This is a genomic window from Colwellia sp. KS18-150, assembly GCF_057551365.1.
The window spans coordinates 230,686-284,114 of sequence record NZ_BAAJMC010000004.1 but is presented as its reverse complement, the minus strand read 5'-3'; the positions used below and the strand labels follow the sequence as shown (position 1 = coordinate 284,114).

Below are 53,429 nucleotides of genomic sequence, written 5' to 3'. Positions count from 1 at the left end.
GCCATGTCTTTTTAGGTTGTGTATATCTAGGCATTTTAGCCTCCTCGATGTTATGAGGAGGTGTCCACTAAAACGGGGAACTTCACAGTCCTTTTGAATGCCTTGTTAGGTGACGTTTATTTTCTACTTTTTATTAAGTTTATCAAGTAGATATGGTATAATAAACGTAGAAATAACGCCATTAAATAATGTATCGGAGATCTGGAACATGAAGAAAACAATTAATGTAAACATCAAGAGCTTTTCTATTAAAGTAAAACTAAAAACATCCACTAAGCGACTGAAAAATAAGGATAAAACGAAAGGAAAGGTGATTGGGTGTGATATCGTTAGAGCCGCTTTCAAACAAGTTTTACAAGCGACAAAAAACGCTCTAACGATATCACACCCTTCAACAAAAGTCAATTATCCCGTTTAAATACAACAGTTTAGTTATTTCTCCGATTTATCAATTTTCACCAGTTTACCGAGTCACCTAACAGCTTATTAGACTGGCAAATCCCCTCTTTTCTACAAAGAATTAAACAGCTAATTTTTAATTGATTATTATTAACTTATAGTTTTAATAGTTATATTTCAAGTGTTTATTAATTGCTAATAATGTTCATTGGAGGAAAGTGTGTTTTTTGCACGTTTTCTCCGGTGAAAGCGTGCAAAAAATATTGTAAAGAGTAAGAGGAAGGATAATGGCCTTTTAACCATAAACTTGTGTAACTAAAAATGGTGTTAGATATTTTCAGTTACATATTTTGATATTTTGCAGCAAAGTAATTCGTCTCAACTGGCATGGATCTCAATGGTATTATTGCTCACTGCAGTTAGTAGTGGTGATAATGCATCAAGGTTTGCCTCGAACCATAAATCAATGTCGTCTTCTAAAATAATCACCGGCATACGTTTATGATAGGCTGCACATTTTTCATTTGGCGAGGTGGTTAGCGTCACCAATTGTGTTTGTTCATTGTCATACCAAATACCAGCCATATAAGATGGCTTCATTTGTTGTTGATTGAAGGTATATTTTACTTTCTTATTATTTTCAAGTCGCCATTCATACCAAGCAGAGCATGGCACTAAACATCGTCTATATAAAAATGATTGTCGAAAAGTTGGTTTGCTCGCTACCGTTTCTGCTTGAGCGTTGATGAGTAATCGATTTGACCAATTAGGCTTAATACCCCATTGGGTGTTGAGCTGCTGATATCCTGAGGGCGGTTTAATAATAGTCGCCACCGTTTCACTTGGGCAAAGATTAGCATTTTCATGGCTAGAAAAATCAATATTAAATTTATCAGACACCATTGTGCTTATTGAGCCATTAATTGCTAATCTGCCACACATAATTTACCTGCTTAAATGATATAAAGTCCAAGAGATGAACCCAAGCCAGCTTGCTGCTAATAATATCCAGGGTAATCGATTATTATTTGGGTTAACCACTTCTTCTGATATGTTTTGTGTATTAGCTGATACTTTTAATTTAGCTTTACGTTGCTTATCTCGCTCTCTAGCTTTTACATTTTGCTGTTTTTTATATTCAGCTATGCCCTTTTCTATGCCTTGCGCAATTAGTTTTGTTTGCTCTTTGGTTTGTTTAGGGCGTTGTGTCCCTTTTGCTACTTTAAGTGCTTGCTCTTGTACTTCTTTAGATACTTTATTCATATATCAGGAACTTTTAGCTGCTTTGTCGATTAATTGATTAACAGATAAATTATAAGTTAATAATATTTAACAGGACAAGTTATAAATAAGCATTGTGCCCATGTTCGTTATACCACTGTAGTTTGGTGGCATTATGTAATTTACGAGTTTTACTATGGCATCTGCCATCATAGACTCTGCGAGTTTGATACCATTTTCTAGGTTGTTTACAAACACTATACTGTCCTCGAACATCACTGGAAAACTCTGGTAATAAATCGACTTCTGCGGGGACTTTCATAAATCGCGTATCAGGTAAACTATGATCTCGCTCCTTAGCTGCTTTTTCTTGCCTTAAATTACGTTTGATACTTTGCTCAACACGAAATACTTCATAGGCAATACAATCGTTGAAATCACCGTTTTCTATCGAACAAAACTGTATTAACTGGCTAAATTCATTGTCTGGAATATTCATGGTATTTGGAATTTTCGTTGTTTGGCGTTGTGCATTCATCTCTGCGTATGAAGATGAACTGAACACCAATGAAAAGCTCAGCAATGCTAAGGTAAATTTCCACTGAGTATTGAACATACTTAAATCCTACTAGTGTGTTAAATTGATATATGAAAAAGCTTACATAAATGTAAGCTTTATAATGACGAGGTTTTAGCGTTTTATTTAAGTTAACGCTTATAAGTTAAACAGGTTAAAACTTATAAGAGACGCCTACTTCGAAAACGTTACTGTCGGTGCCAACAATATCTGCAGGTAAGCTGCTTGATTTTATTGTTAAGTCATCTTGACGTTTATAACTTGCATAAGGAACAACTTTGCCAAAACCTAAATACGAGGCTTTTACTTCGTAATTTGAGGATTTACCTTTAAATGAAGCTGGCTCTGTCATTGGTGAAATAGGCGGATAACCATCGTAAGCCACGCCATTTACATCTGAAAATTTATTCTGTGTCCAACTAGCCGATACCACAGCGACATCTGAAAATTGATAGCCTAACGTTAAGCCTAATTCATGGTTAGGTACTGTTTTATCAAAGCCTATTGTGGAATGAGCACTAAATTCTTCAACTTGAAAGGCATCTAGATTAAAAGTGTCTTTGCTTTTCTCATAATTATATTTTGCTGATATAAACACGCCATTGTTGAAATGATACCCAGATTGCAAACCTACTCTCCAAGCGTCGCCCACATTGTATTTAGGATCTCCCCAGGAGGTTGATGGCAAGTCTGGATTAACCGGGAAAGCTTTTGTGCTTAGCGTAAAGTCGCTACTGCGATCTCTAAATATGTAGCTAACTTGTGGCATAACATAAAAATTATCTGTGAAATTATATCGATAAGCCGCTCCGATAGCGGTTTCTTTTATGCCTGAGGTATCACTATTCCAGTCATAAATTGTTTCAGCTCCAATGATAATACCGTTGTTGAGCTTATAATTTGCAGATAGTGTGGTTTCGTTTTTGTCACTTGTGGCTAAATCTATTACTTTAGCTTTTTCCTTATCATTTAAGAATGCAACATCGCCAAATAGACTATCGGTTGAGTTTTTCGCCATAACGGGAAGAGATAAAACGGCACTCGTCGTAAAGGTTACTAATAATAAATTTTTCATAGATATACTCCTTAAAATGAAAGTTATTTGATAATTAGAACAACTTAATACTTTGTTCTAATTAGAAATAACTTCAATCAACAGGACTGGTCGTACCGGCCCTGAAATTCGAAGTCAGTATACCTAGATAAAAATGAGGAACTGTTAGCTGTAGTTAAACTTTGTTGTACAATTGTAATAAAGTTTAACTAAAAGAAGCTTAAGTAACTAGATGAAATCAAAGGATGAAATTTGTAGAAAATCCGTTACTCATTGGTTTTATTTTTTCGAGATATTCAGTGATGTTAAATGATTAACGATATCTTGTGCTGCGGTTTTAGGTTGGATGTCTTCATCAATTTTTATGATCTTTCCATTTTTATCTATATAAAAGGTAACTCGATCAGCGACTTTAAAAAGGTTGAGCACATCATATGCTTTAGCAGTTACTTTGCTTGGGTCACTTAACATTGGAAAGTCTGCACCCGTTTTTTTAGCAAAATCACGGTTATCGTCTAGTGGGTCAACACTCACCATAAAATAACTGACATCAAAAACTCTGATCAAATGCCCCTGCTCTGTTAATGATTTACATTCTATGGTGCAGCCTCGTGTATTAGCCATAGGATACCAAGCTAAAACAACTGCTTGTTTGCCACGATAGTCACTTAATTGATAGTAATCCCCATTTGTCGCTTGTAACTTAAAATCAGGTGCTAACATACCGACTTTAAGATCTGTTGCATTGACATTAAATTGAGTGAGGAGTAAAAAACCTAGTATTAAGTTTATAAGCTTGAACATAACGTTACCTTGTATGATGAATATTAAAATGAAGAGTTAGCTTGGGTAAGAAACGCTAGCTCTTGTGGTGTTGATTGCCGTCCCAGAATGATATTTCTATGAGGGTAGCGACCAAATTGTTCGATGATAGTTAAATGTTTTAATTCGAACTGATAGTTACTTTCAATGCCATTATCTTTGTATAACTTACAGGCTTGATGATGTATCAGCAAAGATTCGCTATGCATAAAAGGCATATAAAGAAAGCTTCGCTCTAGTGCGCTAAGCTCTTGATCAGCTTTTACACTTATTGCTTGTTGCGCTAGAGACAATGCTAAGGGATCTTGACTAAATGCTTCAGGCTTGTCTCTAAACATATTTCTAGAAAACTGATCCAAAATAATAATTTCTGCTAACCGGCCTTTTGCGCAATCACGCCAATGAAATAACTCACACTGCTTAGCTTGTTGATGAACACTTAAAAACTTAGCCGTTATTTTATTATCAAGCTCGGGATCTTTTTGCCACCATTGCTGCGGTGTTAATTCGTCAAACCAAAAATTTAGTACGTCGTTAAACATTATTACTCCAATAGGATCTGTTTCTATTTTATTTAAAACTTTTCAGTACTTGAATACTATTCAGTAACTAGTGTCCTCTTCTTAGTAAATATTTTCAATACGTGAACTTCGTTAGTTAATTTTATCCCGCTAATCTTTATTTTTTACAACTCTAGAGTTACCAAATGCCAATCTATGCACCTGTTAATCTTAGCTAAGGCCTTATCCTACCTAACTTTAAAGAAACAAAAACCAACCTCCATTTTTAATAATCATTACTTAAAGTGTGTATTCACTTCTAACAGAATGGGGTTATCAGGGTTGCCATAACAAACAATCACGGAGTTGTCAGAGTTATATGTAACAACAAACAAAGAGTTATCGGGGTTACCACAATGTTGACCAAGAGAGTTATTAGAGTTATAGTGATGAAATATGCTTTTGAGGATTAAATACGATGAAATACGCAATTGTTTTTGTGAATAAACCCGGCAATGATGGCTATGAAGTTATCGTCCCTGACCTACCCGGTTGTATGGTCAATGTAGTTTCAATTGATTTGGGGTTTGAACAGATCACCAAAAATATTAAATCGCATTTAGCTATTTTGGCTGAGTATGGAGAGAAGATTCCTAATGCATCATCGATAGATAAACATAGAAAAATTTATGCCGATGAAAATCCGCATACCTATGGACAAGCTTTTTGGGCGGTTGTTGATATTGATATAACTGCTTATTTAGGAAAGAGTCATAAAATTAACGTAACCCTACCCGAGCTATTGATAAAGCAAATAGATGATAGAGTAAATAAAAGCTCTGCTTACAAAACACGTTCGGGCTTTATTGCCAGTGCTTGCTTAGCAGAGCTTGAGAAGTAATGCTGTATTTAGCGTAATAAACTAGTGTCTATTTGATCTGCTGCGTGATGAATTTTATCGTGTAGAGACATTGCATCGTCTTGATAGAAATCAAATTGAGCTATTTTGGGTATCGGCAATAAGTGCTCTAATGAGCTAATGTTCTCATCTAGATTACTCATTGTTGATAGTGACGCAGTATTAGCAATCCAAGCTATACAATCTAAACCATCTGCTTTAATAGTTTCATAAGTAAGTAGCGCGTGATTTAAACAGCCTAATTTCATGTTCACCACCAAAATAACTTTCTGTTGTTGGTGTTTAACAAAGTCAGATAAAAATACCTTTTCATCACTCTTTGTATTTAAAGGTAAGCGCCAGCCACCTGCACCTTCAGTAATGGTGATATCTGCGTTACAGTTTTGTACCTTTTCATAACCGAGATTTATGTCTGCTACTGTTATAGACTTCCCTACTTTACTGGCTGCAATATGAGGGGCTATGGGCTCTAAAAATGCTATCGGGTTAATGTCACTGATGCTCTGTTGGCAATTAGCGAACTCGCTTAGTAATTTAGCATCTTCATTTATCAAGACATTGTTAACACGCTGACAGCCAGCAGAGATAGGTTTGTAAACAGCAACTTTATTACCAAGGTTTACTAATGCTTTAGTGAGTGCGCAGGCTACAAAGGTTTTACCTGCGTCAGTATCTGTGGCAGTTATAAAAATATTATTCATAGTGTATTTGATTAGGTATTTAATTTAACAACAAGACCTGAGTACAAGCGGTACGTTGCGGGATATATACCGTTAGGTTCAAGAAAATCCTGATAATGCTCTGTCATTGCAAACCACTTATCTTTTCCAGATAAACCACGGTTACGTTTTTGTGGTAAATGATTCGCACCTAGCCCTTTTAACTCACGCGCTAAATGAATAACGTTTTGATATTCCAATACAATATCTTGGCACTTATGCTCGATAATACTGGCTTTGTCATTATTAAAATATTCGGCTAAATCTTCTTCCGTTTTAAAGTCGATAACATGTTGATCATCATCAACTTGGCGCCAAGATGATTTAAGCTCATGTAATGTTCCATCAACAAGAGTGGTGAAAATAATTAACCCACCTGGTTTTAGTACACGCAACATTTCGTCAATAGCCACATCTAAAGGCTCACACCACTGAATGACTAAATTAGAATAGATAAAATCAATACTATTATCTTGTAGTGGAATTTTATGCGCATCGGCTTCTATCCAGCTAATATTTTTATTACGTGATTCAGCAGAAAAGCGTAGCATCTTTTTAGAGAGATCTAAGCCAATAACCTTCTTATAACTACCTGCTAGTAGATCTGTAAAAAAACCAGTTCCTGAGCCAAGATCTAATACCGTAAGATCATTTCTGTTAGGCAACCAAGGCATTAAATGTTTGCCTGAGAAACGTTGTAAGCGTGCTGACACATCGTAAGAACGACTAGCCGAACCAAACGTTTTGGCAATTTTTTCTCTTTCAACAGTACGTTGTTTATTGATTTCCATTAAAATTTTCTTACACCTTAGCTAGCGCAGTGTTTATTTAAACTTTTTGCTAGTGCTTTGATATTGTTATTGTTATGGTTGGAACATATGGTTACGCGTAACCGAGACGTACCTTTAGCAACCGTTGGTGGACGAATTGCTGTGAGCCAAAACCCATCATTTTTTATTTGTTGACTGACATTAAGCGCTTTTTGTTCATCACCAATAATTATTGCTTGAATTGATGACTGAGAGATAACTACCTTAATGCTAGGATCTAATAATTGAGTTAACAAGTTACTCAGCTCAACTATTTTATCTCTTCGCCATTGTTCAGATTTAATTAATTCAATACTGGCTACTGTTGCCCAAGCTAAAGCAGGAGAAATGGCCGTGGAATAAATATAATGCCGAGCATAATTAATTAAGTAATCATGTACATTTTCATCACAGGCAATAAAAGCACCTGTTGTTGCGATAGCTTTTCCAAAAGTTGCCATGCTTATATTAGTATCAATAATACTTGCACTTCCTTGACCTTGCTCACCGATAACGCCAATACTGTGAGCATCATCAATATATAACCATGCATCATGTAATTTGGCTATGCCCTCTAAGTCAGATAACTTTGCTTGATCGCCATCCATCGAAAAGACACCTTCAGAAGCAATCAGGTTATTCTTTGATGTTGATTTATCCAATAAACTCGATAACTTGCCCATATCATTATGAGCAAACCGTTTAACCGTTGCCTTGCTAGAGAATGCGCCATCTAACATTGAGGCATGTGAAAGCTTATCTAAAAAGAAACTGGTATCTTTTGATTCACCTAAGGCTTGAAACATCGCCATATTAGCAGTGAAACCGCTGGTGAATAATAAACATTTAGGCTTATTCACCCATTGGCATATAGTCTCTTCCAACACTTGATGAGCATAACTAAATCCAGTAACCAAACTAGAAGAGCTACCCGATAAGCCAAATCTATCCACGCCCTCTTGCATTGCTTTATTAATCTTGGGGTGATTATTCAAGCCTAAATAATCATTGGATGAAAAGTTGATATAACTTTTCTCATCAATGATTATTTCAGGCTGTCCATCAACGGCCACATTTTTAGCTGGCTTTATGCATACACGTTGTCGATAACGCGATTGAGATTTTTGCTCTGTTATTCTGTCATGAATAAAATCAAATGCCATAGCAGTTATTAGCGAACAGCGTCGTAAAACAAATCTTTATTTTGCTCATTCACTAAAGCAGTTTTTAACTGTTTTTCTTCAAGTACACTGTCATCTTCGACGGTTTCAGTATTGATACCTAACTTTTGAAATAATTCAGTGTCTTTATCTGTTTCAGGGTTTTCAGTTGTTAATAATTTACAACCGTAAAAAATAGAATTGGCGCCCGCTAAAAAGCATAACGATTGCATTTGTTCATTCATTTCTGAACGACCCGCAGATAAACGCACATGTGATTTTGGCATCATGATACGCGCAACAGCGATACAACGGATAAAATCAAAACTTTCTAAATCATCAACATCGGCTAATGGCGTACCTTCAACTTTAACTAACATGTTAATTGGTACACTTTCTGGCTGTTTTGGTAAGTTGGCTAATTGAATTAATAATGACGCTCTATCAACCGCTTTTTCGCCAAGGCCTACAATACCACCACTACATACTTTCATTCCGGCACTTCTTACGTGGTCTATGGTATCAAGTCTGTCTTGGTAGGTACGAGTTGTGATAATTTGATTGTAATGCTCAGGTGAGGTATCAAGGTTATGATTATAATAATCAAGACCGGCTTCTTGTAATTGCCCTGCTTGATCTTCAGATAACATGCCTAAAGTCATACATGATTCCATACCCAGTGCTTTAACACCTTTGATCATATCTAAAACAATTGGCATATCACGCTCTTTAGGATTACGCCAAGCAGCGCCCATACAAAAACGCGTAGAGCCCATCGCTTTCGCTTTCTGAGCGGCTTCTAATACTTTCTCAACTTCAAGTAAACGTTCTTTTTCTAAATCTGTTTTATTACGAGCACTTTGCGAGCAATATTTACAGTCTTCTGGACATGCCCCCGTTTTAATCGACAATAACGTACTTACTTGTACTTCATTAGCATTAAAGTGCTGTCTATGAACTGTTTGTGCCTCAAACATAAGATCATTAAAAGGCATAGCGAACAAAGCTTCAACTTGCGCTATAGTCCAATCATGACGAACTGGTGAGTGTTGTTTCGCTTCATTATTAACGGTTACGGATTCTACTGACAAGGACATAATTACTCGTTTGCATCTAACTAAATTAACGGGTAGTCTAGCCATCCTAAACGTATTGTCAACAACAGAACCCCTCTAAAGTTAACAAATGAACAAAAAATACACTGAATTAATTGAGTTTGATAAAAAACATGTATGGCACCCTTATACGTCGATGTCATCCCCCTTACCTTCTTATTTAGTTGAAAGTGCTGAAGGCGTCTACATAAAACTGGCGACTGGTGAAAACCTAATAGACGGTATGTCATCATGGTGGTCTGTACTTCATGGTTATAATCACCCAAAATTAAATGCAGCATTAATAGAGCAATCGACAAAAATGTCGCATGTAATGTTTGGAGGGTTGACTCATCAAAGTGCCATAGATTTATGTGAGAAACTTGTTCGATTAACACCACAAGGGTTAGACAAGGTCTTTCTTTCTGATTCTGGCTCAGTCAGTGTCGAAGTGGCAATGAAAATGGCATTGCAATATTGGCAAAGTAAATCAAAAGACTTTAAGAATAAAACTAAAATAATGACCGTTCGTAATGGCTATCACGGTGATACCTTTGCAGCTATGTCGGTATGTGATCCTGTAACAGGCATGCATCAAGTGTTCGAGAAAGTCTTAATGCAAAGCTATTTTGCTCCTGCGCCTAGTGTTGGCTTTTATCAGCAATGGCAAGAGCAAGACACAAACGAACTCAGTGAGCTTTTTGCTGAGCACCACCAAGAATTAGCAGCCTTTATCATTGAGCCGATAGTACAAGGTACTGGGGGCATGCGCTTTTATCACCTTGAATACCTTAAAGCATGTAGAAAATTATGTGATCAATATAAGGTTTTATTGATTGTTGATGAAATTGCGACAGGTTTTGGCCGCACAGGTAAGTTATTTGCGTGTGAATGGGCTGACATTAGTCCTGATATTATGTGTTTGGGTAAAACACTAACCGGTGGTTACATAACATTAGCAGCTACACTGTGTACTAATGAGATAGCTAACACCATTAGTGAAGGTGAAGCAGGCTGTTTTATGCATGGTCCCACGTTTATGGGGAACGCTTTGGCATGTTCGGTTGCTAATGCTAGCATTGAATTGTTATTTGAAAATAACTGGCAAAAACAAGTGAGTACTATTGAAGAGCAATTAATGGAACTGCTTACTCCACTAGCAAGTCATCCTCGTGTTAAAGATGCCCGTGTTTTAGGCACCATTGGCGCAGTAGAGTGTTTAGAAAATGTCAATGTAGCACAGATACAAAAGCGCTTTGTTGAGCTCGGCGTGTGGATACGTCCATTTGGCAAGCTTATCTATATTATTCCACCACTGATTATTAATCATGAGCAGCTAACAACATTAGTAACCGCTATTGCAACGGTATTAAATGAAGATGATTGTTTTAATTAATGAGTTTTTTTACCGACAGTACATGCTCAACAATAACACTAAGCCAAATTAGGTTCATGATCAGTAATATATATAAGTGGTAATATGGATTATCACTATTACGGCGATTACGATATTTATTGATCAACTGGGCAGCATAGCTACCAGCAGCACTGCCCCATATAACCAGATACAAATAACCTGTTAAAGGTGTTAGCCAAAAGCGTCTAATTTCAAGGTCGTAATAACGGGCAACCCCATAACTTTTTTCAGGGGCAGCATAAAAGGACATGACAATAGCAAAAAGGAACAAAAACCAGCTTGCGAATGTCATCACTCTTGCTAGATAAAACCAAAAATCAGCAGATTTTCGTCTATCCTTTATTCGCTTTTCTTGAACTCTATTCATCTTACTCCTGATTTTATCGATATTATTATTATTATTTTCATTATTGTGCGCTAATTTAACAAATTTTACTTGTTAAACATAACAGTCACGGTAACATATCAACCCATTTTCTGCGTAAAAGCAAATTTCAAAGAATTAGATATTAAAAGAGGTCATTCAATGTCAGTTATAGCGATTACTGATGTATTAGCGGGTAAATACCCTGTTGATGAAACTATAACCCTACATGGTTGGATTAGAACACGCCGCGACTCTAAAGCAGGCATTTCTTTTTTAGCGATACACGATGGTTCGTGCTTCGATGCCATTCAAGCAATTGTGCCTAATGATCTCGATAATTATCAAGAAGACGTACTTAAACTTACCACAGGTGCTTCGGTAAAAGTTACCGGTATCTTAGTAGAGTCTCCTGGTAAAGGTCAGTCTTTCGAAATTCAAGCTACAGCTGTTGAAGTACTTGGTTTGGTTGAAGACCCTGATACTTACCCAATGGCAGCTAAACGCCATAGTATTGAATTTTTACGTGAGCAAGCACATTTACGTGCTCGTACAAACATTGGCGGCGCTGTGACTCGTGTAAGAAACTGTTTAGCACAAGCCATCCATCGTTTCTTACATTCAAAAGGTTACTTTTGGATTAGCACACCATTAATCACAGGTAGTGATTGTGAAGGTGCTGGTGAGATGTTCCGTGTCAGTACTTTAGATATGGAAAACTTACCACGTGATGACAGTGGCAAAGTGGATTACAAGCAAGACTTCTTTGGTAAAGAAACCTTTTTAACCGTTTCTGGCCAACTTAACGTTGAAACTTATTGTAACGCGTTATCAAAAGTTTATACCTTTGGCCCAACATTTAGAGCTGAAAACTCTAATACTTCTCGTCACTTAGCTGAATTTTGGATGGTAGAGCCAGAAATTGCTTTTGCAGACTTAGCTGATGCTGCCGATTTAGCCGAAGAAATGTTGAAGTATGTACTTAAAGCAGTATTAGAAGAGCGTGCAGATGATATTGCCTTCTTCCAACAACGTGTCGATAAAACCGTTATTGATAGATTGAACTCTGTGATTGAAACTGACTTTGTTCGTTTAGATTACACTGATGCTATTACCATATTAGAAAACTGTGGCAAGAAATTTGAAAATCCAGTTTCTTGGGGGGTTGATTTAAACTCTGAGCATGAACGTTTTCTTGCTGAAGAGCACTTTAATGGTCCTGTAGTTCTACAAAATTACCCGAAAGATATTAAATCTTTTTACATGCGTTTAAACGACGACGGTAAAACAGTCGCAGCTATGGATATTTTAGCACCAGGTATTGGTGAAATCATCGGTGGTAGTCAACGTGAAGAACGCCTTGATGTGCTAGATAACCGCTTAGAAGAAATGGGCTTGGATACTGCTGATTACAGTTGGTACCGTGACTTACGTCGTTACGGCACAGTACCTCATTCTGGATTTGGTTTAGGTTTCGAACGCTTAGTCGCTTATGCTACTGGTATGCAAAACGTTCGTGATGTGATCCCTTTCCCAAGAACACCTAATAACGCTGCTTTTTAATTATCATCATTTGATATGAGTAAAAAATAGTGAAAATAAAAAAAGCCTTTAATTAGGCTTTTTTTTCGCTAAAAATTCTCTTGGCAACTAAAATATCAACCTTTGTTTTAGTATTGCACCTGTAGTCCTAAGTGACTATATCTTTATGTCGATTGCTATTACTGCCAATAGCTCACTTTACCTTCAATACTTTTTGCCGGCTTTACCGGTAACTTTTTACTTTCAGTCCCTATATATAAAAAGCCCGTGATCTCATTATCGTTACTAATACCTAAGCCTTTTTTAACTGCTTCGTTATAAGCCAACTCTCCTGTACGCCACATTGCACCATAACCTAAAGCAACTGCAGCCATTTGCATAGCATGGGCACAACAGCCAGCGGTAATTAATTGCTCTTGCTGAGGTACTTTTTCATGACTGACAAATGCAGTACTAACCACAATGATCATGGGTGCTCTAAAGGGCATTTTTGCTATTTTCTCTAAATTAGCACCTGCATCGCTACTATTCACAAAAAGCTCACTTAACCGTACTAAGCCCTCGCCTGTTACCACAGTGAAATTCCAAGGTTGTAAACAAGCATGATCAGGAACGCGGATGCCGGCAGCTAAAATACTATCCAGATGTGATGAATTTGGCGCTGGCTCTGTGAGTAATGGATTAGATTGTCGTTGTAAGAGAAAATCAATATTAGTCATTAATGGTAATCTTCAGTTTATTGTTAATGGCTGTAGTGTATACCTAAAGTTACTTTCAATACACACAGATATTTTAACTTGTAATTAAAGATCGCTTGACTTAATTATGCTGCAACGCCAGTATAGATAATTATCGAACAATTAATTACAAACTAACAAAAAGTAATGAAACGTACCCCGAACCTCAAACGAACAAACCATCACTTAACTTTACCAGCATTATGTTGGTTAAATATGGTCGTTCGTGTGTGGCCAAAAAATGCGGTGCTCTTTTTCAGTTAGTTTTTAAATAACTCAGTAAATAATTAAGCCGCAGAAATCATTTTTTGCGGCTTTTTTGTTTTATCCCCATCAATAGCCGTAAAGACTCTGCCAGTGTTAAGTTTCATCAAAAAAGGAGTGTACAATGCAAGTGTCAATTGCCTATTTAGCGGTATTATTAATTTGGTCTACCACACCATTAGCTATAATTTGGAGTAGCGAATCTATCGCACCAACGTTAGCTGTATTATTGCGAATGATAATTGCGTTGGTATTAGGTGCTGGCATTATTTATTTAAAAAAAATCTCTCTACCTTGGCATAAACAAGCGCTGCGATTATATAGTTACTCAGCACTGGGAATATTCGGTGGCATGTTATTTTCTTACTTAGCCGCGCGTTATTTATCATCGGGAGTGTTATCGTTAGTTTTTGGCTTATCTCCGGTGTTATCAGCAATATTTGCACAGAAAATTTTAGCTGAGCCCAAAATAAGTACCGTTAAAAAAATAGCTATGTTGCTATCTTTTATTGGTTTAGCATTGGTGTGCTCCGATAACTTTTCATTACAAGGAGATAGTGTTTATGGCTTGGTGTTTATTTTTCTTGCTGTGACGTTATTTAGCTTAAGTGGTGTGTTAGTAAAAAGTATTTCTTTAGCCATTCACCCAATGGCAACAACGGTAGGTGCGTTGTCAATTGCGACGCCGTTATTTTTTATCACCTGGTTAGTACTTGATGGTTCATTGGCTATCAGCCAATGGCAAGAAAAGTCTATTTGGTCAACCTTATATCTTGGTGTTTTTGGCTCTCTGATCGGCTTTTTTGCATATTTTTATGTATTACAAAGGTTAACGGCTAGCTCTGTAGCATTAATTACCTTGATCACACCGGTCATTGCATTAACTTTAGGGGCAACATTAAATAATGAAGTACTTAACAGCAAAATCTTATTCGGTGCCTGTTTAGTGATCACCGGCCTTGCTATTTATCATTGGGGAGAGACATTGATGAAGAGAAAAAGAAGTAAAGTGCTCATTAGCGACAATAGCTAATGAGTAATTGAGTAGCTGTTATACTAAACAGATTAAATACCTGCCACAGCTACTCAATTTTATATGAAAAACTTAAACCTGCTGAGTTAACCTTTTATAAAGGAAATAATCGATACTGGTATAACGACCTGCCCCAATAAAAAATAATGCTAATAACATAATAAAATATGTCGCTGAAAACTCAATACCATTATTTAACACGACAATATTTCCATTTGAATAAAGCCAATTAGTATTGCCATTTTCATCTAAAATATCTCGCATCTTCTCTAACTTATTCGCAGTATCCGCACTATTCTCAAGACTTGCTTTTGCCTGCTCAGCACCAAACCAATCAAACACTTTCGCCGCACTAATTTCTGGATTTGTTGGCGTAATAGCAAACCAACCATTATCCGCATGCACAGTTGTTGCAGCGACTATCATGGTAAACATTAAAGGAATAGAGATTAAACGGGTAAAAGCGCCTACTAGTAATAACCAACCACCGAAAAATTCAACCAAAATAACCAAGTTAGCCAACAATGCTGGAAATGGTAAACCTAAGCCCCAATCACTATTTCCAAACCAAGCAATAATATTTGGATCCGCTAAAAATGCCGATAAGCCAGATACGTCTTCATTTAATAACTGTGTTTTACTAAAGCCTGCCATGATGAAGATGGGAGCCAGGTACAAACGTATTAACAAGGCTGGTATGCCATCAAAATTTGGCAGTTTATCTAAAAACTGTTGGTATGTAGATAATAGTAATTTCATGTTTTATTTTCTCAACTAGCGGTTTAACTTATTGGTTATAGTTAAGTATAGAACCTGAACGGATAAAAAATCTTTCAAATTGATAGCATAAATTTAATTTATTAGTTTATGACGTATTTATTTACAAACAAGTCGCCAAATCTAAATAACTTTAAGGTAAGATGTTACTAATATATTAATTAAATTAAAGATAAATTTTATGACTGCGATAGTTAACTTATTTAAACGCATTTTATCCGGAATTTGGTGGTTGTTTACCCTAACCCGCTCTGTTGTTTTAAACTTCATATTCATTGTATTTTTTATTAGCTTTATCGTTGTGATAGCTAGCGATAAAGATCAGGTTGAAGTTCCAAAGAAAACAGCTTTAGTGTTAAACCTAGTTGGTGATCTTGTTGAGCAGAAACATGAAATCAATCCTATGGATGCTTTTTTAAACGAAGCATTAGGACAAAAAGAAGATAAACCCGAAGTTTTATTAGCTGATGTTATAGATGTAATTGGTAAAGCTAAAAATGATGATCGGGTTGAAATATTATTATTACAGCTCCAAGGTATGAAAAATGCTGGGCTAACTAAACTGCAAGACGTGAGTAAAGCGCTGGTAGATTTTAAAGCGTCAGGCAAAAAAATTGTCGCTTTGGGTGATCACTTCTCACAAGATCAATACTATTTAGCCAGTTATGCCGATGATGTTTGGTTGAATCCAGAAGGCTTTATGTTACTTGATGGTTACGGCCGCTATAAGTTGTATTTTAAATCAGCAATTGAAAAACTAGCAATAAAACAGCATATCTTCCGAGTTGGTACGTTTAAGTCAGCGGTTGAGCCTTTTTTACGTGATGATATGTCAGAAGAAGCTAAAGAAGCGAATAAATTATGGCTTAATGATTTATGGCAACAGTACAAAACTGACGTAGCACAACAACGTGAATTTACGGTAGAAAATTTTGATGAAAGCATTACTGATATTTTAGAGAAATTTAATCAATCAAATAGCAGTTTTGCTCAATATGCGCTTGCCAATAATTGGGTTGATCAACTAAAAACACGTGATGAAATGCGTACCGAATTAATTGACTTAGTAGGTGAAAATAAAAAAGGTAATAGTTACAGCCAAATTGGTTTTAAAGATTACTTAGAAGCAAGTAAAGCTACTCCATCATTGGCACCTAAACAAAAAGATAAAGTCGCTATTATTGTTGCCAAAGGGACTATTTTAAATGGTACTCAAAAACCAGGCACTATAGGCGGCGATTCAACGGCTAAGCTTTTACGAAAAGCTCGCATGAACGACAAAGTAAAAGCAGTAGTTTTACGTGTTGATAGCCCTGGTGGTAGTGCTTTTGCTTCAGAAATTATTCGTCAAGAAGTAGAATTATTAAAAGCTGCTGGCAAACCTGTTATTGCTTCTATGGGTACGTATGCTGCATCAGGCGGTTATTGGATTTCTGCTCCTGCAGATAAAATTTATGCTGCGCCTTCAACCATCACAGGTTCAATTGGTATCTTTGGTATGATGATGACATTTGAAGATTCACTAAGTAAGTTAGGCATCCACACCGATGGTGTAGGTACGACTGATATAGCGGGTTTTGGTCCAACTCAACCATTGAGTGATGGTATGGCACAACTGTTTCAGTTAAGTATCAATAAAGGCTATCAAGACTTTATTTCTTTAGTAGCAGAAAATAGAAACATGACACTAGAAGAAGTTGATGCAATAGCTCAAGGGCGTGTTTGGTCTGGTGCGAAAGCAAAAGAGTTAGGTTTAGTTGATGAACTTGGTAATTTAACGGACGCTGTACTAGCAGCTGCCGAGCTCGCTGAGCTTGATCAATATGAGACACTATTAATTGAGAAAGAGCCTTCTTCACGTAATAAGTTTTTACAACAATTAATGGGTAAAGGTGCCAGTCTGATTGGTGTAAGTGATAGCTCATCTAGTGATATCATCTCATCAACTACCATGGGTAATAAGCCAGTTACTCAAGTGTTAACACAATTAAAGAAAGAGTTAGCAACATTTAACCAGTTTAATGATCCACAAGGCATTTATACTTTATGCCTAGCTTGTAGCGCTCAATAACTATGACCAACAGAAAAAATATTTATGTCGCCTATACAGGCGGCACCATCGGCATGAAAAAAAGCCATGAAGGTTATGTACCTGATGAAGGACATTTAACGGCCTCAATCAAAGCTTTGCCAGAGTTTCATCGTGAAGAAATGCCTGATTTTACGATTAATGAATATCAACCATTAATCGACTCATCGAATATGACGCCAAATGATTGGCAAAGAATAGCCGATGATATTAAAGAAAATTATGAAAAATACGATGGCTTTGTTGTATTACATGGCACAGATACCATGGCATATACTAGCTCAGCATTATCATTTATGTTTGAAAACTTAACTAAGCCGATTATCGTCACTGGCTCACAGATCCCCTTGAGTCAATTACGCTCAGATGGGCAAGTGAATGTATTAAACTCATTATACATAGCAGCCAGTTACCCGATTAACGAGGTTGGTTTATTTTTCAATAATAAACTCTATCGAGGTAATCGCTCTATCAAAGCTTATGCCGATGGTTTCGATGCTTTTGACTCTCCCAATATGCCGCCATTACTCGAGGCTGGTATTAATATTACAATTGGCGCAGGTCAAGTATCATCTTGTATTGAACTTCAAAAGCCAGTGATAGTACGTGATATAACCCCTCAACCTATAGGTGTTGTTCATTTATATCCAGGCATTAGTAGTGATGTTATTGATAATGTTATCCGCCAACCGGTAAAGGCGTTAATATTGCGTAGTTATGGCGTAGGAAATGCCCCTCAAGATAACGCTTTACTCGCTTGTCTTACTAAGGCTAAAGAGCAAAAGATTGTGGTGGTTAATTGCAGTCAATGTATTAAAGGCACTGTGAATATGTCTGGCTATGCAACAGGAAATGCTTTGAGCCAAGCAGGTGTTATCAGTGGTCATGATATGACTCTAGAGGCTGCATTAACTAAGCTGCATTATTTATTGAGCCAAGAATTGAGTTATGAAGAAATATGCCAATTAATGCAATTAAGCTTACGCGGTGAGTTAACAAATCTTGATTAGAATGAATATTAAACCATGTTAATTACAGAGGATGGCGGATGGACGCCCCCCTCTGCAGGAGAGCATGTTAGTCAACAAAAATAGTTTCTAGTCGCCCTAACAGTGATACGTCATCACTGCTTAATTTACCTAGTTTTAACCATGAAACTAACTCTTTGCTTAAATCAATATCATTGCCAGACTGCATCTGCTCTTGCATTAATTGTACTTGCACAACCATACGTTGTTGAGCAAACTCTATTGGTGATTCAGCCTTAGCTAATATCTCTATCGCTAACGTTTTCGACAGTCGTTCATCAGTGGCAGTTTGAGTTGCTAGGTTTAGCTGCTCTTGAATACGTTTTTGCCAAAAGCTAGTTAATTGATTGAATTCAGCCATATCATTTATTGAATTCAATAACTCATTGCTCTCACTATTAGCAATCAACTTTAATAACACAAACAGACTACGCCAACTTTTCTTACCCTCTTGTTGGGTAATTATTTCAAGCTGTTTATTGATGCTGTTAATAAAGGATTCAACTTTTTGTACAATAGCCTTATTAACAGGTTTTTGAGCAATAACGTTTGAACGTAACTGCTCAGCTTCATCTTTAGCTTGGTTGAGCATTGTTTTATCCGTTGTTGCACCGAGCTGAGTGACTATCGATTCTAAAGATTGGCTGAATTGATCGTTAATTTCTATTTGCGCTTGTTGCTGAGCTGATTTAACTTGCTCACGTTTAGCAAATATTTCGTCATTTACTTTTCTAAATTCCTGCCAAAGCTTATTTTCTTGACGTGAGCCTGCAAATCCTACGCTTCGCCATTGTTGTTGAAGTTTTTTTACATTTTCAATCGCTTGATAAATATCTTCCGTTACTAACTCTTGTTCGGCTTGCTTAATCAAGGTTTGTTTTAAACTGCTATTAGCGTCATGAAAGTTATGGATGGCCGACTTTAATGGCTGGAGCGTTTGCTTAAATGTTTGCTGTAATGGTTGGTAGTCTATTCGATCAACCTCTCCTGCTTGATTCCAGCTTTGTTGCAACTTATTTAGTTGACCATCAAGCTCTTTATAACTTGCTCCTTTACCATCAGCAGAAAGTTCTTTCTGACTATTTTCTTCAAATTGATTAGCGATGGTTTTCGCTTGTTCAATAAGCTTTTTACGTTCAACTAAATGTTGACCACGTAACTTATCTTGCTCTGCATAAAACAATCGACAAGGTGCAAAGGCTTGCTCACAGGCCTGATTAAATTTTTCATTTAATTCTTTATCAACCTCTTCATCTGCATGCCCTAATGAATTCCATGTCTTACGATAATTCTTTACCTGCACAGCTTGTTCGTTAGGATTATCTAAAGGGGTTTTAACTAATTGAGTTACTTTTTCAAGTAACTCTTGTTTACGAGGTGTAGCAATATAATGTTCCCAATCGCTGATATCAGCAATTTTTTCACTTACTTGCTCGAAATCACGTTGTATCTGTTGTTGCTGATTAGTTGAAAGCATTGGCACAGATTGTTTGATGCCTTTAAATAGCCCAAAGCATACTTTATATTTACCATTGTTAAGTAAACGTTTTACATCAATTAACTTTTTCTTGGTTTGTGAAAACAACTGCTTTTGCTCAATTTGTAATGGTTTAAGCCCCTGTTGCCAGCTTGTTGTTATTTCTGAGTGCGCATCGACTATTGATTGAGGTAAAACGCCAAGCGCTTTCTTCTGAACTATGTTCCATTGTGATAACCATTGATTATAAGTAGTTTGACGATCATTAAGATCACAAAGCGCTTGTGGTAAGGATAACTGAGAAATCTTTGAGATTAAATGAGTGGCGTCTGTAACTGAACGTGCTATTTCAGGTAGCTGTGTTAAACGTTTGGCAAGGTCTGCAAGTAACGCTAAAAATTTGGCTTGCTCTTGTTCATTTAAGACACTGGCGCGAATATTGTTTTCAATGGTAGTTAACTGCTGAGTGAATTCTTGCTCGTCTAAAGTTTCATCTTCGAATACAGCCGTTGTAAGTACGCGATTCATGTTTTCAATGCTAGCAGTAAAATCAGCTAAACTAGCCTGTTTAGCCTTTACTAACTGCTGTGCAATTTTATCTTGTTGAAATAATTCAGCTTTAGAGGCAAATAACTGTGTTAATTGCTCACATATTTTGTCATATTTCTGCGTTAATAATACTTGTTGTTCAGCATCTAAACAGGAAATTTCGCCAATATCATTTTGCCATTGCTCCACAAGTGCATGACGTTTTTCAAGGTATTGCTCATAATCCGTCACGTCTTTCAGTGCTAATAATTTTGATAAGGTAAGCTGAAGCCCCTTTTGAAGTTTCTTCGGCTTTTCTTGTGCGTCAACAACCTCACTTAATATTTTTTCAAGTAACGACTTCACTTCATCTGATGCAGATTTTTTTATTAATTTATTTAAAAAGGCAACTTCTGTAAGTTCAGGCACATCAACATTCAGCAACTGTAATTGAATTGCTGTCGTTTGCTTTTGACCAAATACTTGTGTGAAAAGATGAGCAGCGTTTTTATTCAAACTGACTTGTTTATATAATTTAACCACCAATTCAGGATCTTGCTCTTGTCCTAACCAATGTTCAAGTAACTCTTTACTTGAACATTCTTGTATGAATTTATGTTTAACGCTATCAGATAGTTTTATATCATGCTGATTTGATACTATTAACTCAACTTGAGCATAGGAGAATTTTTTAACAGCACTGTTATCATTGTTGCTACTTGTTAACACATAGGTATCAAAATCATTTAGTTTTAATAATGCCGCACGTCGTACTAGTTCATTGCTATCAGTGTTAAGCAAAGACAGTAATACTGTTTTTTCCTCAGCATTACTCACGCTAAGATCTTCATTAATTGCAGCAATTCGAACATTAATGTCTTTGGCTTGCCATTTGTTTTTTGTATTAAATAAACGAGAGAAAATCATAAGGCTGTTTTTATTATTGGTTAACGTTAAATGGTGATAATTATTTTAACAAGACGTTAATTGTTACTTAGTTAAATATCTGTAAAGTGTGCAATGTCTGGTTTTACACATGGAGTGATTGGCTTTTCTTGTTCAGCACTAGAAAACTCAGCTTTTAATTGGCGCTTGTTCTTATTAACAATATTGCCATCACTGCCGATTGTCAGCATATCATCACTGTCTAAATGATGAGCTTGATAGGCCATAATTAATTGTAAAGCGGTATCTCTTTGTTGCTTATCCACAACAGTACCTTCAGGCCACTTCCCTGTCTCTGCTGCACACTTTAAGCGTAAGTACATCTCTTGAGGCATATGTTCGATAGTATTCGATAAGTTCATTGTGTTCCTACTTCTGGCGTTTAAAGAAAAGCAATTTAATGCGGATAATAATATATAAAATAAAACCAATAACCGAACTAAACATAGCTAGGTTATGTTGCCAAGTTCCTTGTTCAACATTATCCCAAAACATAAATAAAAATCCGCCACAAAATAACAACATGGCAACAAATGAATAATTCATTAATCTTTGCCCTTGATTAATACGATTAATTCTATTTATGCTTTCCATTTTATCGGCATCAAGCTCGGTTAACGCGAGATTACAATGACTACATTGTTTTGCTTTATCTGAAATCTTGTTTTTACAACTAGGGCACTTAATAACAGCCATGCTATGAACTTTTTGTGGTTAATTTAATGGCAAATATTCTACCCTTTTTCAGGCAAAAAAAAACGTCCTGATGGACGTTTTTTATTATAAATATTGCGTTAAGCGTTATTAGTCTCATTTTGCTTTGATTTATCGAGTCGCTCTTCCCAAAAAGTTGCACCTTCGATTCCTAAAGCTTTAGGATCAAATGTATATTTATCTACACCAGTTTTTTGTTGTTGCTCATAATCCTGTAATGCTTTAATTGCAGGTTTTGACATAAAGAAGATAATAATAATACCGACAATGTTTAACCAAGCCATTAATCCAACACCAATATCACCAAGCCCCCAAGCTATATTTGCGGCCTTGATAGTACCGTAAAATGTTGCTGCCATAATAACGACTTTAAGCATAAAGACCGCACCAGGAATGTTAAAAGTACGTTTAATATAGTAAATATTATTTTCAGCAATAAAGTAATAAGCCAATATCGTAGTGAAAGCAAAGAAGAATAAAGCAAGTGCCACAAAAGGTTTACCCACACCAGTAAATACACTATCAACCGCTAACTGTGTAAATTCAGGGCCACTAGCAGCGATGTTACCTGCTACATTTTGAATGATAAACGTATCACCAGCGCCATGAACATTAAACGTTCCGGTAATAATTATCATAAAGGCCGTTGCTGAACAAACAAACAAGGTATCAATATAGACAGAAAACGATTGTACTAAACCTTGTTGAGCCGGATGGTCTACTTCAGCAGCAGCTGCTGCATGAGGTCCTGTACCTTGGCCTGCTTCATTTGAATAAACACCGCGTTTAACACCCCAACCTATCGCGGCACCAAAACCTGCCATCGGAGTGAATGCATCACCGATAATCAGCATGAAAGCGTTAGGTAATTGGGTAATATTTAAACCAATAATAATTAATGAAATAAGTATGTATGCTAAAGCCATAAATGGCACTACAACTTGCGTGAAGTTAGCAATACGTTTAATTCCACCAAAAATGATAAAACCTAACAATAAAACAATACCTGTAGCAGTATAAAGTTTAGCGTAGCTAATAACGCCAATAGCCGTATCAACACTACCACTGTTTGAAAAAACTTGCTCTACTGCAGTTCCAATAGTATTAGACTGCACTGTTGGTAGTAAAACCCCAGTCGCTAGTATTGTTGCAATAGCAAAACACCATGCATACCACTTCTGTCCCATAGCTTTTTCAATGTAATACGCTGGACCACCATGATACTTACCATCGTGTTCTTCTTTGTAAATTTGAGCATTGGTTGATTCTATGTAAGCAGTTGCAGCACCAAAAAAAGCAACAATCCACATCCAAAAAACTGCGCCAGGGCCACCAAAACCAATGGCAGCAGCAACACCAGCAATATTACCAGCACCCACACGCCCTGATAATGATACGGCTAAGGCTTGAAAAGATGATATACCTTGCTCTGAGCTTCTCCCTGATATTAATAAACGCCACATTTCTGAAAACTGGCGTATTTGCACAAAGCGAGTTAGCACAGTAAAAAATAAACCTGCGCCTAAGCACAAATAAATTAATGCTGAGCTCCATATATAACCATTAATAGTATTGACAAGTTCTTGCACTTAAAACTCCTGATTTTTATTGTAATTTTTTATTATTGATAAGGGTTATTGGCGACAGTTATCTAAGATCATCAACCATATGATAAATACCCGTTAGGAAATCTCGACCTAAAAGGCTACTGCGACTATCTGACCAACCGACACTATAATCTGGTAAAAGATCGTTGTCTTTAAATGGCATTTCAATAGTGTAAGCTAAACACTTAAATTGATTACCAACCCAGTTAGTGCCAACCGTAGGGTTTGCTTTACCTGGCTCATCTTTATCGTAACCACGCTCATCTTGAAACTCCGGTGTAATTGCTATCAGAATTTCTTTGAATTTATCTTCTAATGCCTTATGGCGCGCATCGTAATTAACAACACCTTCACAACCCGCGACGAAATTAACCGGTAAAGCCTCATCACCATGAACATCTAAAAACATATCAACACCAGTTTCTAGCATCTTGTCACGAACAAGGTAAACTTCAGGACTGCGATCCATTGTCGGCTCTAACCATTCACGATTTAAATTTGCACCAACTGCATTGGTACGTAAATGACCTCTGACACTGCCATCAGGATTCATATTAGGGACAATATAAAAGACAGCTTTGTTTAATAATTCTCGAGCAACACCATCATCTTCATCAAGTAGCCTATCGATAAAACCTTCGATAAACCACTCAGCCATGGTTTCTCCTGGATGTTGACGTGCAGTTAACCAAATAACACGTTTATCATCCCCTTCTTCACCGATCTTTAATAAACTCATATCACGGCCATCGAGCGTCTGTCCTAGCACTTGTAACTGACAATCTAAATGCATCTGCGCATTATGTAGTAAATCTTGATGACGTTCGTAACTATAAGGTGAGAAATATGCAAAATACACCGAATCATATTCTGGTGTTAGAGAAATAGTTAAACGTTCACCATCATAACTCGTTGGGACACGAAACCAGTGCTCTCTGTCATAAGAGGCTACGGCTTGATAATCTTGCCAGCCTTCAACATAAGCAGACTTACCGGCATTGGTTAAATGTATTATATGTTCTAAACGCTCAGCTTGATTTGAAGTTGCTGTTTGTAATTTGAAATGAAACCATTGAAAAAACTCAGATTGGTTATCATGTTTAATTTCACATTGAATATTACTGATATCACTAGCATCGATAACACGGATATTACCGCTATCAAAATTATCGGTAATGTATACGGATTGAGTTTGCATAAAAAATAGCCTTTATGTCTTATAGCTAGACAAAATAAGATATAAATAAAGATTGAAAGCCACAGTGTACACAAACAAACATAAGATCACTACTTTATCCTTAGTAAAGTAGTTAGAGAGCTCTGAGATAAAGTCCTAGCTCAGAAGAATACCCCATTGATTTACCAATAATCGTATTTTCTTTACTAATAACATAGTAACTTGGATAGCCACTTATTGAAAAAACAGCTTTAATCGACTCGTTACCAAGCGCGATAGGAAAAGTTAATTGGTGTCTTTTGGTAAAGTTTGTTACCTCTTCAATACTTGAGTAATCCATCGCTACCGCTATTACTTCTAATGATTCATTTTTCTCGTATATTGCTTGTAGATTACCAATACTGACATGACAAACCTGGCACCAAGGGGCGAAGAAATATATAACCGTAGTTTTGCCTTGTGCCGCTAATTTAATGGTGTCTCCCATCAATGTTGGCACATTTTCAATAACTTGGGGATCAAAAGTTGCTAACTCAACTTCTTTAGATAACATGCTAGTTTCACGAAAAAACGAAATCGCTTGAAACGCTAAAAAGAAGATCAGGGCTTGGATAATAAAACTACGTAACAAAAGGTGTTTCCTTGAATATGAATTAATGAAGGTGGATTGCTATATTAGACCCGTTCAGTGAAAATATATTGCAAAGAGCAACAAAAAAAAGCGTGGTAAATACCACGCTTTTTTAATGTTCATTAAACCAATTTTATTAAGATATATTGGTTAAACCATTCATGTATGGCTGTAAAGCTGCAGGAATATCGATACTGCCATCAGCTTGTTGGTAATTTTCTAAAATAGCGACCAATGTACGCCCTACCGCTAAGCCTGAGCCATTAAGCGTGTGTAGTAATTCAGGTTTATTGGTTTCATTATTTCTAAAACGTGCTTGCATACGACGAGCTTGGAAAGCTCCCATATTTGAACAAGAAGAAATCTCACGGTAAGTTTGTTGAGCTGGTAACCAAACTTCTAAATCAAAAGTTTTGGTAGCACTAAAACCAACGTCACCACTACAAAGCGCCATGGTACGGTATGGTAATTCAAGTTTCTCTAATATAGCTTCAGCATGACCTGTAAGCTCATCAAGGGCATCAAAAGAGTTTTCAGGTTTAACGAGTTGCACCATTTCAACTTTATCAAATTGATGTTGGCGTATTAAACCACGGATATCTCTACCACCAGAGCCCGCTTCACTTCTAAAACAAGGAGTGTGTGCCGTCATTTTAATAGGCAACTCTGCTTCATCAACAATTTCATCTCTGTACATATTAGTAAGTGGTACTTCAGAGGTAGGAATTAAAGAGAACTTCTTCCCTGATAAATCAGTATGAAATAAATCTTCACCAAATTTTGGTAATTGTCCTGTACCATACAATGAATTAGCATTAACTAGATAAGGAACGTACATTTCTTGATAACCGTGTTCTTGAGTATGCATATCCAACATAAATTGAGCTAACGCGCGGTGTAATTTCGCTATTTTTCCACGCATAACGGCAAAACGAGTACCCGCTAATTTGGCACCACTTTCAAAATCCAAGCCTTTATCAACAGCAAAACCTAAATCAACATGGTCCTTTACTTCAAAGTCAAATTCACGTGGTGTACCCCAACGCTTGATTTCGACATTATCATCTTCATCAGCCCCTTCCGGTACAGAAGAGTCGAGTAAGTTAGGAATAGCGCTAGCGATATCATTGATTTTACTAAGTACTTCATCTTGCTCAGCTTTGGCTGCGTCTAAGTCATCACCTAATTGGCTTACCGCTGCTAGTAATGGCGCAATGTCTTCACCACGAGCTTTAGCTTGGCCTATGGATTTAGAGCGGCTATTACGCTCGCTTTGTAATTCTTGAGTTTTAATTTGTATCGCTTTACGCTGCTCTTCTAAGGCAGTTAAGCTTTCAGTATCTAAGGTATAGCCACGTTTGCTTAGTTGAGTCGCGATGTCTGTTAAATCTGTTCTAAGTAGTTTTGCGTCGAGCATAATAATTCACGTATTTATCTGATTGAAATTAAATTAATTTGTTTATCTGTTTGTTTATCTGTTTGTTTACTACTCATATAACATAGAGCAATAAGTTTATTTAGCTATCGTTGAAACGATATACATCCCAAGCCCAGCAGCGGCTATACAAAGAGAGACATTTAATAAAACATTAATGCCCGCTTTAAGCACATCACCTTGTTGTAATAACAGCAAGGTGTCTAACGAAAATGTGGAAAAGGTAGTAAAAGCACCTAAAAAACCTATACCTAATAACGTTCTGTGAACATGAATATCTAATAATTCATGTTCAATTAGCTGATATAGTGTTCCCATCACCAATGATCCTGTGATATTAACCACCAAGGTGGCAAAAGGGAAACCTTTTCCTAACCAATTTAGCACTAATTGATAGATATAAAATCGTAAGCTAGCACCACAAGCACCGCCAAGTGCTACGAAAGCGTATAATGTAAAGTTACTAACGGTATTAGTCATAGCGTTTTTCATTACTCTCTTGATTCAATCGATTAAGATATTCGAGCTTTTCTTTTAGCTGCTTTTCTAAACCTCTATCGCTTGGCTGGTATAACTCAGTATTATAACCTGAAGCATTAGCTAAAGCTTCAGGGAAATAGTTTTCACCACTTGCGAAAGCATTCACTTCATTATGCGCGTATCGATACTCTACACCATGACCTAACTCAGTGGTTATGTTACTGGTTGAGTTTTTTAAGTGCTCAGGTACATCTAGGCTAGAAGTTTGTTTTGCTAACTCTTTAGCTTGACTAAAAGCCATATAAACTGCATTACTTTTTGGTGCTAAGGCTAAATAAACCGTAGCTTGTGCTATGGCTCTTTCGCCTTCACTTGGCCCTACTCTATGATAAGTATCCCAAGCATTTATCGCCAATTGCATGGCCCGAGGATCGGCATTACCAATATCTTCACTGGCAATCGCTAATAATCTTCTCGCTACATACAGTGCGTCACCGCCACCAGTTAAAATTCTAGCATACCAATACAATGCCGCATCAGGACTTGAGCCGCGAACAGATTTATGAAATGCACTAATTAAATCATAAAAAGCATCGCCACCTTTATCATAAAGAGCCACTTTAGAGCCAGCAACCTGACTAATTAGCTTGACGGTGATTAGTTTTTTATCTTGCTCAACAGCGACACTATCAAGACAATTCTCTAAAAGATTAAGTAATCGCCTAGCATCACCATCGGCTCGATTTAACAAACTTTGTCTGGCATCTTTATCGAGGTAAATACTAATATTTTGCTCATTTTCAAGCGTGGTAATTGTACGATTTAATACTTTACTTAATGCGGAAGCATTCAGTTTTTTTAATGTATAAACACGCGCTCTAGATAAGATGGCCTTATTTAATTCAAAAGCTGGGTTCTCAGTTGTTGCGCCAATAAAAATAATGGTGCCATCTTCAATATACGGAAGAAAAGCATCCTGCTGTGATTTATTAAAACGATGGACTTCATCAACAAAAAGTACCGTTAAATTATCATCAATATTGTTACTTGCTCTGACCTTAGCCTGCTCAATGGCGGTACGGATCTCTTTGATCCCAGAAGTTACCGCAGATAATCGTATGACTTTAGCATTAACATGATGAGCAATAATTTCTGCTAGCGTGGTTTTGCCACTACCCGGAGGGCCCCAAAAGATCAACGAATGGCAATGACCATCTTCAATACTCAACCGTAATGGTGAGTTGTCAGCTAGAATGTGCTCCTGACCAACATAATCAGATAAATCATACGGGCGCATCCTAGCAGCTAAAGGTGCTGCGAGCTTTTGGCTGTTTGCACTTATAGTTTTGTCAGATGTTTGAGATAAGTCATCATCAAAAGATAATAAACTTGCTTGTTGATGTTCTTGAGTCAAAGTTAAGCCTTTTTATCAGCTAAAAATGTGTTGACCATATTATCTTTGATCATCTATTTGAGTATCCTCAGGAATGACAAATTTAAACAAGCTTGGTTTTGGCGAAGTCTTTTGATTGAACGCTGTTAATGTAATTTGACTCAGTTGTCCGGTAGCATCAAGAAAAGAAAAAGCATTTAACTGACCGCCTGATTGCTCGGCATCAAAAACTAGCGTTAAATTCTTAATTTGACTATTCGTATCTATAGCCGTGATCACAAAAGTATTTTGGTGTTTATCACTAGGCAGTTGTTCAACATTATACTGCTGCCATAACGCTGGATCATTATTAGTTAACAATAAAATAGGCGTACGAGCGATTGCCGATGATAACGAGTAAATACTGACTTGTTCAATCCAAGGATTATAAAACCAAACATCTTCACCATCAGAGACTATAGATAACTCATCAGGCGTTAACACCTGCCAATTAGCTAAATTAGGTTTACTGATTGCAAGCTTCCCTGTACTTTCTTCGATAATTTGACCCGAATCGCTTAATACCTGTTGCGTGAAATTGGCTGTAAAAAACGCTAAGGATTTTAATTTAGCAATCAATGTACTTTTACTTGCAGACACTGCTACTTCAGCTTTGGGTGTGTAACCATCTTGCGCAAAAGTATTTGGGCTTAAACAACAAAAAGCTAACGCGGTTAAAGCGCTAGCTAAAATTTTTCTTTTCATAAATACACTACTTAAATTCTATCTAGCAAGTCATACTTGCTATGTTAATAAAGCTTGATATTAATCTCTAATCGGAGGCGGCGCTAGCACTTCACGAGCACCATTGTGCCCTGCTGTAGATACCACACCTTGAATTTCCATTTGTTCGACAATTCTAGCAGCACGATTATAGCCAATTCTAAATTGTCTTTGAACACTTGAAATAGAAACACGACGCTTTTCTGTAACAAAATTAACAGCTTCGTCATAAAGAGCATCTAATTCTTCATCGCTTCCTTCCGCTTGCTCACCTGGCAGTAGCATATCTTCATCACTACCACCGGCTAGAATTTCTTCAACGTAATTTGGCTCACCACGTTGTTTCCAATCATTAACAACTGCATGAACCTCATGGTCGTCGATAAAAGCACCATGTACGCGTGTTGGTACACCGGTTCCGGGTGGAAGGTACAACATATCCCCCATACCTAATAACTGCTCAGCACCTTGTTGATCAAGTATGGTACGTGAGTTTAAGCCTGACGATACTTGGAATGCCATTCTAGTTGGAATGTTTGCTTTAATTAAACCTGTGATTACATCAACTGAAGGGCGTTGCGTAGCAAGCACTAAATGAATACCTGCCGCTCGTGCTTTTTGAGCAATACGAGCAATTAATTCTTCAACTTTTTTACCAACAATCATCATCATGTCAGCAAACTCATCCACGATAACAACAATACTCGGTAATTTTTCTAATAATGGTGGTGTTTGATCGAGCCCGTCGCTAGGTTGCCATATTGGGTCGATTAAAGGCTCTCCAGCTTCTATTGCCCCAAGTACTTTCTTGTTATAGCCTTTAAGGTTTCTGACGCCTAACGCAGACATTAATTTATAACGACGCTCCATTTCACCCACACACCAGCGTAATGCATTTGCGGCATCTTTCATGTCAGTAACGACTTCTGCAAGTAAATGAGGAATGCCTTCATACACCGAAAGCTCAAGCATTTTAGGATCAATCATGATCAGGCGAACATCTTCTGGCGTTGACTTATACAATAAGCTAACAATCATGGTGTTTACACCAACAGATTTACCCGAGCCTGTAGTACCCGCTACTAATAAATGCGGCATTTTAGCTAGATCAACGACCACTGGCTCACCAGCGATATCTTTACCCAAAACCATGGCTAACGATGAAGATGACTCTTCAAAGGCTGGACAAGCGATAACTTCACTTAAGTGAACGATTTCACGATGTTTATTAGGTAGTTCTAGACCGATTACTGACTTACCCGGAATAACTTCAACGACACGAACACTAATAGCAGAAAGTGCCCTTGCTAAATCTTTCGATAAAGAAGTAATTTTACTTACTTTCATACCTGGGGCTAAATCAAGTTCAAAACGTGTAATTACAGGGCCAGGATAAACAGCGACCACTTGCGCTTGGACTTTAAAGTCTAATAATTTAGCTTCCACTAAACGACTTACCTGTTCTAACTCTTCTTGATTGATTGGGTTTTTAGCTTTATCCGGTCTATCGAGTAAATCAATAGAAGGCATCCCCTCAAAAGACTCGTCTTCATTTACTACCAAGTTAACTTGTGTAGAATCAGTGCTACTAACAACGGCTTGTTGACGCTTTTCTTGTTTATCATCAGCAACATTTACTTTTTCAACTGCCGCAAAAGCTGCAGTAATTTCAGTTTCACTGACATGCTCTTGTACATTGCCTGAGATAGGACCTGATATTAATTCGTCAATATCAACGAAAGGCTCAATCACCTCTTCAATTTCTTTCTTATCTTCAGCTTTCTTAGTACTAAAGATATTAGGTAAAGATTTAGTGGCTTTCTCAGCTTGAATAGCTTCTTCTTTTGGCTCCACGTCGATTTGAACATCTGAAGGCGCCACACCAAACTTGTCTTTTATATAGCGTGGTAAATGTTGAATGAATACCATACCCGCTATGGTATAACGGCCAATGTTATCGATAAAATTTAACCAAGAAAAACCGGTAAGTAGAACAAAACCGGAACAAGTGAACATGACGAAAATGAGCGTAGAGCCAACGAAAGAGAAATAAGGTAAAAAACTATTACTTAACACATCACCTAAAATACCACCGGCAGAAAAATAAAAGACATCATCAAAGTTCATACTCGCTAATGATGTAATACCTAAATAAAACATAAAAAAGCCAATTAGCTTCAAGCCTAACGTCAGGTAATCTAATTGCATTAGCTGGTGAAATTTTTGAAACAACAACCACCCTAAAATGGCGACAACAAAGGGTAAGGTATACGCGAGAAAGCCAAATAGATTAAGTAATAAATCAGAAAGGTAGGCTCCAACTGCTCCGCCTAAATTTCTTACTGGTGTTTGATAGCCTGTTTGAGCCCAACCTGGATCTGCAGCGTCAAAACTAAATAATGCTAACATCAAAAACATCGCAAATACGCTAAAGAAAAGTAAGCCGGTTTCAAGTAGACGTTGAACGCCGCTTAGCTTAGTTGTAGCAGATTCATCAATCGGGCTATCGGTCGATTCATCAAAGATTTCATCAGTATTTTTCATAAGGTCTGAAGACAATTAAATTTCCATGGAAAAAGTTCATATAAAATGAATGTAAAACTATAAAGAGTAAAGTAACAAATTATCGCTTGATTGGTAACATATTAGTGGATTTAATTTCATCCATTACCACGTAGGTTCTACTTTCACTCACTGCTGGCAACTTTAATAAAGTGTCCCCTAGAAGCTGTCGATATGCGAGCATATCCTTTACGCGTGTTTTTAAAAGAAAATCAAAATCACCTGAGACTAAATGGCACTCTTGAATAACATCAAGTTCATGAACTGCTGCGGCAAAATCATCAAATACATCAGGACTTGTTTTAGTTAAGGTGATTTCGACAAACACTAGTAAAGCTAAATCTAATTTAATGGGGTTTAAATTAGCTTGATAACCAGTGATGTATTGCTCTTTTTCTAAACGCTTCACCCGTTCAAGGCAAGGTGTTGGACTTAAACCAACACGTTTGGATAATTCGACATTAGACAGTCGACCATTTTTTTGTAATTCAAAAAGAATGTTTTTATCAATTCGATCTATTGATTTTATTGCCATCACCAACCTCTTATATATAAAACTATTAAACACACCAACAATAGCATTATATATCGCTGAACCTAGATATACGACAGGTTATTCTGATAATTTAGCAATATACTAGTCACATATAAAATAAAGCTTGGTAACGAGCTATTACAATGAGTTAGCAATAAGTGAGATTATTATGATTATAGGTGTACCTAAAGAAATTAAGAACCACGAATACCGCATTGGTTTAACGCCAGCAGGTGTGAAAGAGTTAACAGTAAATGGTCATGACGTGATTGTTGAAAATAACGGTGGAGCAGCCATTGGTTTTGATAATGAGCAATACATTACAGCCGGCGCAAAAATAATTGATAGTGCAGCAGAAATATTTGCTACCGCCGATATGATCATTAAGGTGAAAGAACCACAACCTGTAGAATGTAACATGCTTCGTCCAGGTCAAATCTTATTTACTTACTTACATTTAGCACCAGATCCTCAACAGACTGAATTATTAGTAGCTTCTGGCGCAACCTGTATCGCTTATGAAACCGTAACAGCGGCAAGTGGCGGCTTACCACTGCTAGCGCCAATGTCAGAAGTTGCTGGCCGTATGTCTATTCAAGCTGGCGCTCATGCGTTAGAGAAAGCCCAAGGTGGTTTAGGTGCTTTACTTGGTGGCGTACCGGGTGTTGCTCCAGCAAAAGTACTTATTATTGGTGGTGGTGTTGTTGGTACACAAGCTGCCCGTATGGCTGTTGGTATGGGAGCAGATGTGACAATTTTAGACCGTTCACTACCCCGCTTACGTCAATTAGACACTGAGTTTGACGGAAGATTAAAAACGGTATACTCAACTGCTGACGCTATGAACAATTTAATTGTTGAAGCAGATTTAGTGGTTGGCGCGGTATTAATACCTGGTGCTGCAGCGCCAAAATTAGTGACCAAAGAACATATCAAGATGATGAAAAAAGGCGCTGTTATTGTTGATGTCGCTATTGATCAAGGTGGTTGTTTTGAAACTTCAAAAGCAACAACTCACCAAGAGCCAACTTATGTTGTTGACGATGTAGTACATTACTGTGTCGCAAATATGCCAGGTGGTGTTGCTCGTACGTCAACGATGGCATTAACGAATGCTACCATGCCATTCGCAGTAACTATCGCTAATAAAGGTGCTAAACAAGCATTATTAGAAGATGAACATTTATTAGCGGGTTTAAATGTCGCTGCGGGTAAAATTACTTATAAACCTGTAGCTGATGTTTTAGGTTATGATTATGTTGCTCCTGAAGTAGCTTTAAATGCACAGTAGTTCATAACATAATTAAATACTATTGCTTAAAACAATAGTTAAAGAGCGCACTTTTGCTTACACTTTTGCAAAATGCGCTCTTTTTTTTGTTTAGCTTATAACAAACAAGTTATTTACCCCCTTGCTTTATTTCCTTATCATCCCAATTAATATTGAAATGAATTATTTTTTCTTGGAGAAATCATGAGCGACGTAAGACACTGCCCTCTACTAATTTTAGGCTCAGGCCCTGCTGGATATACTGCAGCAGTATATGCTGCCCGCGCAAATTTAAAACCAGTAATGATCACAGGTATGCAACAAGGTGGTCAATTAACCACGACTACAGATGTAGAAAACTGGCCAGGTGATGCAGATGATTTAACAGGTCCAGCATTGATGGAACGTATGCAAAAGCATGCTGAAAAGTTTGATACTGAAATAATCTTTGATCATATTGAATCTGTAGACTTTTCATCTAAGCCTTATAAATTAACGGGCAGCAGCGAATACACTTGTGATGCACTTATCATCTGTACTGGTGCATCAGCACAATATTTAGGCTTACCTTCTGAAGAAGCCTTTATGGGTAAAGGTGTTTCAGCATGTGCAACCTGTGATGGTTTCTTTTACAAAAACCAAAAAGTTGCTGTTGTCGGTGGTGGTAATACTGCTGTTGAAGAAGCTTTATATTTATCTAACATCGCAAGCGAAGTTCACTTAGTTCATCGTCGTGATACATTTAGAAGTGAAAAGATTTTAACGGATCGTTTATACGAAAAAGTTAAAAACGGTAATATCGTTTTACACACCGACCGCACTTTGGATGAAGTCTTAGGTGATAACATGGGCGTAACCGGTTTACGATTAAAAGATGCAAATTCTGAAGCGACTGAAGAGCTAGACGTTGCTGGTGTATTTATTGCCATTGGTCACAAGCCTAACACTGATATATTTAAAGACCAACTTGAGATGAAAGATGGTTATTTAACGATTCAAAGTGGTACCCAAGGTAATGCAACACAAACAAGTGTTGAAGGGATTTATGCTGCGGGTGATGTAGCTGATCACATATATCGTCAAGCGATCACATCTGCTGGCGCCGGTTGTATGGCAGCATTAGATGCCGAGCGCTACCTAGATGCTCAATAGGCTTTAATTAAGATAAAGTGCTATATCAACTTGATGAACACCATTTGGCTTTTCCGCCACTTCACTGTGCGTTAAAAGAGCCAAATGGATTATTAGCCTTAGGTGGTGATTTATCACCTAAACGCTTAATTAAAGCTTATCAACAAGGGATTTTCCCTTGGTTTAGTGAAGGCGACCCGCTTATGTGGTGGTCACCTGATCCACGCGCCATCATTAAACTAAACAATTTACGAGTTAATCGTACCTTAGCAAAATCAATTCGAAAGTCCCCTTATTACATTACCTTAAATACGGCTTTTGAAGAGGTCATTGAACTCTGTGCTGATGCTCCCTTTCGTAATGATGATACTTGGATTGTTGATGAAATGGAGCAAGCCTATTGCCAACTTCACCAGTTAGGTTTTGCCCATTCAATTGAAGTTTGGCAAAACCATGACGATAGTGGTGATAAAATTCTAGTTGGTGGTTTATATGGCGTAGCCATCAATGGCTTTTTCTCTGGTGAGTCAATGTTTTATACTGCGCCTAATGCGTCAAAATTTGCTTTAGTATCACTTGCTAACTTATTAGCATCTCTGGACATTGAGTTTATTGATTGTCAGCTACTCAATCCTTTTTTAGCAGACATGGGAGCAATAGAAATTTCACGTGATGACTTTGTTGCTTGCAAAGAAACTGCTATAACTAAAGTAGTCCCTGATGATTTTTGGCAACCTAGAGAGCTAAAGCTCAACCTGCCAATAAAATTATCTAAGTGATGATGGTAGCAGTATGAATGACACTAGTTTTAAGGTAGGTATTACAAAAACCTTTCCTTGTAGTTACATCTCTGAGAATGAAGAGCGCTTGTTGATAGCAGTGGATGAGCGCTTACAAAATAGTAAAAGTTATAGCCTACTTATGTCTGAGGGCTTTAGACGTAGCGGCGATCAAAGCTATCGCCCTCATTGTCCCCATTGCAATGCCTGTAAATCAGTACGCGTATTAGTTAATGAATTTCAGTGCTCTAAAAGCCAGAAAAGATCGAAAAAGCGTAATCGCGATTTTATAATAAAGTACTCCAATGAGCTGAAACCTTCTTACTACCCGCTTTACGAGCGATATATAAATCATTGTCACCAAGATGGCAGTATGTACCCTGCTAATTATCAGCAATTTCAAACCTTCCTCACCAGTAAACTTAGTAAACAACTCTTTATAGAGACTTGGCACCAAGTTGGTGATGAAGAAAGGCTAATCTGTGTGGCGGTTACCGATGTTTTAGCTAACGCATTATCTGCAGTTTATACTTTTTATCATATTGATTATAAAGCTCACGGCTTAGGTGTATTTTCAATTTTAACGCAAATTGAACATAGTAAGCAGCTAGGTTTACCTTATCTCTATTTAGGTTATCAAATAGAGGAATGTGTAAAAATGAACTATAAAACTCGTTATTTTCCTCACGAAATATTTGAAAATGGTCACTGGTTTTTGACTGAAAAAAAGGCTGTTTCTTCAATCAGTAGCCAAAAACCAAGTGAAACAACAAAGAATAATAAATAAACAAGCGCAAAGCTTTACTTTAGCCGTGCAATTAGGCATCATGCGCGCAGCTTTTTTTATCGGCTGAAAATTTTAACATACTGTTAGATATTTAGCTTAATTGCACAACATATAGAGGTTTAGCGCCCCATGGCGAAAGAAGAAAATATTGAAATGCAAGGTACGGTTTTAGACACTTTACCTAATACTATGTTCCGAGTAGAACTAGAAAACGGCCATGTGGTCACCGCTCATATTTCTGGTAAAATGCGTAAAAACTACATTCGTATTTTAACTGGCGATAAAGTAACGGTTGAATTAACACCATACGATTTATCGAAAGGTCGCATTATTTTCCGCGCTAGATAATTACTGAGCCTAACGCTTTTAAATTAAAGTTTTTGGGGTAGTTATTCGTTAAGTCTTACGACTTAATATAAAAACCAACATGCTAATAGCAGTGTTGGTTTTTTTGTGTCTAAAATTTAATATTGTTCATTGAAAAGTAATGATTAACTGTACTGCTTCAATAACTTTTTATCAAACTGCTCAGCTGTGATAGTTAAGTCATTGTTAGCAATAATCTCATTTACTTCATTTAAATCATCGTTAACTTTTGACAGTGTCAAAGTATTATCATCTAACAAATAAACAAGCTTTAAACTTTGATAATAAAAAAGCAAAATAATTAGGGCACTTTCTTCATTGTTTTTTACTGCAACTTCAATCTTCTTTAACTTTCTAAATATACTGTTATGTAGCTGCTTTAATTGCCAAACATAGTAGATCTCATTGAAAAAGTCCTTACTTTTAACACTATGTAAAATCGCCGCACAAGCTAATAAAGCTAAAATCACCCCCAGTAAATTATATTTAAAGTTACTAACGCCCTCCTCGCCAAAACCTAAAATAAGTAACTGGCCGAACGCTAACGCTAATACCAATAACGTGGCAATAAAACTATAGATAACTATGTTTAAGTTTTTTCGATAAATGGTTTTGTCTATTTCAATTAACTGCATGGTAAGTTTCCAAATAAAAAGATGAAGAGATATTTTGTTTTGTAAGGTAAGCCATTAATTCAGTGTTAAACCTGAATGACGCTTGACGACTTTATTAACGCCTTGTTGCCAAACTTCTTTATTGCTAGCAATAGTCAGTAATTTTTTAGCTCGGGTAATTCCTGTATACAGTAATTCACGACTCAATAATGGGTTGTTGCTATTGGAAGGTAGAACCATAGCAACATGTTCAAATTCACTGCCTTGTGTTTTATGAATAGTCATTGCATAGACACTATCAAAGCTAGGTAGTCGTGATGGTAGAAAGTGTTTATAACTAACACCATGACTATCCTTACTTTGTTCTTCAAAATATGCGAGTAATGATGAGTGGCTATTGTTATTATCTTGATCTTCTGGTGACCAAATAAGGCCAATGTCTCCATTATATAAGCCTAATTGATAGTTATTTTCACTGATCATAATGGGCATACCATGATAAAGCGTACGCTCTTGGCCAAATTTTTTGCTAGAAGAAAGCAAATCAGTAATCCATTCATTAATGGCATCAACGCCATACTCCCCTTGACGCATAACGCACAATACACGAAATTTAGTTAAGAGCTCAAAGGCTTGCTCTATAGTCTGACACTGAGAAATACCTTGATAATATTGTTTTACTAAAGGTAATAACCAACTGCGATAATGACTGTCAACCAGTGCCAGTTGAGTGCTTTGTTGTTTGACAAAACCAATATTATCATTGAGTAGCTGCCAACTTTGATCGATATCTCCCTTAATAACACTGCTAGCGATTAAACCAATACCACCTTTGCCATCAAAGCGGCGGCTTTTGATTAATAAGCTTAAGTGATCACAATGATCATTGGCGCTGCTATCTACAAAGGCAGCTTCAAGCTGGGAAGCATCTAATTGGCAAACTTGTGACAAGTAATGAGCATTATTGTCACTATAGCCGCCATGAAGACGCGGCGCGATATCAGCGAGTACACTACCTACTGCCACTGACGGTAATTGATCGGCATCGCCTAACAAAATTACCTTGGTATCGGTTTTTAAGGCACGAAATATCCTAGTCATCATAGGTAAATCTACCATTGAGACTTCATCAATTAACAGCACATCAAAAGGCAATAAATTGTCTTGGTTATACCTAAAGTTTGGACTGTTAGGAATAACCCCTAATAAACGGTGAATCGTTTGCGCATCACTGGGAATCGTCGCTAAAATGTGATCCGCTATCTGTCCTTTAAAACCTGTAACCGCGTTTAGAATAGATTCACTTAAACGTTGCGCGGCTTTACCTGTAGGTGCTACCAAAGCAATATTTAAGGCTTGGTTCTTCTCTTGTTCTGACATTTGGTCTTGAAAATCACCAGTAGTTGATTGGTTCAACATAAGTAGTGCTGCTAAAAGCTTAGTCACCGTATAGGTTTTACCCGTACCCGGTCCGCCAGCGATAATGCTGAAGTTTTTATTAATGGCATTAGCAACCGCCAACTTTTGCCAATCAATCTCATTATTTTGGTTATCTGTGTTATCAGCGTTATTCAATTCAGGAAAAAGTTGCTCAAGACACTGTGTAATATCATTGTCTGAGTATGTGTTTATTGGCGCTAAACGACCCTTAATCGCCTCAACTAATTCTGCTTCGAAGGTAAAATATCGGCGCATATATAAATTGTCATGGTGAAAAACCAATAAACTTTCTTTAGTCGCTTGCTCGTTAAATACTTGCAATAACTCAATCAGTGCTTGTTGTTCAGGAAACTGAAAACCTAAATGAGTACACTGCCCTTGTTCATCATAAGCTAGGCCAAAGTGAGTTTTAGCAATAGCAGCAATCGCTAAACACGTATGGCCAGCACGTAAATTAGCACTAAGCGCCATAAAAACGTGCGCTAAGGTTTCAAAGTCTGGAGATTGCTCATTTAATAAATTGTCACTGACTAAGGATTGACACACTTCTTTAGCAAAGAAATAGTCAATAGCCTCAATATCGTTAAGCTGCTGTTGAGCCTGTGAGAAACTTGACAGAGCAGATTTTTTTTCCGTTAAACTCATCCTATTAATGCTCCTGCTCGGTCATTATTTTTTCACCCAAAAACAAGCTATCGAGTTGCTCAAGTTCATGTTCAGTAATTTCTCTATAATAAACTCCCGCTCCGCTATGTTGAACATCAGGGCTCATTCCGCGTAAATAAAGATAATAAATACCGCCAAAATGCTCACTGACATTATAATTTTCCACATTGAGTTTTAAATAACGATGCAGCGCCAAGCTATAAATAAGATATTGTAAGTCGTAGTAGTTATTTTCAACATTCATTTGAAGTGTCGCACAGTGATAATCACTATACTTGTCACCTAAATGACTAGATTTGTAATCACAGACATAATATTTACCTGCTTGCTCAAACACTAAATCAATAAAGCCGTGCATCATACCTTTTAATGATTGATAACTCGGTAGTTTTACACTGTTTGTCAAAGCAGTACTTTTATTTGCAGCTGTGTTTCGATGATCGGTTAACAATTTTGCTAACTCCGGCATACTGGCCTGCTGCATAGGAAAGTAAAATTCACTCTCCCTCATTGATTGCGATAACGACACATCAGCTAAACAAAATGCTGATGCTTGATTTGTCTGCTCTGTGTTAGATGAAACTAATGGCGTATGCAATACCTCTTCAAGCCAAGTAATTAAATCATCTAGAGTAAACGGCGTGGTTAATTCGCCATACTTAACTAATGGCCACTTGCTTGCTTCAGCTAAATTCATTAATTGAAAATCAGTGTGCTCTAAAATATCGTGCAGTAAGTTACCGCTGTGAGCCCCTTTAGCCAGCGCAAAACGCAGTTGCTCTTTATCTGCTACGGCAATTGCTTTATTGTTTGAGCCTGTGCTTGGCTCTGAACCAGCATCTCTATCAGGAGTTGATACGCCGCCATGACGTAAATTACGACTTAGCGCCGAGAATGAACTTAACCACCAATCACGCTCTATTTTACCGGCAAATTTACTTACCGTTAGTGTATCGGTGATGACATCCTCACTAGTGAGTGTAGCGCTGTTTTGTAGGCACACTTCATCAAAATATACCTGCTCAACACTGGCTGCATGAGGGATGCTATCAATAAAACCGGTTAAATTTTGCTTAATATCACCCTCTGCTTGCCATTGCAGTGTTTTACCTAAAGGTGATAAATGATACTTATCAAAAGGAGCGGTTAATAAATAACAGCGTTTTTCAGCACGAGTAATGGCCACATAAAGCAAACGAATGCTTTCGGCATAAGCTTCACTCGCCATTGCCGCTTTCGCTTGGTCATCACCATCAAGGGATAACTGTAACTGACCATGTTCATCATGATACTCAAGGTAGCTAATGTTTTGATTACCAAATTTTAACGGATCTTTATGTTTACTGGCAAAAGGAATAAAGACCACCGGATATTCAAGTCCTTTAGCACCATGTTGTGTGATAATTCGAATAAGGTTGCCATCACTTTCTAAGCGTAACTCAGCTTCAAGCTCACTGTTTATAGTTTCTAATGAACATTGTTGCTCAAACCAATAAAGTAACTCTTCGCTTTGTAAAAATCGCTGACTCGCGGCTTGTAAAATTTCAAAAAGGTGTAAGATATTAGTGAGTATTCTATCTTTATTGATGGACGGAATAACAAAGTGTTGATGCATGACATTAATGGCCATGGCAATAAAGCCTTGCTGCTGCCACTGCTTTTTAAAATCAATAAAGGCAAATTTAACCTTTTGATATGCTAGCTCATCTTGTTGTAATTGATGCAAAGACACGGCATCGTAACCTAGCAAGCCACAAGTTAATGAAGCAAGGTACACACGTTCGTTTTCAGGGGCTAAAATACCTTTTAATAACCTCAGTAGCTGCTGTGCTTGCTCACTGTGAAATAAATTAGCGCGATCAGATAAAAACACGCTGGCTAAACTAGCCTCTTGTAACGCCTGTTTAATAAATTGCGCTTCGCGATTATCTCGCACTAAAATGGCTATATCTTGTGGATTTACCTGCTTGCTCGTTAATAGCTGAGTAATTTCATTAGCGCACCATATGGCCATCAATGGGCATGCTTGTCCTAAGGTAACCATCTCATCAGTTTGATGATTAAAATGAACAAATTGTAATGCCTTACCTTTATCCGTAGCTAAACTATCTTGCTCCGCCATCACCCTACCAGCATTAACTGGCTTATAATCAATCCCGTAGCCAAACACCGCATCATCAGCCTGCTCTGCATTACTGACAAAAACCTGATTATAAGCGGTGATCATATCAGCGCTAGAGCGATAGTTAGTATCCATCAGCCAATGATGATCACAACTGTGTCTTGCCGCTAAATAAGCAAAGATATCACCGCCTCTAAAACCATAAATCGCTTGTTTAGGATCGCCAATTAAATACAGTGCGCCTTCATTTAGGCTTGCTCGCTCGCTATAATAAAGCCCTTGTAAAATTGAGAACTGTTGTGGGTCTGTATCTTGAAACTCATCCACTAATGCCACGGGATATTGCGCTAATAAGGTTTTTGCTAACGGATTATCCCCCTGCTCTTTGGATAAACTTAGCGCTAGCGTTGAAATTAAATCATCAAAATCTAACAAGTTAAGCTGCTGTTTTTTATCACTTACCTGCGCTCGAATACTGTAAATAGCACTGCGCACCAATTTATACGCTTTGGCTTTATTAATGTTTTTCGCTAAATTTTTAAGAGCGGTTTTCATGGTTTTACAAGGGGCTAAAATATCTGCCAACTGCACCTTAAACGCTTTAGGGTGACGATTGCCGTTAAGCAAATAATCAGGCATAGCGATGTTAGCCGCAGCAAGTAACGCGGCTTCATTGTCACATACTGAAATCTGCTCAAGCCAGTTTTGTAGCGAAATTAATGCTTGGCCACGTTTTTCTTGCTCTGCAGCTGTTTTATGACTCACTAATCCAGCTTCAATAACACAGGCATGTGCTGTTAGGTTTTCAAGTCCTTGTTGTGCTAAGCCGGTAAACTCAGTGACAATCTTGCTACTATCAATAATGTTTAATTGATGCTCTTGATAAATAGCTTTAGAAAAACTTTGTATAAAGCTAGTGGGCGCAGGCCAAAACTGTGCAATAAGTGAAAAATCGTCACCACTTTTCTTGGCTAGCTGTCGATACCAATCCTGACACGCTTCTAAAACAATTTCTGAGCTAGAAGTTGACAGTGTGGCGTTAAAAGGTAAGCCACTGGCAAAAGCATGCTCTGCAAGCGCCCGCTGACAAAAACCATGAATGGTAAAAATGGCCGCTTCATCTAAAAATAATAGTGCCCGTTTAAGTAAAAATTCTACCTTATCAGCGCTGACTCGTTCACTTATTGCCTTAAAATAAGGTTCTTCTTGAGATAAGGTTGACCAATTAACTAAAGCCTCACGAATAAAAGCATCAATACGACCACGCAGCTCTTGTGTGGCATCTTTAGTAAAAGTCATCAGCAAAATTTGCTCAACTTTTAATTCACGCTCTAATAATAAACGTAAATAAATACGGGTAATGTTATAAGTTTTACCCGTACCAGCACTTGCCTCAATTAAATGTTTACCAACGAGTGGAATATCAGCAGCATTTAACTGCGCCAACTTCATGGCTTTTTACTCATATTAATTTTTTCAACCTGTTGATGTAACACGGCATAATGGTGATGAATGTCATCAAGGTAAAGACTAATATCAGGGCAAGTAGGCCAAAAATATTGTAAATAAGGATCGTCAGCAAAACCGCGAAGCGACTCACTTCCCCACCAAGCTTGTTCAAAACGGTCTTGGGTCATTTCAACTGATTTACCGCGAGACTTTTTAAAGACTTGCATGGCAATATCGCCGTTAAGTAACAAGGGTTGCTGTAAGCCTTTAAAATAAGTGGTGAGTAGATCTGTAAGTTGTGTTTTGGCATTACCGTGAGACTCAGCTTGCTCATTTACACGGTATTGCTCCACTTTTTGCGCTTTGGTATTAAAGTAAAAACCGACGGTGTTATTAACTTCACTTAATATATTTTCTCGATAACCGGATTGAGTTAAGTGTTGGTTTTGCCAACACTGTATCATTAAATGATGCAAATACAAGGTGAATAAATCTTTAGCTTTGGCTGTTGAGCAACGATAAAACACTAGGCTGACACCTTCGCTAGTACGCTTAACCGGCATTTTTGCACTTAACTCGACACTCATACCGTTAGGCAAGGTTATACTCAACTGACAATCAATCAGCTCAGGGTTATCTGCCTCTTGATTGATTATCGTTGCTGAGAATTGCTCACTATCCGTTTGCCAAGTGGTAAAATGTTCATCCATGTTGGGTAAATCAGGAAATTTACCGGATAAACGTGCCGTCAACAACGCTTTCTCTACTAAACTGCCACTATTTGGGTTGCTGGTATGCGTGTCATTGCTATTGTCAGTTAATTGCGCCGCTAATAATTCTTGGCGTAGTAGATAACTGTCCAGATAGTTTGCAGTAAATGGCTCCACATCATCAAGGTGCACATCGTAATGATCAAATGACAAGTTAAGGGCATGACGAGCAAACACCTTACTTGGATGTTGATAAAAGCTAATTAACGCCTCTGTGCTTAAGCTAAAGTGATTGAGCGCTGTGTCATGGTCGTTACTTGTTAGACTACTATCATGAATCACTAAGGCGCTGGGACTGTCTTCTACAGCAACGACATCTTGCTGAGCTAACGCTAACCAATTAGCGTCGAAACTCGCCCGCACTGTATGTTTTGCATCATCATGAAGATAATTACTTTGGCTAAACGGCTGCATGGCCATTTGACGAAGATCGTTCTCTTTATCAAGGTCAAATTGCCAGCCATAGCCTTGCGTTAAATAATCCATTAGCTCTTTTAATACCAATGAGGGCTGTTTTTCATTGTTGTTTTTAATATTTCGCCCTTGATAGCTTAGGTACAGCGACTTTCTCGCCGAAATTATCGCTTCTAAAAACAAATATCTGTCATCACCACGACGTGATCTATCCCCTAACCTTGTTTTAGCTTGCGCCATTAAATCAAAACCAAGTGGTTGTCGCTGTCGGGGAAATTCACCATCATTTAAGCCCAGCACTGCAATTACTTTAAAAGGAATACTGCGCATAGGTAACATAGAGCAAAACGTGACTTGCCCCACCATAAATTGGCGGCTTGAGTCACCTTGGCTGAAATGACTGTTCAAAAAGTCACTTACAATTGCCAAATCAATTGTTTCTGTAATGTCAGCTTGTTGGCTGTATTCTACAAAGCTAGCAATGGCATTTTCGATGATTAACAAGGCATTATCTATGTCATGACTCATGCTTAATGCGCTATCACCGCGGGCAAACAATTGCTCAAGTTGTGATAATAAAAACTGTTGCCATTGCTGTGGTGTACGCGGCTGAGTTATTTGCACGCTAAACTGTTGTAACTGCTCGACAAATAACATTAATTTCCCCAGCAGTACCGCATCATCCCCTTCAACATTGGCTAATAATAACTGCTGCTGAAAAATAGCCTGATGATCGGCAAAGGCAAAACCGCGCAAAAGGCGCGATAAACCTTGCTGCCAGGTGAAGCTATTGCTGGCATTATCACCGAGCACTTGTTGTTTATGGGCGGCATCTATTCCCCAATGTACGCAAGCTTGTTCAAGCCACAGACTAATTTTATCGATATCTTCACTGACAATGGCAAATTTATTAGCGATGGCACTTTGCCTAATAAAGGCCAGTAAATGACTTACCTGAAAACGAGAATCAGGTAAGGCTAATAAATCAATAAAAGCCGCGATAAGTGGGTCACTATCCTTGGCGCTTCTATCAGCGATAGAGCAAGGTAATGGCGGAACTTCATCAGCAATATTTTGCCAACCTCGGGTAAAAACGGCATTAACATACGGGGCATATTGTTCTATTTGCGGGCACATCACTAAAACATCTTTAGGTGTTAACGCCTCACTGCCTGCTTGGTGTGCTTGAGTAAATTGATGTAACAGGTAATCGTGCAAGGCTTGAACTTCACGTAAAGCACTATGGCAGCTGGTAATAGTGATGGAATTATCAACCAGTGGTACATTCAAAGAGCTTCGCTCTACACTGGTAGCATCGTCAAGTTGAAGAATATCGTTTTGCAATTGATGTAAGCAGCTAATATGTTGAGTTTCTTCTGCATTGTGTTTTGCTCCTTCACCAGCTTTAACGAACAATTCTACGTTAACGGTACTGTATTCTTGTAATAAAGCTAAAAACTCACGCCCTTGCTGACCAAGGTTGGCAAGCAGTGGATTACCGACAAATAAATGCTCATCACTTACCCCTTCTGACCAGGCATTGAGTTTTTTAAAGGCTTGTTTTTCACTGATAATATCTCCCCAATAAGCGAAGCAAGGATTTAAGTGGAAGAAGTTAACATCAATATGCTCGCTCAGCGCATTGATAAACTCAAGCCAAATAGGCGGCATAGTATTAATGGCAAAAAAGCTTAACCGTTTAGGCAAAATATTAGGGCTGTCAGTGAGCTTTTGCTCAATATTAGCAATAGCTTCTTCAATTAATTCAACAGGGTTGTATGGCTGCTGCGCAATTAACAACTGCCACAATTTACCCTGCCATATCGCTTCAGCTGGTAAATGAGCAAAGAAGTCTTTTGCTAACGGAGTAAAATCCCCCCGTTGCCAATTATCTAACCATGTGGGTCTAAAAATAAGATACTGCTCGTATAAATCAGCCAGTTGTACGGCTAATTGATAACGCTTTAATGGCGCTGAATTTTCGGTTTGCCAATAGCGAGTTACCGGTGCAAAATCAGCATCAGATAGCACAGAATTCGTTGCTAGTAAGGCATATATTCGCCAGGTGAGCACCTCCCTTGAGTAAGGAGCCTGATCTTGTACCTTTTCATCCCCTGCTAGCGTCCTTATTAGCCCCCAGAGAAACTGCGCCGGTAACGCGTAATTAATATTCATGCTAATACCACGCTCATTGGCTATCGCTAAATTGAGCCAGTGCTGCATGCCGGGGTTTTGAACAATAATGACTTCTTGGTTGAACACACCTAAGGGGGAAACTTGAGAAATTTTATTCAGCAGTGCTAATAAATTTTCCATTTTATTTGCGGGATATAGATTGATCAAAAGCTTGCCTTGTTGGTATCGTTTTTTATAATGCGGCTAACATGATGTGATGACATTAACGTTAGGTAAATTTAACCATAACCCTAGCCATAACACTAGCGGAATAAAACTTTACTCACTGTGTTTAAATAAAAAAAACCAGCAATGCTCATCAATTGAACATGCTGGTTTAAAAATAGTATTCACCACTTATGAGCGCTTTTGTCTGGCTCTTTCTTCTAGGGCAGTAATTCTATCTTCAATAGGTGGATGTGAAGACCATAACTGCGACCAATTTTGCTTGGCTTTTTCGCCTATACCAAAAGCCGCCAATTGCTCTGGTAATGCTTCAGGCTCTCTTTGCGCTAGACGCTTTAAGGCATTAATCATATTTTGGTGTCCGGCTAAATCCGCCCCACCGGTATCTGCAACGAACTCTCTTTTTCTCGAAAAGTACATCACGATAGTACTGGCTAGTATTGAAAGTACAACTTGAGAGACGAGTACACTGACAAAATAGCCAATACCATGGCCACGCTCATTTTTTAATATAACTCGGTCGACAACATGCCCGACAACACGTGATAAAAATACCACAAAAGTATTCACCACCCCTTGAATCAAGGTCAAGGTAACCATATCGCCGTTAGCGACATGACTCATTTCATGACCAACAACCGCTTCGATTTCACCTTGTGCCATATTATCAAGTAAACCTTGGGACACGGCTACTAAAGCATTGTTCTTACTGGCTCCTGTCGCAAAAGCATTCATTTCAGGGGACGGAAAAATAGCCACTTCCGGCATTTTTATACCCACTATGTTGGCTTGCTTTTCAACGGTTTCCATCAACCACTTTTCTACATTAGTGCTCGGTTGCTTAATTACAACTGCACCCGTCATACGCTTTGCCATCCATTTAGAAATAAGCAAAGAAATAAACGAGCCACCAAAGCCAATAACACCTGAAAGTATAACCAATGCTTGAATATTTAAGTCCGAGCCGTTCTCAGCCAAAATACTATCTACCCCTAATAAGCGTAGGGTAATACTTAACACCACCATAATGGCAATGTTGGTCAGTAAAAATAAAAATATTCGTTTCATATCATTTTCCTTAGTGATATTAAAAAGTCACAACTGCATTTATCTTCTCATTATAAACATATAGATACGTAAAGAATGTAACTGCTTGTTACTTTTTTAACTTAGCGTTGTTGGTTTTTCAATATAGTTCCTACTATTGGCTAATTTTTGAGACAACAGGACAAGAAGAGTGCGATGAGGTCATTCTATTTTAACCGCCGAAATTGTGCTCTGACTCAAGCGCAACAGAATAATAAACTTAAAGTCCCCCCTAGTATTAGCTAAAAATATAAACCTATTTGTATTGTTTCATCAATAAATTTAGTAATTTTGAAAAATACAAAATCGCTACCTATACTGAAATTAATGACTTTTACTTGGTATTTATATGAAAATAAAAAACTTTACCTTGTTAGTGTTCTTAATTATAAGCTTGCCCATTAAAGTTGAAGAGATAGAGGATACATCACTTGTTAGTATGTTGCAGCAAGGTGGGTATGTGCTCTACTTGCGTCATGGGGCTACGGTTCATACTCAAGCAGATGCTGATTTAACAGATTTAAGGAACTGCCCTACTCAACGAAATTTATCAGAACAGGGAAAAAATGAATCTAGAATGTTAGGACAAGCATTCAAACAGCTAAACATTAAAGTTTCCAAAGTGTTTTCTAGCCCCTATTGTCGATGTGTCGATACCGCCCTTTATGCCTTTGATAAAGTTGAAATTGATGAACAATTACGTTCAACGTCGAATGAAAATACAACATCTACATCACAATTAATGGCCCACTTAGAAATGTATTTGAAACAAATTCCTCCTGATAATACTAATACGGTATTGGTATCGCATACAGCTAACCTTAGAGAGGTCACTAAAATATGGCCAAAACCTGAAGGCGTGATACATATATTTAAACCGAAAGGAACCTCATATGAGCACATTGGTCATATAACTCCTTCGAGATGGTCTCAATTATTACCTAAAGAGTAAATTTTAGTTTTGGATTAATTTATGTCGTTAAAATGGAAACTAATGCTTGCTCCTTTGATGGCGCTACTAACAATGACCTTACTCATAGTAGGTTTTTATCGGTTAGGTATTAAGCAAACTGAAATTTTAACTTACTTTCAAGTCGAACAGCAGAAGACTTCATATCAATTCAACTCTATTGCCCACCAGTTAGCCATTAATCAAACCAATATATTTTCTTTACTTGAAGATGCGGTAAATATAGAAGATGAAGGCGAATTTTATGACAAAGGGAAAAGCTATTTATTAAAAATACATGATATTGAAGAGCAGTTTAAAAATCCTGATTTAGCTAAATTAATTCCTAACTCAATAAAAACACAACTAATCAATTACCGGATCACAACAGCAAATGTAATTTTAACGGCTTCAGTCGATTTAAAGTTAGCCATTGGCATTATGAATGAATCAACACTTAAATTTAATGAACTGAATAATCAATTACTTACCTTAAGCGACAATGCAAGTAAATCTATCCAACAACACATTAATGAAAAGCAATCGGAACTAAGAAACCAAGCCATTATTTCACTAATCATCGCCTTGTTTATCATCATATCATCCGTTAGTTTCAGTATTTTATATTCGGTGAAAATATCAATTAAGCTACGTGATTTGATATCTTATCTAAGTAATATGCTCAACAATAATGAATTATCACAACCAGTTAATATAAAAGAAATTAATGAAATAACCATACTTAAAAATATTGCGATTAATGTTCAAGAAACCATGAAACAATTAGAGTTTCAAATTATCAATAGAGTGAAGGCTGAGGAAAAAGTAAGGAAACTAAATTTAGACTTAGAAAATAGAGTTAGTAGTCGAACACAAGAGCTTCAAGACAGTAATAATGAACTTAAAAACACCTTAATAGAATTACAGAATACTCAATCTAAACTCATTGAAAGTGATAAGTTGGCATCTCTTGGCAGCCTAGTTGCCAGCATTGCGCATGAACTAAACACCCCTATAGGAACCGCTTTAACTGGTATAACCCTCATTCAAGATAAGATTAATGATTTAACACAGTTAATTGAAAACAATCAATTAACTAAGCAAAATTTAACAAGTAGTTTAGAAGTGATTAATGAGGGATTTTCAATTTCTTTATTGAGTATTAAACGTGCTTCTGAACAAATTGGAAGTTTCAAATCAGTGGCTATTGATACCACAAGAGATGACAGCAGAACAATTAATCTCAAATTATATATAGAAGATATCATACTCTCTTTAAAGCCAAGGTTAAAAAAAGCAGGACACATCGTTGTTTTTGATTGCCCTGAAAGGTTAACTTTTCATACCCAGCCTGGCGCTTTAGCTCAAATATTTACCAATTTAATTATGAATAGTTTGATTCATGGCTTTGACGAAAAGCGAAACGGTACTATTAATATAAAAATCCAGCCAACCCCTAAAGATATTCAAATAATTTATGCAGATAATGGTAAAGGAATATCAAGCGAAGTAAGCGATTCAATCTTTGAAGCTTTTTTTACCACTAATCGACATCAAGGTGGAACAGGTCTAGGTACTCATATCATTTATAATTTAGTAACTCAGCAATTAAAAGGAGATATAGAGATTGAGGTAAATAGTGAGCCTGGCCTGTGTTTCATTATTACCATTCCTAATACTAAAGAGGCTTAACTGTAAAGCTACATATTTTTACCAGCCGCAACAGGGTGTATTACTGCTTTAGTTATTTTTCCATGTTGATGTTTAATCACTGTTTGATTGATGTATCCATTAAACTTTCTTTGTTGCCATTGAGGTAAAATCGAGGATTCTGCAACGACATTGATAATTAAGCCAGTAGACTTTGGTGCTTTGATTTTTTTCTTATTACCGATAATGTTTTCTTTATTTATATGAGGGAAATGATTACCTAACGATTTTTCACGCGTCGCTGCAACGATGCATATTCTATGCTCCATAGCACGAGATATTAATGCGTGAGTGACTTCATTAGCCTCCTGAATATCAAAAGGCATTAATAGCAGTTGAATCCCCTTAGAAGCAACGAGATTAACAAGTTCGGGAATATTCGCATCATCCGCCGTTAACATAGCAAGTTTAATAATCCCTTGTTCTAAAGGGATTTCTACAACATTGACTTCATCCCCTAATGGTGTCCATGGGTAACGTTGACAAAAATGTAATTGCGCTTGTGATGCTATAACACCCTGCTCGCTTATTAATACTGCTCTATGCTCTCCTTCTATTACAACACTGGTACAGACATATTGAAACGGTCTTAACTGTTTAGCAATACGAGCAACTAGTCGTTCACTTAATAACGTTAATGCTTTTAGCTGCTCACTATCGTTAACGGTTGTTTTATCGCTAATAAAGAATAATTCTGGCAATTGAATAATATCACTGAGATTGTTTTCAATATAATGACAAACATCGTCAATGGCTTGCTCGTACTCTGTATAAGTTGCATATATAGCGACGTTAGCCGTGACTGGCACGTTTTCATAAGTGGTAGGATTTTTCGTTATTGTTTGATAAAGCTCAGCACGTCTTTGTGCAATTATATCACTGCCATCAGGGCGAAATTTTGCCTCGGCTTCTTCTAGCTCGATATCGGCAAAAATGACTCCTTCTTCTTGATGAGAGAGTTGTGCCAATGCTCTACCATCAGGTGCTATGATCTGACTTAAGCCAATACCTTGTAAAGACGTCTTAGGTATCTCATGTTGCTGCGAGAAAATAGCAATGTGCTCGTCTGGCATCAGTGCTCCCACTTTATTTGCAGTGGCTATAAATACTTTGTTTTCAAAAGCTCGAGCAGGAATATGTATGTCACTATCATCTAACGCAAAGGTATTCATTGAATGGCATAACAAATTTGCTCCTTGATTAGATAATGTTTGTGAGCATTTAAAAGAGCTGATATCGCTACCGGATATCAGTCCAACCTTAGCGATGGCGGTGCTTATCGGCCTAGGTTTATTTGTAGGCATCATAAAAAACTTCTTTTCATGATCCGTTAACGCTTGCTTATCCACTTGATGGATTATTTCACCACTTGGCGCAATTAAACACGAAGTAACACTGATGTTTGATTTAATACCTTCATCTTGATGTTCCCGTGAAGAGTCTTGACGTATGGTGGCATTAAGAACGATATAACAATGGTTTTGCTTTGCTTGCTCAGTGACTGCTACTACAAAGTCGCCATTGAGTGTTAATGCTTCATTCCATGCTTGATTATGATCTACGTAGCAAGATTGGGCTTCCATAAATAACGTATTGCAATACTCTGGTAAAACGATTATCGATGGCTGACACTTTGCTGCCTCATTAATAAGCCGGATACAATTCATTCGGTTTTTTTGAGGATTTGAAGAAGTGGCGAACTGAGTAACGGCAACGCGCATGATAAATTTTTCCAACTAAAAATGGCTTTAGATATTTATATTGTCAAAAGACGACGGTTTATGGGTGGGATAGTACCTGAAATTCATGCAATGAGGGAGTTTTATCTGAGGCAGATAAGCCGCTTACAATTTGATCACGTACGCCTATTTAATGTTATGGTAAAATGTGTTGGCTCATATAGTTGACACTAGTTCCTTCAATAAATTGTTTAAAAAATATATGAATATTGAACCAATAAAACATTTAATGCACGCATGCCACCATATACTTTCAATTCATGTTAGTGTCGAGCAAGCCATTGCCGAAATTAAAACTAATGCTATCGCAAACGTTCAACCGCAAGATTGTTACATCACTGATGAAAATGGCGTACTCAAAGGAAAGATATCCTACTTTGCATTGCTTAGGGCTGATCACGACATCAATGTTTATAGTATTGCCGACAAAAACCACTTAGTCATAAATGAAAATCAAGATAAAGAAATAGCCGCTAATTTATTTAACGAACATGATTTACATAGCATTGCTGTTATTGATGATGACAATAAACTGGTTGGCGTTATTAATCATAAAATCGCCATGAAAATCCTCTTGCAAGAAGATCAAGAAGATCTTGAACGTATTATGGGTATTTCAGGCTCTGGTAATGCTATCTCGTATCGAGACCTAACTATTATCGATCATATTAGAAACCGCATTAGCTGGTTAGTCGGTCTCGCCATTCTTGGTTTCGTGTCGGGTTCTATTTTAATGCACTATGAATCTATACTCGATAACATCATCATATTAGCTATTTATTTACCTATGATTTCAGATACTGGTGGTAATGCGGGTGGGCAATCTGCCTCAATCATTATTAGAGCCATTTCCTTAGGTGAGCTGACACTAAAAGATACCTTCAAAATTATTGCTAAAGAATTAGCCATTGGCTTAGGACTGGCTTTAATATTAGCAGGCGTGACCATGATCAAAGTATGGTTTTTCACCGAAGAACATCATGTACCGGGAAATTTAAGTCTTGA

General features: G+C 37.4%; 46 protein-coding genes (1 of these 46 running past the window's edge). 15 read left to right on the top strand and 31 right to left on the bottom strand.

Annotated elements, in window-relative coordinates; translation table 11 throughout:
* Positions 1-208 precede the first annotated feature (208 nt).
* A complete protein-coding gene (locus AC27IF_RS08715; RefSeq protein ID WP_487053686.1) occupies positions 209-418 on the top strand; it encodes a hypothetical protein in 210 nt (69 codons plus the stop codon).
* Between the two features lie 359 nt (positions 419-777).
* Here the strand turns inward: AC27IF_RS08715 and AC27IF_RS08710 are convergent, their stop codons facing one another.
* From AC27IF_RS08710 to AC27IF_RS08685, 6 genes are all read right to left on the bottom strand, one after another.
* The gene (locus AC27IF_RS08710) at positions 778-1,341 is read right to left on the bottom strand and encodes an SOS response-associated peptidase (protein WP_487053685.1); all 564 of its coding nucleotides are present in this window, start codon (positions 1,339-1,341) and stop codon (positions 778-780) included.
* Between the two features lie 3 nt (positions 1,342-1,344).
* A complete protein-coding gene (locus tag AC27IF_RS08705; RefSeq protein ID WP_487053684.1) occupies positions 1,345-1,662 on the bottom strand; it encodes a DUF2956 domain-containing protein in 318 nt (105 codons plus the stop codon).
* 79 nt (positions 1,663-1,741) lie between these two features.
* Positions 1,742-2,236 (bottom strand): hypothetical protein, encoded by a 495-nt coding sequence (locus AC27IF_RS08700; RefSeq protein ID WP_487053683.1) that lies wholly within the window; start codon positions 2,234-2,236, stop codon positions 1,742-1,744.
* A 115-nt stretch (positions 2,237-2,351) separates the two neighbouring features.
* Entirely contained in the window at positions 2,352-3,272 is a 921-nt protein-coding gene (locus tag AC27IF_RS08695; protein ID WP_487053681.1) for a hypothetical protein, read from the bottom strand.
* A 258-nt stretch (positions 3,273-3,530) separates the two neighbouring features.
* Positions 3,531-4,055, bottom strand: coding sequence for a peroxiredoxin family protein (locus AC27IF_RS08690; RefSeq protein WP_487053680.1), 525 nt, complete (start codon positions 4,053-4,055; stop codon positions 3,531-3,533).
* 23 nt (positions 4,056-4,078) lie between these two features.
* Positions 4,079-4,615: a DUF924 family protein gene (locus AC27IF_RS08685; RefSeq protein ID WP_487053679.1), complete on the bottom strand. Its 537-nt coding sequence runs from the start codon at positions 4,613-4,615 to the stop codon at positions 4,079-4,081.
* Positions 4,616-5,051: 436 nt separating this feature from the next.
* Between AC27IF_RS08685 and AC27IF_RS08680 the strand changes: the two genes are divergently transcribed.
* Positions 5,052-5,474, top strand: coding sequence for a type II toxin-antitoxin system HicB family antitoxin (locus AC27IF_RS08680; RefSeq protein WP_487053678.1), 423 nt, complete (start codon positions 5,052-5,054; stop codon positions 5,472-5,474).
* Positions 5,475-5,482: 8 nt separating this feature from the next.
* On the opposite strand, the gene bioD is transcribed toward AC27IF_RS08680, so the two are convergent.
* From bioD to bioB, 4 genes are read right to left on the bottom strand one after another with little or no spacing between them, the layout of a single operon-like run.
* Positions 5,483-6,193 carry a dethiobiotin synthase gene (gene bioD, locus AC27IF_RS08675; RefSeq protein WP_487053677.1) on the bottom strand — a complete coding sequence of 237 codons (711 nt, stop codon included), beginning with the start codon at positions 6,191-6,193 and terminating at the stop codon, positions 5,483-5,485.
* 11 nt (positions 6,194-6,204) lie between these two features.
* Positions 6,205-7,002 (bottom strand): malonyl-ACP O-methyltransferase BioC, encoded by a 798-nt coding sequence (gene bioC, locus AC27IF_RS08670; RefSeq protein ID WP_487053675.1) that lies wholly within the window; start codon positions 7,000-7,002, stop codon positions 6,205-6,207.
* A gap of 17 nt (positions 7,003-7,019) precedes the next feature.
* Positions 7,020-8,183 carry an aminotransferase class I/II-fold pyridoxal phosphate-dependent enzyme gene (locus tag AC27IF_RS08665; RefSeq protein ID WP_487053673.1) on the bottom strand — a complete coding sequence of 388 codons (1,164 nt, stop codon included), beginning with the start codon at positions 8,181-8,183 and terminating at the stop codon, positions 7,020-7,022.
* 8 nt (positions 8,184-8,191) lie between these two features.
* Positions 8,192-9,277: a biotin synthase BioB gene (gene bioB / locus AC27IF_RS08660; RefSeq protein WP_487053672.1), complete on the bottom strand. Its 1,086-nt coding sequence runs from the start codon at positions 9,275-9,277 to the stop codon at positions 8,192-8,194.
* 88 nt (positions 9,278-9,365) lie between these two features.
* On the opposite strand from bioB, the gene bioA reads away from it, so the two are divergent.
* Positions 9,366-10,670 (top strand): adenosylmethionine--8-amino-7-oxononanoate transaminase, encoded by a 1,305-nt coding sequence (gene bioA, locus AC27IF_RS08655; protein WP_487053670.1) that lies wholly within the window; start codon positions 9,366-9,368, stop codon positions 10,668-10,670.
* On the opposite strand, the gene AC27IF_RS08650 is transcribed toward bioA, so the two are convergent.
* Positions 10,663-11,058 (bottom strand): hypothetical protein, encoded by a 396-nt coding sequence (locus tag AC27IF_RS08650; RefSeq protein ID WP_487053668.1) that lies wholly within the window; start codon positions 11,056-11,058, stop codon positions 10,663-10,665. The genes bioA and AC27IF_RS08650 overlap by 8 nt on opposite strands.
* Positions 11,059-11,217: 159 nt before the next feature.
* Between AC27IF_RS08650 and asnS the strand changes: the two genes are divergently transcribed.
* A complete protein-coding gene (gene asnS, locus AC27IF_RS08645) occupies positions 11,218-12,618 on the top strand; it encodes an asparagine--tRNA ligase (RefSeq protein WP_487053667.1) in 1,401 nt (466 codons plus the stop codon).
* A 158-nt stretch (positions 12,619-12,776) separates the two neighbouring features.
* Here the strand turns inward: asnS and AC27IF_RS08640 are convergent, their stop codons facing one another.
* Positions 12,777-13,316 (bottom strand): nitroreductase family protein, encoded by a 540-nt coding sequence (locus tag AC27IF_RS08640; RefSeq protein WP_487053664.1) that lies wholly within the window; start codon positions 13,314-13,316, stop codon positions 12,777-12,779.
* 406 nt (positions 13,317-13,722) lie between these two features.
* Here AC27IF_RS08640 and AC27IF_RS08635 point away from each other — a divergent pair, with 406 nt between their 5' ends.
* Positions 13,723-14,631 (top strand): DMT family transporter, encoded by a 909-nt coding sequence (locus AC27IF_RS08635; protein WP_487053662.1) that lies wholly within the window; start codon positions 13,723-13,725, stop codon positions 14,629-14,631.
* Between the two features lie 72 nt (positions 14,632-14,703).
* Here the strand turns inward: AC27IF_RS08635 and AC27IF_RS08630 are convergent, their stop codons facing one another.
* Positions 14,704-15,390, bottom strand: a complete 687-nt coding sequence (locus AC27IF_RS08630; RefSeq protein ID WP_487053661.1) for an HvfX family Cu-binding RiPP maturation protein — start codon at positions 15,388-15,390, stop codon at positions 14,704-14,706.
* A 199-nt stretch (positions 15,391-15,589) separates the two neighbouring features.
* On the opposite strand from AC27IF_RS08630, the gene sppA reads away from it, so the two are divergent.
* A complete protein-coding gene (gene sppA / locus AC27IF_RS08625; RefSeq protein WP_487053659.1) occupies positions 15,590-17,479 on the top strand; it encodes a signal peptide peptidase SppA in 1,890 nt (629 codons plus the stop codon).
* Positions 17,480-17,481: 2 nt separating this feature from the next.
* Complete coding sequence (ansA, locus tag AC27IF_RS08620) at positions 17,482-18,507, top strand: asparaginase (RefSeq protein ID WP_487053658.1); 1,026 nt, start codon at positions 17,482-17,484, stop codon at positions 18,505-18,507.
* 67 nt (positions 18,508-18,574) lie between these two features.
* On the opposite strand, the gene AC27IF_RS08615 is transcribed toward ansA, so the two are convergent.
* From AC27IF_RS08615 to lrp, 12 genes are all read right to left on the bottom strand, one after another.
* The gene (locus tag AC27IF_RS08615) at positions 18,575-21,457 is read right to left on the bottom strand and encodes a DUF349 domain-containing protein (RefSeq protein ID WP_487053656.1); all 2,883 of its coding nucleotides are present in this window, start codon (positions 21,455-21,457) and stop codon (positions 18,575-18,577) included.
* A 71-nt stretch (positions 21,458-21,528) separates the two neighbouring features.
* The gene (locus AC27IF_RS08610) at positions 21,529-21,837 is read right to left on the bottom strand and encodes a YeaC family protein (RefSeq protein WP_487053654.1); all 309 of its coding nucleotides are present in this window, start codon (positions 21,835-21,837) and stop codon (positions 21,529-21,531) included.
* A gap of 7 nt (positions 21,838-21,844) precedes the next feature.
* The gene (locus AC27IF_RS08605) at positions 21,845-22,171 is read right to left on the bottom strand and encodes a hypothetical protein (protein WP_487053653.1); all 327 of its coding nucleotides are present in this window, start codon (positions 22,169-22,171) and stop codon (positions 21,845-21,847) included.
* Between the two features lie 98 nt (positions 22,172-22,269).
* On the bottom strand, positions 22,270-23,778 hold the full coding sequence (locus AC27IF_RS08600; RefSeq protein ID WP_487053652.1) for an alanine/glycine:cation symporter family protein: 1,509 nt from the start codon (positions 23,776-23,778) through the stop codon (positions 22,270-22,272).
* A 58-nt stretch (positions 23,779-23,836) separates the two neighbouring features.
* Complete coding sequence (locus tag AC27IF_RS08595) at positions 23,837-24,994, bottom strand: M14 family metallopeptidase (RefSeq protein WP_487053650.1); 1,158 nt, start codon at positions 24,992-24,994, stop codon at positions 23,837-23,839.
* A 112-nt stretch (positions 24,995-25,106) separates the two neighbouring features.
* A complete protein-coding gene (locus AC27IF_RS08590) occupies positions 25,107-25,604 on the bottom strand; it encodes a TlpA family protein disulfide reductase (protein ID WP_487053649.1) in 498 nt (165 codons plus the stop codon).
* A gap of 136 nt (positions 25,605-25,740) precedes the next feature.
* Positions 25,741-27,021 carry a serine--tRNA ligase gene (gene serS / locus AC27IF_RS08585; RefSeq protein ID WP_487053648.1) on the bottom strand — a complete coding sequence of 427 codons (1,281 nt, stop codon included), beginning with the start codon at positions 27,019-27,021 and terminating at the stop codon, positions 25,741-25,743.
* Between the two features lie 96 nt (positions 27,022-27,117).
* Positions 27,118-27,519: a fluoride efflux transporter CrcB gene (crcB, locus tag AC27IF_RS08580; protein WP_487053647.1), complete on the bottom strand. Its 402-nt coding sequence runs from the start codon at positions 27,517-27,519 to the stop codon at positions 27,118-27,120.
* Positions 27,512-28,816 (bottom strand): replication-associated recombination protein A, encoded by a 1,305-nt coding sequence (locus AC27IF_RS08575; RefSeq protein ID WP_487053704.1) that lies wholly within the window; start codon positions 28,814-28,816, stop codon positions 27,512-27,514. Before AC27IF_RS08575 ends, crcB begins: the two co-directional genes overlap by 8 nt.
* A gap of 156 nt (positions 28,817-28,972) precedes the next feature.
* Positions 28,973-29,656, bottom strand: a complete 684-nt coding sequence (lolA, locus tag AC27IF_RS08570; RefSeq protein WP_487053646.1) for an outer membrane lipoprotein periplasmic chaperone LolA — start codon at positions 29,654-29,656, stop codon at positions 28,973-28,975.
* 60 nt (positions 29,657-29,716) lie between these two features.
* Entirely contained in the window at positions 29,717-32,233 is a 2,517-nt protein-coding gene (locus tag AC27IF_RS08565) for a DNA translocase FtsK (protein ID WP_487053645.1), read from the bottom strand.
* 64 nt (positions 32,234-32,297) lie between these two features.
* Positions 32,298-32,771, bottom strand: a complete 474-nt coding sequence (gene lrp / locus AC27IF_RS08560; protein WP_487053643.1) for a leucine-responsive transcriptional regulator Lrp — start codon at positions 32,769-32,771, stop codon at positions 32,298-32,300.
* A 169-nt stretch (positions 32,772-32,940) separates the two neighbouring features.
* Between lrp and ald the strand changes: the two genes are divergently transcribed.
* From ald to infA, 5 genes are all read left to right on the top strand, one after another.
* A complete protein-coding gene (gene ald / locus AC27IF_RS08555; RefSeq protein ID WP_487053641.1) occupies positions 32,941-34,062 on the top strand; it encodes an alanine dehydrogenase in 1,122 nt (373 codons plus the stop codon).
* Between the two features lie 183 nt (positions 34,063-34,245).
* Positions 34,246-35,193 carry a thioredoxin-disulfide reductase gene (gene trxB, locus AC27IF_RS08550; protein WP_487053639.1) on the top strand — a complete coding sequence of 316 codons (948 nt, stop codon included), beginning with the start codon at positions 34,246-34,248 and terminating at the stop codon, positions 35,191-35,193.
* 17 nt (positions 35,194-35,210) lie between these two features.
* Positions 35,211-35,951: a leucyl/phenylalanyl-tRNA--protein transferase gene (aat, locus tag AC27IF_RS08545; RefSeq protein WP_487053637.1), complete on the top strand. Its 741-nt coding sequence runs from the start codon at positions 35,211-35,213 to the stop codon at positions 35,949-35,951.
* A 13-nt stretch (positions 35,952-35,964) separates the two neighbouring features.
* On the top strand, positions 35,965-36,738 hold the full coding sequence (locus AC27IF_RS08540; RefSeq protein WP_487053635.1) for an arginyltransferase: 774 nt from the start codon (positions 35,965-35,967) through the stop codon (positions 36,736-36,738).
* Between the two features lie 129 nt (positions 36,739-36,867).
* Complete coding sequence (gene infA / locus AC27IF_RS08535; RefSeq protein WP_011043571.1) at positions 36,868-37,086, top strand: translation initiation factor IF-1; 219 nt, start codon at positions 36,868-36,870, stop codon at positions 37,084-37,086.
* A gap of 143 nt (positions 37,087-37,229) precedes the next feature.
* On the opposite strand, the gene AC27IF_RS08530 is transcribed toward infA, so the two are convergent.
* The 5 genes from AC27IF_RS08530 to htpX form a co-directional block, all read right to left on the bottom strand.
* The gene (locus tag AC27IF_RS08530) at positions 37,230-37,739 is read right to left on the bottom strand and encodes a DUF3087 family protein (protein ID WP_487053634.1); all 510 of its coding nucleotides are present in this window, start codon (positions 37,737-37,739) and stop codon (positions 37,230-37,232) included.
* Positions 37,740-37,793: 54 nt separating this feature from the next.
* Positions 37,794-39,803 carry an exodeoxyribonuclease V subunit alpha gene (gene recD, locus AC27IF_RS08525; protein WP_487053633.1) on the bottom strand — a complete coding sequence of 670 codons (2,010 nt, stop codon included), beginning with the start codon at positions 39,801-39,803 and terminating at the stop codon, positions 37,794-37,796.
* Between the two features lie 4 nt (positions 39,804-39,807).
* Positions 39,808-43,398 carry an exodeoxyribonuclease V subunit beta gene (recB, locus tag AC27IF_RS08520; protein ID WP_487053631.1) on the bottom strand — a complete coding sequence of 1,197 codons (3,591 nt, stop codon included), beginning with the start codon at positions 43,396-43,398 and terminating at the stop codon, positions 39,808-39,810.
* Positions 43,395-46,922: an exodeoxyribonuclease V subunit gamma gene (gene recC, locus AC27IF_RS08515; protein ID WP_487053630.1), complete on the bottom strand. Its 3,528-nt coding sequence runs from the start codon at positions 46,920-46,922 to the stop codon at positions 43,395-43,397. Before recC ends, recB begins: the two co-directional genes overlap by 4 nt.
* A 189-nt stretch (positions 46,923-47,111) precedes the next feature.
* Complete coding sequence (gene htpX / locus AC27IF_RS08510) at positions 47,112-48,008, bottom strand: protease HtpX (RefSeq protein ID WP_487053629.1); 897 nt, start codon at positions 48,006-48,008, stop codon at positions 47,112-47,114.
* A gap of 367 nt (positions 48,009-48,375) precedes the next feature.
* On the opposite strand from htpX, the gene AC27IF_RS08505 reads away from it, so the two are divergent.
* Together AC27IF_RS08505 and AC27IF_RS08500 are read left to right on the top strand one after the other, a co-directional pair.
* The gene (locus tag AC27IF_RS08505) at positions 48,376-48,978 is read left to right on the top strand and encodes a histidine phosphatase family protein (RefSeq protein WP_487053627.1); all 603 of its coding nucleotides are present in this window, start codon (positions 48,376-48,378) and stop codon (positions 48,976-48,978) included.
* A 21-nt stretch (positions 48,979-48,999) separates the two neighbouring features.
* Complete coding sequence (locus tag AC27IF_RS08500; protein ID WP_487053626.1) at positions 49,000-50,667, top strand: sensor histidine kinase; 1,668 nt, start codon at positions 49,000-49,002, stop codon at positions 50,665-50,667.
* Positions 50,668-50,675: 8 nt separating this feature from the next.
* Here the strand turns inward: AC27IF_RS08500 and AC27IF_RS08495 are convergent, their stop codons facing one another.
* Positions 50,676-52,406, bottom strand: a complete 1,731-nt coding sequence (locus AC27IF_RS08495) for a nitrilase-related carbon-nitrogen hydrolase (RefSeq protein ID WP_487053625.1) — start codon at positions 52,404-52,406, stop codon at positions 50,676-50,678.
* Between the two features lie 220 nt (positions 52,407-52,626).
* On the opposite strand from AC27IF_RS08495, the gene AC27IF_RS08490 reads away from it, so the two are divergent.
* Positions 52,627-53,429 carry the 5' portion of a magnesium transporter gene (locus AC27IF_RS08490; protein WP_487053623.1) on the top strand. It continues 199 nt past the right edge of the window, so the window shows 803 of its 1,002 coding nt (coding positions 1-803); its start codon is at positions 52,627-52,629; the stop codon falls past the right edge of the window.

Coding starts and splice junctions, on each gene's coding strand:
- AC27IF_RS08700 (WP_487053683.1), bottom strand. CDS start 2,236: ATGTTCAATACTCAGTGGAAATTTACCTTAGCATTGCTGAGCTTTTCA.
- AC27IF_RS08650 (WP_487053668.1), bottom strand. CDS start 11,058: ATGAATAGAGTTCAAGAAAAGCGAATAAAGGATAGACGAAAATCTGCT.
- crcB (WP_487053647.1), bottom strand. CDS start 27,519: ATGACTAATACCGTTAGTAACTTTACATTATACGCTTTCGTAGCACTT.
- ald (WP_487053641.1), top strand. CDS start 32,941: ATGATTATAGGTGTACCTAAAGAAATTAAGAACCACGAATACCGCATT.
- ansA (WP_487053658.1), top strand. CDS start 17,482: ATGACCAACAGAAAAAATATTTATGTCGCCTATACAGGCGGCACCATC.
- bioA (WP_487053670.1), top strand. CDS start 9,366: ATGAACAAAAAATACACTGAATTAATTGAGTTTGATAAAAAACATGTA.
- sppA (WP_487053659.1), top strand. CDS start 15,590: ATGACTGCGATAGTTAACTTATTTAAACGCATTTTATCCGGAATTTGG.
- trxB (WP_487053639.1), top strand. CDS start 34,246: ATGAGCGACGTAAGACACTGCCCTCTACTAATTTTAGGCTCAGGCCCT.
- AC27IF_RS08605 (WP_487053653.1), bottom strand. CDS start 22,171: ATGGCTGTTATTAAGTGCCCTAGTTGTAAAAACAAGATTTCAGATAAA.
- AC27IF_RS08715 (WP_487053686.1), top strand. CDS start 209: ATGAAGAAAACAATTAATGTAAACATCAAGAGCTTTTCTATTAAAGTA.
- AC27IF_RS08695 (WP_487053681.1), bottom strand. CDS start 3,272: ATGAAAAATTTATTATTAGTAACCTTTACGACGAGTGCCGTTTTATCT.
- AC27IF_RS08530 (WP_487053634.1), bottom strand. CDS start 37,739: ATGCAGTTAATTGAAATAGACAAAACCATTTATCGAAAAAACTTAAAC.
- AC27IF_RS08495 (WP_487053625.1), bottom strand. CDS start 52,406: ATGCGCGTTGCCGTTACTCAGTTCGCCACTTCTTCAAATCCTCAAAAA.
- recB (WP_487053631.1), bottom strand. CDS start 43,398: ATGAAGTTGGCGCAGTTAAATGCTGCTGATATTCCACTCGTTGGTAAA.
- bioB (WP_487053672.1), bottom strand. CDS start 9,277: ATGTCCTTGTCAGTAGAATCCGTAACCGTTAATAATGAAGCGAAACAA.
- serS (WP_487053648.1), bottom strand. CDS start 27,021: ATGCTCGACGCAAAACTACTTAGAACAGATTTAACAGACATCGCGACT.
- AC27IF_RS08630 (WP_487053661.1), bottom strand. CDS start 15,390: ATGAAATTACTATTATCTACATACCAACAGTTTTTAGATAAACTGCCA.
- AC27IF_RS08500 (WP_487053626.1), top strand. CDS start 49,000: ATGTCGTTAAAATGGAAACTAATGCTTGCTCCTTTGATGGCGCTACTA.
- asnS (WP_487053667.1), top strand. CDS start 11,218: ATGTCAGTTATAGCGATTACTGATGTATTAGCGGGTAAATACCCTGTT.
- AC27IF_RS08635 (WP_487053662.1), top strand. CDS start 13,723: ATGCAAGTGTCAATTGCCTATTTAGCGGTATTATTAATTTGGTCTACC.
- bioD (WP_487053677.1), bottom strand. CDS start 6,193: ATGAATAATATTTTTATAACTGCCACAGATACTGACGCAGGTAAAACC.
- AC27IF_RS08595 (WP_487053650.1), bottom strand. CDS start 24,994: ATGCAAACTCAATCCGTATACATTACCGATAATTTTGATAGCGGTAAT.
- htpX (WP_487053629.1), bottom strand. CDS start 48,008: ATGAAACGAATATTTTTATTTTTACTGACCAACATTGCCATTATGGTG.
- AC27IF_RS08640 (WP_487053664.1), bottom strand. CDS start 13,316: ATGACTAATATTGATTTTCTCTTACAACGACAATCTAATCCATTACTC.
- lolA (WP_487053646.1), bottom strand. CDS start 29,656: ATGAAAAGAAAAATTTTAGCTAGCGCTTTAACCGCGTTAGCTTTTTGT.
- AC27IF_RS08610 (WP_487053654.1), bottom strand. CDS start 21,837: ATGAACTTATCGAATACTATCGAACATATGCCTCAAGAGATGTACTTA.
- bioC (WP_487053675.1), bottom strand. CDS start 7,002: ATGGAAATCAATAAACAACGTACTGTTGAAAGAGAAAAAATTGCCAAA.
- AC27IF_RS08665 (WP_487053673.1), bottom strand. CDS start 8,183: ATGGCATTTGATTTTATTCATGACAGAATAACAGAGCAAAAATCTCAA.
- lrp (WP_487053643.1), bottom strand. CDS start 32,771: ATGGCAATAAAATCAATAGATCGAATTGATAAAAACATTCTTTTTGAA.
- AC27IF_RS08705 (WP_487053684.1), bottom strand. CDS start 1,662: ATGAATAAAGTATCTAAAGAAGTACAAGAGCAAGCACTTAAAGTAGCA.
- AC27IF_RS08540 (WP_487053635.1), top strand. CDS start 35,965: ATGAATGACACTAGTTTTAAGGTAGGTATTACAAAAACCTTTCCTTGT.
- AC27IF_RS08685 (WP_487053679.1), bottom strand. CDS start 4,615: ATGTTTAACGACGTACTAAATTTTTGGTTTGACGAATTAACACCGCAG.
- AC27IF_RS08690 (WP_487053680.1), bottom strand. CDS start 4,055: ATGTTCAAGCTTATAAACTTAATACTAGGTTTTTTACTCCTCACTCAA.
- AC27IF_RS08680 (WP_487053678.1), top strand. CDS start 5,052: ATGAAATACGCAATTGTTTTTGTGAATAAACCCGGCAATGATGGCTAT.
- infA (WP_011043571.1), top strand. CDS start 36,868: ATGGCGAAAGAAGAAAATATTGAAATGCAAGGTACGGTTTTAGACACT.
- AC27IF_RS08615 (WP_487053656.1), bottom strand. CDS start 21,457: ATGATTTTCTCTCGTTTATTTAATACAAAAAACAAATGGCAAGCCAAA.
- recD (WP_487053633.1), bottom strand. CDS start 39,803: ATGAGTTTAACGGAAAAAAAATCTGCTCTGTCAAGTTTCTCACAGGCT.
- AC27IF_RS08505 (WP_487053627.1), top strand. CDS start 48,376: ATGAAAATAAAAAACTTTACCTTGTTAGTGTTCTTAATTATAAGCTTG.
- AC27IF_RS08710 (WP_487053685.1), bottom strand. CDS start 1,341: ATGTGTGGCAGATTAGCAATTAATGGCTCAATAAGCACAATGGTGTCT.
- AC27IF_RS08575 (WP_487053704.1), bottom strand. CDS start 28,816: ATGCGCCCGTATGATTTATCTGATTATGTTGGTCAGGAGCACATTCTA.